Genomic DNA, 43098 nt, shown 5'->3' with positions numbered 1-43098 from the left:
GCCGTTTCAGGAGCTGAGGTGGACAATGGCAGGGCTGGGCTGGGCGGCCTACATCGGCTTGGCGGAGATGGGCTTGACTTTTGTGTTCTGGTTGCGGGCGCTGGAGCTAGCGAACGAGCGGGGATCCCTGGCCAATTGGGTCTATGTAACACCCTTCTTGTCGCTGGGGCTGATTGCGGTGCTGTTGCGGGAGCAGATCGCTCCCGGCTCCGTGCTGGGCCTAGTTCTCATCTTGGCCAGCAACCTCTGGGTCTCCTGGCGGGAAAGACCTCAGCCTGTTCTTTCCTGAGGCTATGGCGGTGAAGCCGGTTCCTCTGTATGTGGCGGCAACGGCCCATGGGTTTGGGCACGTCACCCGCCTGGCGGCGGTGGTAAACGCTTTGCGGCGGCGGGATCCCAATGTCCTGCCCATTTGGGTGACACCAGCCCCCCGCTGGCTCCTGGAGCGCTATGTGGAGGGGTCGTTTCTCCATCGACAGCGGGCCCTGGATGTAGGCGTGGTGCAGCCCGATGGTCTGCAGGCAGATCTGCCGGCTACACTAGCTGCCCTCAAGACGTTCAAAGCCGGGGCTGAGGCACTGATTCAGGAAGAAGCGGAGTTCATTCGCGCCCAGGGGATACCCTTGGTGTTGGCGGACGTGCCGCCGCTGGCTGCAGCAATTGCCCAGGCCGCCGGGATCCCCTGCTGGATGGCGAGCAACTTCGGCTGGGACTTTATCTATCAAGAGTATGGCCCCCAGTTCCAGCCTTTCGTGGTCTGGATCCGCGAGCTGTACGGGCGGTGCCAGCGGCTGTTTCGCCTGCCCTTTGCCGAGCCCATGGGCGCCTTTCCCCGCCAAGAGGCCGTGGGGCTGACGGGGTCGGATCCGCGCTACTTGGCAGAGGAGGTGGCCCAGCGCCTGGGGCTAGAGCGGGAGCAGCCCACGGTTTTGTTGACCTTTGGCGGGCTGGGGCTGCAGGGCTTGCCCTACGGGCGGCTGGAGGATTTTCCCGACTGGCAGTTTCTCACCTTTGACCAGCAGGCTCCTGCCTTGCCCAACCTGCGAGTCCTAGACGGTCAAGTGTGGCGGCCAGTGGATGTGATGCCCCTCTGCCGCTGGGTGGTGTCCAAGCCGGGCTATGGCACCTTGGCAGAGGCACTGCGCTGTGGCACGCCCATGGCCTGTGTCAACCGCTTTGGGTTTGCCGAGTCGCCCCTATTGGTGGAGGGATTGCGGCGCTACGGCTGGCATCGCATCCTCTCTGCCGAGGAGTTTTTCGAGGGATCCTGGGACTTCTTGCGGGATCCCCCTCACCCTCCCCAGGCGCCGGAGGAGCTGGATCGCGGGGGCAATGAGGCCATTGCCGGCGCTATTGCGGCCTTCCTGGGGCAGTAGCATAAGAAGCAGCTTCCTAGGAGCGGATCCCATGGCCGGCAGCACGACTGAGTCTTTGCGGCAACTCTACGAGGAACTGCCCTATCCCAACGTGCCCCTCGAGACGTCAGGCCGCAACGCCATCGACAGCCTGTACCGCCTGAGCTGGACGACGGCCCAATACGCCCGTACCCGCGCCATCCTGCCCAGCGAGGGGATCACCATCCTCAATGTCGGCTGTGGCTCTGGCTGGGAGACCTTGCTCTTGGCGGAGGCCAATCCAGGGGCGCGGCTGGTGGCCTGTGATCTGGCGCCAGAGTCAGTGCGAGCAGCCGAGCGGCGCCTGCGCTACCACGGGTTCGGGGAGGTGGAGCTCTACGCCCTAGACTTGTTGGAGGTCGAACGGCTCGGGTTGCAGTTTGACTTTATCAGCCTTAACGATGTGCTCTATTTGCTGGACGACCCGGTGGCTGGGCTAAAGGCCCTCAAGCGAGTGCTCAAGCCAAACGGGATCCTGCGGGCCAACCTACACCACGCCTACCAGCGGGAGGTGATCTTCCGCATGCAGGAGGCGTTCCGGCTGCTGGGCCTGTTTGAGCTGCCCACCCCCGAAGCCTGCCGGCGGGTGCGGGAGTTCATGACCAGCCTGGCCTCCGACGAGCTGCGGGCTGCCCTGCGCTGGGATCCCAAGTTCTACAGCGACGACGCCGCCATCCGGGCCAACTACCTCTTGCCTGGGGACAAGGGATTTCTGATCCCAGACCTGATGCGCATGCTCCAAGAGGCAGAGCTGGGCTTGGTTTGCCTTGTGGACTACGCTGACTGGGATCCAGCGCTGCTGTTCAAAGACAGAGCCATGCCGGCTTGGCTAGAGGCGGAGCTGGACAAGCTCTCTCCCGCCGAGCAAAACCACCTCTACGAGCTGATCTGCCCCAACCACCGCCTCATCGACTTTTGGGCGGAGCACCCTGGCTCTTCCCTGGTCTTGCCCTGGAGTGATGAAGACTGGCTGAGAGGCAGGGTACAGCTCAACCCCATCTTGGCGGACAACGCTGAATTTCGCCACAACTTCGCCCAGGCCCACGAAAAAAAGCAGGAGTTTGCTATGAATTGGCCAGGGGCTAGCCGTGGGCGCCTAACCATTCCCGGGGCCCAGATGGCCTGGCTGGGATCCCTGTTGCAGGGGCCAACGGCGGTGGCCAGCCTCATCGAGCAAGCAGCCCAAGCCAATCGAATAGACCAGGAAGCGGCTCAGGAGCAGGTGCTCACCTACCTGGCAGGGCTGGAGTCGTTTCTGTTTGTGATGTTGGATCCCACCCCTTCCCCAGATAGGTCAGAAGAGGGAACGCTGAACTCCGCTGCAAAACGGCAACTGCCGGCAGGCTAGGCCCAGGGATCGTCGTCGAAGGGGCTCTCCTGCCAATAGCCACCTGGCTGGGTTGGAGGAGACTGCTGAGGCGGGGGCGGTGGGTAGCCAATTGGAGGGGAAGGCGGCGGTGTGGGGATGGGAGTTGGCTTTTCCATATCCTCAAGCCGCGGCAGGTTAGCGGGTTTGGGCTCGACCCCGAGGCTTTTCAGCTTGGCCTGGGCCTCTTGGATCTGGGCGTTTAGCTCTTCCAAGTATGCGCGGTAGTGGTTGACGGCCTCTAGGTATTGCTGAGCTTTGCGCTCGTTGTCTTTGATCACCGCTTCCAGCTCTTTGTTGCGGACGGTGTAGTCGGCCTCCTGGTTGGTAAGGTTTTCAATGGCCTGGTTGAGCACAGCTCGACGGCGCTCCAGTTGGGCAACAATTTCCGAGAGCTGTCGTTCCCGTTCGCTGAGGCTGCGCTCGCGGTTTTGGGTTTGCTCCAGTTGAAAGGCAACTTGGCTGAGTTGTTCGCGCAGGTGCATCACCTGGGGCTCGATCTCGTTGCGCTCCTGCTGCAACTCAAAGACCCGCGCCTCCAAGTTCTCTTTTTCCTGCTGCAGCACTTCTCGCTCGTTCAAGAGGCGGGTATAGAGCTGGTTGAGGAAGTCCACTTCCATCACCACCTGGCTGAGCTGGGTGGCATATTCCCCCACCAAGGCCAACTCCCGGGCCAGGTTTTGGGTTTCGCTGGTGGCTTGGTCAGTGAAAAAGGGAGGAAGCTGGGTGGTTTCTCGGAGGCGTTGGGCAAATTGCCTGAAGCGGAAGGAAAAGTTGCTCGCCATGGCCGGTGCAGTAGCCTCGAAGTCGGGAGAATGCCGATGGTCTGGATCCCATCCACCAATCTAACATCGAGCTGCAGCCTCTTCGGGGCAGAAACCTGCCCTCAAAACTCGGCTAAAGAAAAGCTGGGCTTTAGGGTGTGGCTGTCTTAGCCGAGGAAGCTGGCCCTGGGGATTGGTTTCCGTTCCTGCTTTAGGGTTGGGTTGGGACCCTGGCCAAACGGCGCAGCAGCCGCCGTAGCAAAAGGTTATGGCGAGTGCCAAAGCTGGAAAAGCGGCTTTCAATCTCTTCAGCAGGGATGGGGTCGATCTGGGCCAGCTCCAGATCGCTCAAGAAAAGAACCCGCGCTACAGCAAGAGGGATCTGCAAAAACACATTGGCTCCCCAAAAGCCAAAGGCAGCAATGACTAGACCCGCTAGCCGACTGCCATCGCCGGGAGTAAGGGGGGCAAAGAGAGGTGCCAAGTCGTAAAGACGCTCGAGAACCTCTAGCAGTAGGAACGCCGCCAACACCGTCAAGATCTTGTGTTCCGGGCTCACAAAAGCAGCCAGGATGCGGCGCTGGTCAGGGGAGAGCTCCTCCGGAGGAAAGGCGACCACCCACAGGCTGAAGACATTGAAGGGCTTGCGCCACTGCATAGCTAAAACCGGCCCAATGCCTGCCACCGCCACTGCGGCCTGCTCCACGCCCACCGGCAGGAGGGGATCCCCCCTAGCCAACCCAACAATAGTTAGCCCCATCCACAGGGGGAAAAGGAGGATCCCAGCAGCGTGGATCCAGAGGAAAGGTTCCTGCCAGTGGCTGCGCATGGGAAGTCCCAGGGACACCCAAGGGAGCTAGCGGCGGGACTTGTCCACCACTTCCAATTCCGTGAGGCGGAAGGTTACCAACTTATCCCAGTTGCCGCCTTCAAAAAGGACAGCAGCGTGGTCGTCGGTAACCCGCTGCACCTGGCCTTCAAAGAGGTAGTAGGTATCGTTGGGGTTGATGACCCGCACGGCAACGCCAGGGTAAATCGGAGGAAGCTCCTGGAGAAGGGAGGAAGGTGCAGTCATGACCGGTGTTTACGATTCCTCGCGGGCAAAAAGCCCTACCCTATTATAGGGGTATATAGGGGTATAGGGAAGACCCTCTTTGGCCCCTCCGTTCCTGGCCAAGCTAACCCCAAGCCATGCCTGCCGACCCAGCTTCCCAAACTTGGCACGTTTTGGTGATCGACGACGAGCAGGGAAGGCGAGCCTTGGCCCTCAGTGCCGCCACCTGAGATCCCAGCAACGCCATTGTCATTCATTCGGCGGCTGTTTCTCGGCAACACGCCCTGCTCTTGCGGCTACCGCAAAAGGACGGGCAGTACACCTACCGCTTGCTGGATGGGAATATCGAGGGCAAGCGCAGCACGAACGGCCTCTCGGTCAACGGGCAGAGATGTTTGAGCTGGGATCTCAAAGACGGGGATCAAATTCTGTTGGGAGAGCAGGTGCGGCTGCAAGACTACGTTTGCCGCTCTTCTGAGGTCGACTTGCAGCAGTACCTCCAGGAGGTAAGCTTCCGCAGCCTCAAGACCCCAGTCCTGGATCGGCGGGCAACCACGCTGCAGCGGTTCGAGCCGTCCCCAGTCCAAGTAGCACCGCCGGCGCAGGCAGCGGCCAAGGTTGCAGAAGGGGAGCCGAGCTGGCGCAATCCTATCCGGCTGCTGGTGCAGGCCATCTGGCGGCGCCTATGGGCGGAGCGGCAACCGTTCCATTAACTCTCGGGAATACCCAGCCGTTCCGAGGCCGGAGGGACAGGCTCTAGGGTGCCCTCAGCCCCTTTGCGATCTTGCTCTGTAACCTCGGCTTGGAGTTCTAGGAGAGAGGAAGGGGCCTCTGGAGCTGCCGTGGTGGCTGCTGTTGCTTCTCCACCCCCCAGCACTCCCCGCAGCCAGAGGGGGGCAACGAAGGTGGTGGCAATCACCATGACAACGATGCTGACGTCAAGGGCGCCGGAAAGAACACCGCTGGCCGATCCCACCCCAGCAAACACCAGGCCCACCTCACCGCGGGGAATCATGCCCACGCCGACAGCGTAACGGCTGAGGCCCGGCTTGCCAAACGCCCCCAGGCCAGCGGCCAGCTTGCCGAAAATGGCAACACTAACCAAGAAGGCGGCAATGATCAACCCTTCCCGGTTGGCAGGGAGGGTGGGGTTAAGGACGGCGAGGTTGGTTTTGGCCCCAACACAGACGAAGAAGATGGGCACCAGCAGGTCGGAAACGGGCTTGATCTGTTCTCCTAGCTCTTGGCGCTTGTCCGTTTCCCCCAAAATCAAGCCAGCGGCAAAGGCGCCCAGAATCGCCTCCAGGTGGATGGCCTGCCCCACGTAGGCCAACAGGAAAGCCAACACCAGAGCCGGCAGAAGGGGGTTGCCGCGGGTCTTCAGGTGGCTGAGGAGAGCCACAAAGTAGGGGCTGAGGAGTCGCCCCAAGACAATAGAGCCGACCAGAAAGACGACAGCGCTGACAAGGATGAGGCCCACATCGGCGACATCAACCTCGCCGGTTTTGGCCAAGCTCGCCACCACGGCCAAGATGATAATGCCCAACACGTCGTCCAGCACGGCGGCGCCAAGGATCACCTGGCCTTCGGGGGAGGTGAGTTTTTGCAGCTCGGCCAAGACGCGGGCGGTGATGCCAATGCTGGTTGCCGTCAGAGCTGCCCCCGCAAAGATGGCGGGGATGACGGGCACATGAAAAAGGTAGAGCAGGCCCAGTGTTCCCGCCGCGAAGGGGACAGCAACCCCAATAACGGCTACAGCCGCCGCCTGCGGGCCAACCCGCAACAGTTCCCCCAGATCGGACTCGAGGCCAATTTCAAAGAGGAGGATAATGACCCCGATTTCCGAGAGGACCTCGATGATCTCAGCCTGGGAGGCAAACACCGGCACCAGGGATCCCTCGTCAAGGCCAGCGGTGGCCTGTAAAAGTTGCATAAGAGCCGAGGCATGGGCCAAAGCAGGCAACGTCTCAGCAGAAGGCGGCCCCTCGGGAAAAACCAGCAGCCCCAGGGCAGAACCGCCCACCAGGACACCCCCCACTAGCTCGCCCAGTACAGGAGGAAAGCCGAAGCGGACGGCTATTTCCCCGGCAATGCGGCTGACCAGGTAGATAACCACCAGTGCCAGCAGCACCGCCACCAAGATCACAGGAGCGAGGTTGTCTCCCCCTGGCGGCTCAACGGAAGCAGCGGCTTCGACAGCTAGCAACACCGGATCCAAGACCCTCCCATGGACAGCTTTCCATCTAGGCTGGCCTCCGCAGAGCAGCATCTCCAGAGTCGCTCTGCCAGGAGACTGTTCCAAAGGCTAACCTCCTGCGTAGCCTGCTGGCAATGCCTAGGGGGCACGAATAGCGCCGGCTACCTTACGATGGGCGGAGGCCATCATCCACCGCTCCCAAGCTGGATCCCAGCCCAGGGGAACAAGGCGGCGCCGTGCAAGTGGCACAATGAGGAAGTCCCCCCTTGCCGGGTTTTCCGACAGGCCCTCGCTTGAATATGCGGCAGCTCCGTCTTCTCCTGCTGGTTGCCTGTTTCCTGTTAACGGGTTGGCTGTCTCCGCCTGCCCATGCTCTTCTCAACGACGACCGCTACGACGGCAACATCTTTGCCCTCTACGGCTCCAATGGGGGCATGGTTCCGCCGCGCGTCTCCCTAAAGCAGGCGAAGGAACAAGGGATCCCGGCCCTTCTTGTCTACTACATCGACGACAGCAGCGATTGCAAACGGTACGCGGCAACTCTCTCCAGCTTGCAGGTTCGCTATGGCCGGGCAGTCTATTTCATTCCTTACTCAGTGGATTCTCTTTTGCCAGGCGATGAGCGCGGCCAGTACTATAGCGGCCGAGTTCCCCAAACCCTTCTTTTTGACTCCCAGGGCAAGCTTGTCTACCGCTCCATCGGCAACCGCCCCATCACGGAAGTGGAGAACGCCATTCGGGCTCTTTTCCAGCTGGATCCCGTTCCCCCGGGGGTGATCCAAGCCAAGCCCTTCAACGAAATTCAGACCGGATTTTTCACTCCAGCCAAGACCCAGCCGTGACAGCTCCTCCCGATTCCCCGGATCCGCTTGAGGCTTTGCAAGCAAGGCTTGAGATCTTACAGGCACGGCTAGCCGACCTGCGCCAGCTGGAGCGCCTGTCGCAGCTTTCCCCTGACCAATGGGCTGAGCTCCAGACGGAAGTCAGCCAGCTAGAAGAACGGCTGCAAGCCTATCTGCTGGAAGTGTTTCTCCCTGCAACCTTTTGGCAGGTGGTGCGCTTTGGCGGCCTGGGCCTGCTCCTTGGCATTGCCCTGCAGCGCTGGGTGCTGGGCTAGCTTGCTCTTCCCTCCGCAGCTACTGCAGATCCCGCTCTTGGGAGTGCCAGCAACGGCTAAGAGGCCAGTACAGAGCCGGTGCCCACAAACTACTTAAAATGGCCGAGGTAAGGACATTGCGTTGATGGTTCCACCAGATGCTCTCTAGGGAGCGGGGGCCGGCGCTGCCAAGGCTTCCTAGCGGGGAACTTGCCATGCCTGCCGGGGCAAAGGCCGTCAGCCACATCCATTGCAACGCCATCAGCGTTTCGGCAATCACCACCATGCCAAAGACAATCAAAGCTATGGAGATAAAGTCCTCGTGCACATAGCGCTGTTTCTGCAACCTGGCTGCGAGGATCCCGACCACGGCTAACCCCAGAGCATGGGTAGGATAGGGGTTGGTGAGGGCGTCCTGCAGAAACCCCAGGGTGATCCCGGCAACAGCCCCCTGCCAAGCTTTTCGCCGCACACTCCAGCACACCACCCAAATCAAAGGCCAATCGGGGGTCAAGCCCGCCAGCTCCAAGCCCGGCCCCCGCCACCACGGAGCCACCGCTGCCAACAGCCCTGACAGGACGGTAACCAGCCAGTTGAGGTGAGGTTTAAGAGGGGGAAGCCGCAGGTTGAGCATAGGGGTAGACCAAGGCCCATTCTAGAAACCCTAGCGGCGCCGACAGTTCAACAGTGGCCTGGGGAGCAGGGCTAGCATCTAAGTTAATTGCCCGAACTGTTCCCACGACAATCCCAGCGGGGTAGAGGCTGCTCAGCCCCGAGGTGACCACCACATCGCCCACCTCTACCTGAGGATTTTTATCAAAAAAGTCCAGAATAGCTTCCTGGCTGCCAGTGCCCCGCAAGATACCCATCTGCCGGCTGCGGCTCAGCGTCACCCCCACTCGACTGGTGGGATCGCTAATGAGCAGCACGCGACTGCTGTTGGGGGTTACTGCCTCAACCCGACCAATCAGTCCTCCCGGCGCCACCACCACATCCCCTACCTTGATCCCTTGCCGGCTGCCGCGGTCAAGGGTAAGCTGCTGCCACCAGTGATCGGCACTGCGGCCCACTACGGCTGCCGGGATCTTCACTTGGGGCCCTTGCTCGGCAAGCTGCAGCAGCCGCCTTAGCTCGCGGTTCTGGTGCTGCAACTCGGCTACTAGGGCCTGTAGCTCACGGGTAGCAGCCTGCCGGAGCACCTCCTCGGGATTCACGGCTGGACGGAGTGGGGCCGTGAGCCAGGTGTACACCTCTACCAGCAGGGATCCCTTCGTTTGGCGCAGACTTAGGGCGGCCCCTAGGGCCAAAGTAGCCAGGAGCAGTCCCCCAACCTTGCGCCTCCATTGGCGTAGCCGACTCAAGCAGTACTCCTCTTAACCACTCCACTCCCACCCAAAATTGAGAGCTGCAAACCCTGCTAGGCCTTGAAGCTGGCACTCAACACCCGACCCAGGGTTTTGAAATCCTCCAAAACTTTCCCCGTGCCGAGCACCACGCAACTGAGGGGATCGGGGGCAATGTGAACCATGATCCCAGTTTCATGGCTAATCAGAGCGTCCAGGCCCTTGAGCAGGGCTCCGCCTCCTGCCAACATGATGCCACGGTCAATGATGTCAGCAGCAAGCTCCGGCGGCGTGCGCTCCAGGGTACGCTTGATGGCCTCCACAATGACTGAGAGAGGCTCGGCCATGCTCTCGCGGATCTCCGTGCTTTTGACCGTCACGGTGCGAGGCAGGCCCGAGAGGAGGTGCAGCCCCCGCACTTCCATGCTCAGCTCTTCCTGAGTGGGGTAGGCAGAGCCAATTTGAATTTTGATCTCTTCGGCGGTGCGCTCTCCAATGGTAAGATTGTGGGCTTTTTTCATGTACTGGATGATGGCTTCGCTCAGCTCATCTCCTGCCACCCGCACCGATTCGCTTAGCACGATCCCTTGCAGGCTGAGGACAGCCACCTCAGTAGTGCCGCCGCCAATGTCGACAATCATGTTCCCTACGGGCTCCTGCACCGGTAGGCCAGCCCCAATTGCCGCTGCTACCGGCTCATCCACCAGGTACACTTCCCGCGACCCCGCCTGCAGGGCTGCCTCCATCACCGCCCGCCGCTCCACACCGGTCACCCCACTGGGGATGCCAATGACAATGCGCGGCGCAATCAAGTAATGACCTCCGTGTACCCGCTGGATGAAGTGCTTGAGCATCATCTCTGCCGTGTCAAAGTCGGCAATCACGCCATCCCGCAGAGGGCGCACGGCAACAATGTTGCTGGGGGTACGGCCCAGCATCTTTTTGGCCTCTTCCCCTACCGCCAGAAGTTGCTTGGTGTTTTGGTCGATGGCCACTACAGAAGGCTCTTGCAGGACAATGCCGCGCCCGGCCACGTAGACCAGCGTGTTGGCCGTGCCCAAGTCAATGCCCATGTCACGGGAAAAGCGGCTAAATAGCCCCAGCACGGTAGGTTGCTCCAGTTTTTTGTAAAGAGGCAGCAAGTCTTGCTACCTACTATAGTTCAACCTTGGGAGAGAGTGGAAAAGCAAAAGGGGGCTAGGGTTGCCATGGAGATTGCCGCGGCTTTGTTCAGCTTGGCCACCCCCAACTTACCTCGCTTGCTGCGCTTTTACCAAGCCCTTTTGGGGATCCCGCCCCAGGTTCGGGTTCCTCCCCAGGGCGAGCCAGTGTATGGGGAGTTTCGGCTGCCGGGACTGCGACTGGGCCTCTACCACAGCCGTGAGCCGGAGTTGGCAGTCCCAGGGGGGGCAGCCAGCCTCTGCCTGCAGGTGCGGGATCTAGCTGGATACTTGGGATCCCTAGCGGCGGTGTTAGCCGAGTACCAAATCTCCCCTTCCCCTCTGCGCCAGGCCTTTCACGGCCAAGAGGTGGAGCTGTGGGATCCCGATGGCAATCGCATCGTCCTGCACCAGCCTTCGGCCCCTTTCTGGGAGGCAATGGCCCTAGGCCCGATCCCTCAAGAGTCCTGGAGCTAACTGCACCTGGAGCTGCCGCACTGCCAGGGGCAGGGTTTGAGGTGCAAAAAATAGCCCCCTCCTTACAGAGGAGAGGGGAGCGATGAGAAGCTGGGCAAGCGATCCCTAGACCACAGCGGTCTTCTTCACCTGAGCCGACAGAGCGCCGGAGGCGTACTTAGCCGCCATCTCATCTAAGGTAACGACAGGAATTTTGGTGCCGTGACCGGCGCAGCCAAAGGCAATGTAGCGCTCGGCGCACACCTTTTGCATTTCCTTGATGGAAGGCTTGAGGAAAGAGCGGGGATCAAAGTCTTTCGGGTTCTCGGCCAGCGCGCGGCGCACGGCAGCCGTAATCGCTAGGCGGTTGTCCGTGTCGATGTTAATTTTGCGCACCCCATTTTTGATGGCCCGCTGGATTTCTTCAATGGGCACACCGTAGGTTTCGGGGATGGAGCCGCCGTACTGGTTGATGATGTCAATGAGCTCTTTGGGTACCGAGGAGGAGCCGTGCATCACCAAGTGAGTGTTGGGCAGACGGCGGTGGATCTCCGCAATGCGATCGATGTCTAGGATGTCCCCCGTAGGCCGGCGGGAGAACTTGTAAGCGCCGTGGCTGGTGCCGATGGCTACGGCCAGCGCATCCACCTGGGTTTGCTCGACAAAGTCCACTGCCTGATCCGGGTCGGTAAGCAGTTGGTCGCGGCTAAGAGCCCCTTCGGCGCCGTGGCCGTCTTCCGCCTCGCCGCGGCCCGTCTCTAGTGACCCTAGGCAGCCCAGTTCCCCTTCCACCGTCACGCCAACCGCGTGGGCCACCTTCACCACCTCAGCGGTAACGGCTACGTTGTACTCATAGCTGGCCGGGGTTTTGGCATCTTCTTTGAGGGAGCCATCCATCATGACGCTGGTGAAGCCATTGCGGATAGCAGAGTAGCAGGTGGCGGGGCTGTTGCCATGGTCTTGGTGCATGGCCACAGGGATGTGGGGATAGGTTTCCACCGCCGCCAGGATCAGGTGGCGCAAAAAGTGTTCGCCCGCATACTTGCGCGCCCCTCGAGAGGCTTGCAGGATGACTGGACTGTTGGTTTCATGGGCAGCCTGCATGATTGCTTGGATCTGCTCCATGTTGTTGACGTTGAAAGCTGGAATGCCGTAGTCATGTTCGGCGGCATGATCCAGCAGGATGCGCATGGGAACAAGAGCCATCGCTTACCTCCTGAGGTGCTGACCTGATGCGTTTGAGATTTGCTTACTGTTAATCCTAAGGTATCTTTTACGTTTTGCGGGACAAGATCCCAGGATTTGGGGATCTCGCTGAAAAATCCCTGCCACTGTTGGCTGCAATGCCCACGCTTAGGCGCACCAGGCGGCCTGAGAGCCCCAGATACACTGGAGGAGTATTGCTTGACATTTTGCTTGGGTTCGCTTGTGCGGAGGCGTGAGAAAGTGGACTTCAATCCATGGCCGGTCTTGGGTGCCAAGCAAGGCAGGAAACTCGCCGGTCGAGATCCAAATCGCAGAAAACGGCGTTTGGCTTTGGGGGTAGGCTGGGCCCTCACCTGCTGGTCAGTGGGCCTTTCAGCAGCCGCTTGGGGGATCCCAGGGCAAGCGCCAAGTCAGGTGGCTAGCTGGGTAAAAGACAACCCGGTGCTGCGGCCCCGTCCAGGCGAGACGTTAAACATCCATCGGGTGGAGCCGGATGGATCCCGGTTTACTTTCTTGGCCTCAGTCGCCCCGCCAGGCCGGATCATCAACCCCCTGGATCGGGAGACGATCCGCTCGGAACGGATGACCTTTTTTCGCCCGCAAGGGCTGACGGCAGAGGATCTCTTTCGAGCTATTCGCGAGGTCTATGGCCCGGAGATCGCCGCCGATTTGGACCAGGCAGTGGAGGTCATCCGCTACCCGGCCCCTGCGGCCCTGGCTGGCAATCCCGGCTATAGCCTTGCCTTGGCCACGCAAGGCGTGGTGCTGCGGGGAAAGCAATTGGTGTATTGGCTAGAGCTGACGCAAAACCCCGATGGCCGCGTGCAGCAAGGGCAAGTGTGGGTGTTCCAAGAAGAATGGCTGCCTAAGGTAGAAGAGGAGCTGAGGCAGCGCTTCCCCTTGCAAGTCAAGGCCCGCTGAAGGGAGCGGCGGTGGTCTGGCTGGTTGGCCTTACGTTGTTTGCCAGCGCTTTCTGCCTCTTTTGGGGGCAGTTGTTGGTGGGCAAGTTGCTGCTGCCGCTGTGGGGAGGATCCCCCCTGGTGTGGAATACCTGCCTGGCCTTTTTCCAGCTTGTCCTGCTATTGGGCTACCTGTGGGCGGATTGGCTGGGGCGGGGCCGCCATCCCGAGCGGGGCGTGCTGATCCACGGGATCCTCATGCTGGCGGGGCTTAAGTTTTTGCCTTTTGAGTTTAGGAGCCACCCGCAGCCGGAGGAGGCCTTTCCTCCCCTAGCCCTCTTGGCCAACTTGGCAGTCGGAGCAGGGGTGCCGCTATTGCTCCTCTCGGGAACGTCGCCACTGCTGCAACGGGGGCTGGGCAAGAGTTAAGAGGGATCCCTACGGACTCTATGGAGCCAGCAATGCCGGCAGCTTGGCGGGACTGCTGGGTTATCCGCTGCTCTTGGAGCCGCGGCTGTCTTTGGCTGAGCAAACCCAGCTCTGGAGAGGAGCCTATGCGTTGGTGGCCGGATTGGTGCTCCTAGGCGGGGTGGGGCTGCTGCTAAAAAGACAGGGGACAGATCCCTCTGTCCTAGGGGAGCCGGTTGCAATGGGCAGGGCGGAGCCTAGCTTTCCGGGGGAGGGCTGGCGCTGGGCTGGCTGGGCCTTCTTACCGGCGGGTTTGGTGGTGGCAGTCACCACCCTTCTGACCACCGATGTGGCGGCGGTGCCCTTGCTGTGGGCCATCCCCCTGAGCATTTACCTAGTGACCTTTATGCTGGCCTTCGGCGGCATCCATCCCAACGAGTTGGCTTTGGGGACGACAGCTTTGCTGGCCTGCGGGGCGATAGGGGCGCAGGTCATGGGCTGGTTGAAGCCTTGGTCTGCAGTGTTGCCTCTACATCTAGGGGCTTTTGGCTTGGTGAGCTGGGCCTGCCACAGCCAGTTGGTTCGCTGTCGGCCGCCAGCCCAGCAGTTGACCCGGTTTTACCTGTGGCTGGCTTTGGGAGGGAGCTTGGGGGGCCTGTTTGCCGCTTTGCTAGCACCCCAGGTGTTTGAGGCGGTGCTGGAGTATCCGCTCCTCCTAAGCCTAGCGCTGGCAGCCTTGGCGCCCCAGGGAGGACGGTTGGGCCTAGGGCTGGGGTTGGGGTTGCTCCTGCCCCTTTTGCTGGTGCACTTTCGTTTCCAGGCGCTCTTTCACCTTGGAGCAGCCGTAGGGCTGGGCTTGGGCTGGGCGGTGCTGGCCCTAGGGGGAGAAGGCAGGAGGGGATGGCTGTGCCGCCTGGGGGTGACCATGGGCTTGGTTTTGCTGCTGGGACAGCCTTGGCTGCCACCGGGGCTGCAGGTGGTAGCCAGCGAGCGCAGTGTCTTCGGCCTCCATCGCCTTGTGGAGTACCGCAACGAGGCGGGATCCTTCCGCAGCCTCCTGCACGGCACCACGCTGCACGGCAGCCAAAACCTGGATCCCCAGAAAGCCCTGGAGCCGCTCACCTATTTTTCCCGCCCAGGGCCGGTGGGCCAGGCGCTCCAGCGGTGGCGGGCGCAGCTAGGCTCTTCTCCGGCTCAGGTTGCGGTGTTGGGGCTGGGGATCGGCACCTTGGCCGCCTACGCCGAGCCGGGGGATGAGTGGACCTTTTTCGAGCTGGATCCCACCGTGGCCAACTGGGCAGGCCGCTACTTTGCTTACCTCGACTGGGCCAGCCAGCGGGCGCGGGTGCGGGTAATCCTGGGCGATGCCCGCCTCCGCCTGCAAGGGATCCCCGATGGCAGCTATGACCTACTGGTGATGGATGCCTTTAGCTCTGACGCTGTGCCCCTGCATCTGCTCACCCAGGAGGCCCTGACCCTCTACCTCAGCAAGCTCAAGCCCCAGGGCTGGCTACTTTTTAACATCACCAACCGCCACCTCAACTTGGCGCCAGTGTTGGCTGCCTTGGCCAGAGAATTGCAGCTTTCTGCCTGGCATCAAGCCCAGGAAGATCTCACCGCTGCCCAGCGCCAGGCGGGGCTGGCCCCTTCCCATTGGGTGCTGGTGACCAAGGGTTCCCTTGCTTTGCAGAGCTTCGACGGGGATCCCTGGCAGCCCCTTCTGCCCCAAGCCGGGGATCCCCTCTGGCGGGATGATTTTTCCAACCTGCTGCAGGTGCTCCGCTGGTCCTAGAGCTCTTGGTCTAGGAGGGGTGGAATTGGCAGAAATCGGGGAGGGACCACAGGACAGAGTTAGTATGAGTTACGATTGTTTGCAGCGTAACTGATATCTATCCGTGAGCACGGCTTATGTCTTCTTCAACTGGGCAAGCCCCCACCGCCGACTCTCAAACCGTCCTGGCCGCGGCCTCTGCACCTTGCTTCGTGGCCATTGGTGGCAGCCTGCGGCCCAACTCCCTGACCTATCGGGCCCTGGAGGTGGTGCGGCGCGAGTTCGAGAAGCTGGGGATACCGCTGCACCTTCTTGATTTGCGGCAGATGAAGTTGCCCTTTGCCGATGGTTCGGAATCCTACCCCGACTATCCCGATGTGGAGGTTTTGCGGGCAACGATGAAGCAGGCCGATGGGATCATTCTGGCCAGCCCGGAGTACCACGGCAGCATCAGCGGCAGCCTGAAGAATGCTTTGGATCTGCTGAGCTTTGAGCACTTGGAGGGCAAGGTCTTTGGGCTCATCAGTGTCTTGGGCGGCGAGAGCAACAGCGACACCCTTAACCAAATGCGCCTGATTGTGCGGTGGCTGCACGGTTGGGCGATCCCAGAGCAAATTGCCATCGGGCGGGCTTGGAGTGCCTTCGATGAGCAGGGCAACCTCAGGGACGAAAACCTGCGGCAGCGCTTCCAGCGCTTTGTGCAAAGTCTGGTAACCAATACGTCCAAATTGCGCGGGATCCCTCTCGTAACCAGGCAGTGAGGACTGCAAGTTAGCTCTATTGACGGCACAATACCCTGCAGGGGCATCTCCAACTGCCTTGGAAATGTTGGCTTCCAAGAAACAGCAGGGTTAAGGTGAGCCAAGAGGTGGCTGGGCCTGCTTTCCCTCAAACCTGCCCAGCCAATGCTTGAACTATGGTTCAGTCTGTTTCTCCTCACTCTAGTGGAGCGGGGGCAGTCTCTCCGCTAGTGGCCCTACAGGCAACCTTGCAGCAGATGCGGGAGCAGACCGACGCTAAGGCCCTGATTCAGCTCACGCTGGAGTATGTCAAGGCAGTGTTTGGGGCGCCGCTAATTTGGCTAGCCCTCTACGACCCTGCCAATCACCAGTTGGTGGGCCAAGGTGGCGTGACCCTGCGAGAGGAGGATCGACCTCTCTTGCAAGCTGCGTATCCCCTACAGCCGGGGGAGATCCTCGAGCAGGTGGTGTTCGAGCAGCGGCCCATCAGCGTGCCCGACCTTTCCCAGGAGCCGCGCATGGGTCTTTGGCAGCGAGAAGCCAAGCGGCTGGGCGGGATCCAAGGCTGCTTCATCTACCCCTTCTCTACGGTAGGGCGGCGGCGCTGCCTGGGGATCCTGATGCTGGGATCCCAACTGTGGGGCGCTACTACCCACGAGGAGGAAAAGGCGCTCCTGGGGATTTTGCTGGGGCAGTTGGCAGCCTCTTTGCAGAAGCTGGAAGATGCCTGGAAACGGCAGGCCGAAAAGCGCTTTGAAGAGTCGCTCCTGAGATTGGGGGCGGCGATGTGCCAGGCGGGATCCTTGCAAGAACGGGTTAGCCTGGTTACCCAGGAGCTGCAGTCCTGCTTGGGCGCCGTTCACATCCAGGTGTACTGGCACAAGCCCAGCGAGGGACGGTTTGTTCCCCATGAAAGCGCCGCTAGGCCTACTCCTGCCCCCACTGCCAGAGGAACCAAAGCCGGGGTAGTCCCGATGGAAGAGGGCAGCCTTGCGCTCCGGGAATTGGGAAACCTGTACTCCTCTCTTGCGGCAGGCCAGGTGGTGGTGGGCGACCTGAGGACAGCGCGCTCCGAGGTTCCCCTCAAGTTGATGCAGCAATGGCGAGCGCAGTCGGCTTTGGCCGCCCCGATCCGGCTGCAGCAGGAGCTGCTGGGGTTTATCTGGGTGCAGTCGGAGGTGCCCCGCACCTGGCAAGCTGCCGAGCGCCAGTTGGTGGCCGCTGCCGCCCATGGGCTGGCCTTGGCCACTCCTCTGGAAAATCTGGATCGTCGCCTCCGCCAGTTGGCCGACGACCAGGAGTTCGTGCACCAGGTAGGCCAGGCCCTCTCCAACCCGGCTCAGCTGCAGCAGGCTCTCCAGCAAGCGGTGGTTGGCCTGGGCCAGCGCCTGCAAGCCGCCGCGGTAGCGGTGTTGACGCTGGATCCCAACCAACCTATCCCCCGCCTCTTCTACGAGTACCGCAGCGAGGGCCAGCAGGCTTTGCCGCAGCAGTTTAGCTCCCTCAGCGAGCAAGATTGGCAGGATCTGTTGCGCAGCGAGGTGGTGGTGGCAGAAAACTACGACCAAGATCTGCGCCTGCTCTCCTGGCGGCAGGAACTGGCCCCTCTGGGGGTACGTTCCCTCATGCTCACCCACACGGAAGTCGGCGGCTCTGCCACTCCCGCTGCCCTTCCGCAAGGGCTGATCCTCGTGCTCCATCCCCAGCGGCGGGCCTGGAGCCGGGAAGAACGGCAACTGCTGCGCGGGATCGCCCAACCCGTGGGCCTGATCCTGAGGCAAATCCAACTGGAACAGCGGCGGCAACGGCAAGAGCAACTGTTCAACGGCCTGGTTGCTGCCTGTCTGACGCTGCAGAACCTGACTACCCTGCCGGAGCTCTACGCCGCCACCGTCCAACAGACGGCCCAAGCGTTGGGGATCCCCTTGGCGCTGGTGGTTAGTTGGCAGCTAGGGGAGAGCCGGGCCCGCTTGCAGCCGCCTTTTGCCGCCGCCCCCGCGTTTTACCCCACCGGCCCCACCGAGATCGATCGCCAGGATCCCTTGCTGACCCGCGCGCTGCAGGCAAGAGGACCCCTCCAGCTTTCCCAAGACCAGATCCCGGCTGCCAGCCGCACCTGGTTGAACTCGACGGGCCTGGGATCCTGGCTGCTGCTGCCGCTGGGCGAGGGCGGCCCCGAGACTGGCGACTCCCCTGGTCTGGAGCCACTGGGGGTTTTGATCCTGGGAGCAGAGGCAGACAAGGTTTGGGAGCCGGAGGAGCAGGCGGCAGCGACGGTGATTGCCCAAACCTGCGGCTGGACGCTGCGGCGCTTGCTTTGGGTACAAACGCTGCAGGAGCGGCAGGAGGTGCTCAGCGAGCTGAACTGGTACAAGCACCGCCGCCTGCTGGATCTGCAAAGCGCCTTGCTGGACAGCCTGCGCCGCCTAGGCCAGGTGCCAGCAACGCCAGGAGACGAGGCCACGCGCTGGCAAAAGGTGGTGGAAATTGCCAGAGGGCTGCGGGATCTGGCCGCCTCCGTGGAGCCCTTGTTGCAGGCAGAAACCTGGCAGGCGCAGCCGCAGTTGCAGTCGCTGTCTGTGGCTACTTTGGTGCGCAAGAGCCTGCGCCGGCTGGAGGGTCTGGCCCAGAAACGCAAGCTGTGGCCGCGCGCCCACGGCGACCTGAGCCTTACTGTTTGGGGGGATCCCGGACGCCTGGAGATGGTCCTCTGGGAGGTGCTGGTTGCCGCTGCTTTGCGCAGCCCGGAGGGGGGGCGGCTGGATCTGTGGAGCCGGGTCGCCGTTGGCGAGAGCGGTGCGGAGCACTCTGGCTATGCAGAACTGCTGGTGGTGGATCAGGGCCGCTTTGACCCCCACCTGCTGGCAGCCCTGCAAGGGGATCCCCAGCAGGTCGTCTCTGCCGATCCCTTGTTCCAGTCCCCGCTAGCGGCCAGCCCCGGCTTGGAGCTTAGCCTTTGCCAGCGGATTGTGCAGCGCCTGGGAGGGCAGCTGTCTTTCTACCTCTCCTCTGATGGGCGCTCGGTTTCCCAGCTGCTCCTGCCGCTATCTTTAGGGCGACAAAGCTCTCAGCAGCCAAAACAGGGGCAGGAGGGCCAGCGCTCCTCGATCTAGCCGCCGTAGCTGCAGACGGTGCCAGCGCAGAGGATGGTCGGGACCAGTTAGCCCTCGAGCTTGCATGGCCGCCGCTATCTCCTGCGCTCGCAGGAGCAGGTTTTCAAAAAAGCGCTCCACCAAAGCCAGAAGGGTTTGCATTCCACCCCGAAAGCTGAGGGATCCCCAACGCACATCGCGGGTGCGCACCGCCCGCACCAAGTTCTGGACTTCCTCCATCACCAGCGGCAGGAAGCGGAGGGCCAAGGTGAGGGTGAGAATCACCTCCGCAACCGGCCAGCCCCAGCGCTTGAGAGGCTGTAACAGCCGGGCAATCCCTGCCGTAATTTCCTCGGGGGCGGTGGTCAGCAAGAACAAATTGGTGGCATAGAGCAGGGTAAAGATGAGGGTACCCAGCCGCAGAGCTACAGAGAGGGAACGCCGCGAGACTTGAAACGTTCGCCCTAGCAGGGAAACCTGCAGCAAACGGTAGCGGTAGGGGGCTGGCCAGGCACGGGTTTGCTGCTGCCAGGCCTGTCTGGCCGCTGCCCTCTCCTTCACCTCCAGGTTGGCGTTGGAGATAAGTCCATAGCCCACCACCTGCGCATCCTGCCGCTGCGGCTGGGGGAAGACCCCTAAGCCATCGGGGGCGAAGCTGGTGATCCCAAAAGCAAGCAGGCTGAGGGCCAACACCAGCGAAAGCTGGCCCGACCAGACCCGGCGCGGCAGACGGGCTGCTACCGTCAAGAGCAGGAGAACCGCCACCACGGCCAGCCGCCAGCCACTGCTGGCCAAAATTGGGCTGAGGAGGAAGCTAAGCAACCAAGCCAACTTCACCCGCGGGTCAAGACAGTGCAGCCAGGTGCGCGGCTCTTCCAGATAGATCCCTAGCGGGGCATTGCGCAGAATATCCACCACCGGAAAGCGGGAAACAAGCTATTGCCTAGGCAAGGCAAATGGCAGAAAAGGCTTAGAGTCGCTCAACCAGGCGAGTTGATCCCGATTGAGCAGCAACCCACCCTCCTGGCGCCCCCTCTTGCTCAACGCGCAACCAGACAGGTACCTGTCCTTCACCTACTCGCACCTCTACCACCCGCAGTAAAGCTTGGCGGGGGGCCGTCCCGACAATGGCTCCGCTTAGGCTAGGCTGCTGGCGGATATTGATGCCATCGTTGGAGATCACCCGCACCCGTTGGACTCCTTGCCACTCAGCCAGGGGGCCAATCAACTCAGGCTCAGGCGAGGGCTTGGCCTGATCCGAATTCTCAAGAGCAACCGGTGGCTGCTCCAGTTGCACCTGGGGCTGTTCCAGCGGCGGTGGTGGGGTGAACAGGCTGCGCAGTATCTGCCAGCTAACCACGAGGGAGAGAATGCCCCCGCCGACCACGGCAGCCAAGCGGAGGTGGAAGGAAGGAGCAGGAGGCTCAGGCCGACTCCGTCTTGAACCCGAATGGCTGCGGTGGTGACGCTCCACCTCCTGCAATCCCCTCTTGTAGGCCTGAGGGCTCCCTTCTCCAAGGGGAGAGCTGGCTGGCTCCCCGTCCCATGGAGCAGGCCACTTGGGCAAGTGCGACGGCTCTTGGGAAGCCCCCTGCTGAAAGGGAGCAGGCGGGTGGTTGGCCCCCCCAGCAGCGGGCGGCTGGGATAGAGGCAGGGTAGGAGGTGGAGATGGCGTACCTGCTGGCGAGCTCTCGCGGCTAGGCATCTCGTCCAGGTAAGCCTGCACCTGAGGGTTGTCGAAGTAGGCTTTCAGGCTAGCCTGGGCAGGATCCAAGGCGTAAAACTCTGGGAATACCTCCTCCTGGAACCACTTTTCCGTAAAGCGACAGAGGCCTGGCAATTGATCCGGGGATCCGGCAGAGTGCTCCTCAATAAACTGCAAGGCTTCGGTTTCCTGACTGGCGCGTAGGTGACTAAGGGCTTCTTCAGTTTGCCCCAACAACAAGCTGCAGATAGCTTGCTCCAGATGCACATCTTGCCGCTGGGCGAGGCGAATCAGGTAGCCGCGCGCCCGCCGCACTAGAGCTGGCCGTTTCTCCACGTAGCCCGCTGTCAGCAGCACCTGCGCAGCCAAGTAGGCAGCGACCAAGGAAGGGCGCTCCGCCTCTTGCTCAGAAAGCTCCTGCTGTTCTTGCAGGGTGAGGTAGCGGCGCACGCGCTGGATGAAGCGTAAGAAATCTTCCGTACTCAAGCCAGAGCCATCTTGCCCACCGCCCTCAATGCCGCCCCGCTCGTCGAGCATGGCCTTGAGGAGAGCCAGCCCCTGCTGCCGCGCCAGGGCAGGAGCTGCAGCTACTCCTTTGCCCATGGCAGCTGGGGCATTGGGGTCAAGGAGCTGCAAAATGCGGTAGGGGCGCAGCTTGCCCAGGTCGATGCGGAGCTCTGCCTGGAGCTGGGGAAAAGCCTGACACTCCTCCAGTTCGGCCAAGCCTGTCTGCAAAGAGTGCGCGGCTTCTTCATAGGCTCCTTGTCGCCAGGCTTCCCGGCCTAGCTCTAAACGGGCCACGGCCCGCCCCAAAATGGCATCAGAACGGGCGGGGTGTCCTTGATCAAGCATTTGCTGAGCCAAGCTTAAAGCCGCTGGGTACTCTCCAACTTCACAGCACAGGCACAGCACTCCCGGCAGAAGGGCCTCGTCCACCGTCAGGGTGGGATGCGCTAGGGTTAGGTGTTCGTCGTAGCTGCGCCGTGCCTCAGGGTCGAGCAGCACAGAAGCGGCCTCCTGGACAAGCTGGGCACGAGCCTCCACGGCCTGCGGCGAGAACCCCACTAGCCAAGAACGTTCGCCTGGCCTGAGCTCGCGGCGCTCTTGGTAAGCCTGTTCGATCTGATGCTTGTCTGCCCGTGGCGACAGCATCAAGATTCGGTAGTAGTCGAGGGGCACCCGCACCGTCATCATCTCTTACGTTGTTCTCCTGCTTGGGTCGTCGGGGTGGCGTTTTTGAACACCTGACCCGCCTCGACCTTAACTGTAGTCCTTTTCCTTAACAAAAGGGAGCCCCCTAGAAGACCTGGGGCAAGAGGCTGATCAACTCCTCAGCGCTTTGGTTTGGAGCTGGGATCGTGCCCTAGGCCAACGCTTGCCACGACAGCAAGAACGAGCTGACCAAAAGCAGGGATCCCAACAGCCGCCGCCAGCCCCTCCAGGGAATCTCCGCCAAGACACCGCCAGCGCTCAGGCACAAGAAGGGCAGGGCCACTAGGCCCCAGCGGGCGCTTTGTTGCAGGAGGTACAGGGGCGGATCCCCCCGACCCTCCAGCCAAGTTGCTAGCAGGCCCATCCAGAGGGCATGGCCCAAGCCGGCCAGGCTGAGCAAAGTTTGTTGGCGTTCTTCCCAAGGCCAGCCCAGCCGCACCAAGGCTAGCCCTAGGGGCAACATCAAAGTAGCCAGCGTAGGCAGGCCAGTTGGGCCTCTGGGCGAATAGGATCCCATGGCTGGAGAGAGAGTCTCTGTTCCCCGGAAGCGATCCCCAAGCCCCTCCGCTCCCCCGAGCCAGGAGAGGCCCATCACCAACAGCAGCAAGGCTGATCCCTGCAACCCTTGCCGCGGCCGGTGTTGGCTAATCCACAGCAGCGCCCAGAGCAAGGCCAAGGGCCAAACTCGGTAGCTCAGCCCACAGGCCAGCGCCAACCCCTCCCAGCGCAGGCGGGATCCCGGCCTAATGCCGCTGCTAGTTAGTAAGACCAGGAGAGCGAGGATCTCGCTGCTCGGCTCCAGCCCCTGGGTGCTGACCCAGGGGCTAAGCCCCCACAGGCCGGCGCTCCAGAAATTGCCCCAGCTCCAACACAACAGTAGGATGGCCAGACAGGCTAGGGTCGACAAGGTTGCCAGCAGTCCTTGCGGCGGGATCCCGCTTTTTTGCCCTAGCCAAGGCAAAAGTTTCTCTGCCAGCCAGTGGTAGAGGGGGAGTTCCAGCGGAGCAAGGGATCCCTCAGCGCTACTGGCAGGCAAAACGCGCCACCACGCTTCCTGAGCCGGTTCTGCTAGAAGGCGAAGCCGTTGCCCAAAGAGCAGTCCCACTCCCCCACACAGCAGGCAGGGGCCTATCCAACTCAGCTTGGCCGGCTGCCGGCGCCGGAGTAGCCGTTTGCCCTGAGGAGGCATGGCGGGAGGAAACCTCACGGAGAAGAGGGCCTAGTCAACTCTAGATCGCCTGCTAAGGGACACCCCGACTGCTGCCAACGGCGGATAGCTTGGGCGGTGAGCCCGTTTGTAACATCGCGAACGGGGATCCCGGCTCCAGTTACTCGGAGGCGCACCAACTGCCAGGGGTCTCCTGGTTTATCCCGCAATACACAGGCCTCATAGGCCAGATGCAGGGTTTCGCTGCGCCGTCCCGCTAGCAGGTTGTCCGGCTGCGGCGGCTGCCGAGGGAGAACCAAGCGGCGCTCCAGCGTGGTGAAGTAGAGGCAAAAGCCCTGGGCAGTGGAAGCGGCTGGGCTATCCGCCAACTCCTTGGCAGCAAGAGGCTCGACCTGCGGCTGACCCACGAGTACCACCTGAAACTCTGAGCGGGAGCGGCTCAGGGCTAAATTGAGAAACAAAGGCAACTGGGCCGTCAGGGCCTGGGACCAAGTTTGGGGATCGCTGGCACAGACTTCTCCCCTGGCTAGTGTAGGAGCCAGGCCGGACAGTCCCAAAACCACTGCTAGAGCGGCTCCCCGCCTGCCTCCCAACGCCATTTCCCCAACCCTCAGCCCGCAGTCTCCACCAGCGCCTGGAAGCGTTGCCAGGCTGCCAGAGGATCGGTAGCTGCCGTGATGGGGCGACCCACCACCAGATAGTCTGCCCCCGCCCGCAGGGCTGTTGCAGGGCTACAGACCCGCCGCTGGTCGTCCCCTGCCTCTGGATCCCCCAGTCGGATCCCTGGGGTTACCAGCAGAACCTTCGGCCCCAGAGCTTGGCGCAGCCGCCCTACCTCCTGGGGAGAACAGACCAGCCCCGTCAAGCCCTGTTCCAAGGCCAGCTGGGCCAACTGCAACACATAGTCGCCGGGATCCCGCTCGATGCCCAGCTCCCGCCGCACCTGTTCAGGGCCAAGGCTGGTTAAAAGGGTAACTGCTAACAGCCGACAGGAACTGCCCTGGACGGCCGTTGCGGCTGAGTGCAACATGGCGCTCCCGCCGGCCGCATGGACGGTCAGCAAGTCCACCCCATGGCCAACGGCTACTTGGACTGCCCGCCCCACTGTGCGAGGAATGTCGTGCAGCTTGAGATCCAAGAAAATGCGCTTGCCCCGCTCCTTCAGGGCTTGCAGAATTGGAGGGCCAACTGCCGTAAACAGCTCCAGGCCCACCTTCCACCACTGCACCTGGGGCAAGCGCTCCACCCACTCCAGCGCCTCCTCAAGGGAGGAGGTATCCAGAGCAACAATAAGGCGGCTATCCTGCATAGCCCACGCCCTCAGGCCGGCTAGCGCGTAGAGCCCTCCTCCCGCGGCTCATAGTGAGGACAGCCCTTGCAAGGGCCATAGGGGTTGACGGCACAGCGCAATTGCGGGGAAAGGGCATTGTAGCGACAGGTGGGATCCCCAATCCAGCCAGGCGGCGAAGCGATATAGGTATAGACAACTACGCCCCCAAACCCCCAGGGGCTAACGAAAAAGCGGCTGGTGCTAAAGGACTGCCCCTCGGCAGGGTTAGACGCTTCCTCTGGGCGCTCGGGTTCCTCCTCCAGCCGCCAAAAGGTTTCCCGCTGCCTGAGGGTTTGCTCGATAGGGGTGGCCAGCTGTTCTCCCAGCTCCCTCAAGGCGGCTTCTAGAGCAGCAAGGCCTGCCTCTGCCGCCTGCCTAAAGGCTGCCACCCATTCTTCCAAGAGCTTCTCCCAATCCATGCTGCAGCGACCTGAGGGCTTCCTTTAATACCCTAACTGCTTGCTTAGGCGATACGGCTAACTTCCTCTGACAGTTGCCCCTGCAGACATTGGCGCGGGTATGCCACTTCGCCCGCCTCTGCGCCGAGGGAATGCTGGGCTCGCGACTTGAATTCTTCTCAAGGTTTAGTTGCCGTACGCTGTCGCGGTTGAAGCCTGTCACAGAGGTCTGGGCCGCGGCTTGGCCACCAACAAGCAAGAGGGACAAAGCTATCCACGATAATCCCCCAAGGGCAGCACGGCGCATCTTGGGACTGGGCAGCGGAGGGCTGTTCAATCATAGCAGCTCTCTTGGGCAGCTGGCGGCTTGTCCAAGGCCGCTTTGGGCAGCCCAATCCCCGACCACTGCACGCAACGGCGGCCCTCTTCATCCTCCAGGGATCCCTCGCGGCGATAGGAAAAGAAATCCTGGGGCTGGCCAAAGGTGCAGTGGGGACTGATGGCAATGTGCTCAGGCGGGATCCCTTGCGCTTGAGCCTGGGCAGAGTTGACCCAGCGCAGATCCAGGCGAACCTTGCCAGGGATGGGATCAGGCCAGAGGGCAAGCTGCGGATCCACGCCTGCCGGCAGCGTCTGCAGCACCTTGTCAGCCACTGCTTGGGAAACTTGGTAGGCTGGCCCGGAAATGGCTGGCCCCAGGGCAATGCGGATTTCCTCGGCAGGGATCCCCCCCCCAAGAAAGACCTGGAGCACCTTGGGCAAGATGCCGGCAGCCGTCCCCCTCCAGCCAGCGTGAACTGCTGCCACCCACCGGCGACTGGCAACCAGAATCGGCACACAGTCAGCAGTACCAACCCAGGCAGAGTCTTCTGGGCAGCGGGCAATTACGGCATCGACTGCGGGACGCTGAACCCTGCTTTCTGCTTTCCCTGCCGGGATCGTGGTGAGGGCATCGGCCCACATCCACTGACAGCCGTGGACCTGGTAGCCCCAAGCTGCCCGTTCGGGGGTCAGCCGCAGCTGCTCAGCCAGTTCAGCCGGTTGATAGAAGGAGCTGCGCCGGCACCCAAAAGCATGCGGCCAGTCTGCCAAGAGCTGACACTGCAGCCAACGCCACCCCCCTTGCTCTTGCCAAACCCAGCCCTCCGAACTGCTCATCGGCCCACGCCGCGAAAAGGGGATCTCTGGGCGTGCAGATGTCCCACGTGCTCCTCTAGGCAAAGTCGCAGCTCAACTGGGTTAAAGAGCATTGGCAGAAAGTGGATGCCTCGGTTTTCCCGGAAGAAAAAGAGAATGGGTACAGGCCGCCAGAAAATCTGCCAATCCTGCCACTCGCTGTAGGGGAACTCGCGGATGCGCCGGGAGCCGCTGTAGACTTGCAGGGCTGTGCGGGTAAAGGCCAGCCCGATAAGACAAGTCTGCACCAGCAAAAACAGGCCAAACAATCCCATGGCCAGCCCTGCCCAAAGCGAAAGCCAAAACAGCGGCACTGCCAAAACCAACACTGCCAGACTAAGGCGAAAGTCGGGGGTCAACAAGTGGGCAGAGTAGGGTTTGATCACGCCTTGCTTCTCCTCCGGATCCCAGGGCTATTCTAGCCCCTCCCAACAGCGCTCCCTGGGGTTTCCCCACCTAATCTCCAAAGAGCTTGATGGCCGGCGGCCTGGGATCGAAGACCTCGTTGGAATCCACCCGCGGCTGCCCCACCCCTTGCAGGGGATAGAGAGGACGACCCGTGTCGAATTGAAAGAGATAGATGGGCAACTGACTGCTCCCCAAAGACAAAAAGGCCACGGTATCGATCTGGGTGAGAGCATTGCGGCTGGCCGGTCGGGTGAGGTTAAAGGCGGCGATGCGGTCTTCCAAGGGGGTCTCGGCAGCAGTGCGTCTGCCCAGGCCAATTCTAAACTGCTGGTTCCCCTGCTCATCCACCCCCAAGACCTGCACATCCCCCAGCTCCAGTTGGGGCGAGCTTTCCGGCAGGCCGGCCACCACTGGCGGCGCATCCAGCGGCGGCTGCGAGGGCAAAAAGCGCAACTGCACTCCTTCCGGCAAGATGCGATAGTCCTGGTAGTCGTGCCGGATGGCAAGGGATCCCCTGAACACGCGGCGGGTCAGGCCCTCCAGCGTCCAAAACCCATAGCTCAGGTTGATGCGGGTGCTCTCCGGCAGCCAATAGCGGAGGCCTCCCTCGGGCGCGGGCACTGCCGTAAACCCCATGAGGACGTAGGCCTGTCCCCACACCCCTGACAAAAACAAGAGCACCTGCCGCGGCAGCCCCGACTCCGGATCTAGCCATAGCTCCCGCACCTGGCCTTTCTGAAGGGGTTCCAGGCGCAAGTGCTGGACAGGGGATCCCGCCAGATCCGCCCGTTCTGAGGAGAGGACGCGATAGCGGGTGGGATCAGCCTCTAAGTGAAAGTTCACCGAGGGCAGGAGCGCTTCGGGCCGGCTCACGTACACCGAATACAGCCTGAGTAAGTCCGATTGGTTGACTGCTTCCAGTTGCCGCGAATCCAACAGGCGAACGCGATCCCCTTCGGCTACCCAAGCCTGCCAACTGCCGTCGCGGCGGCGGAGCACATCCAGGGTGGCTGTAAAGGTTTGGGATCCCTCGACCCGCACCTGCTGACGGTACTGCAAGTTGGGCAAAGGGGGCAGTTGCTTCAAAGCAGCGTTGTAGCGCTCCAGCCAAAGCTGGGGATCCTGCTCAGAGCCTCTCGAGGAAATGAGCTCCGCTTGGGCCAAAGCCAAATCTGCTGAGGGTAAGCCAACTAGCCCCGCAAGCAAAAGCACAACCCCGCCCAGATAGCCATAGAGGGATCCCTGCCGTCGCCACCTTCTTACAGATTGTCCGGGGGACATCAGCTCACCTTGGCTTACTTTGCTGAATGGGGAGGCTCTCTCCTGTCTCCATGCCTACTCAATGGCAATAGACTGGGGGCCTTGCGTGGAGGCAGGCGGATCCTCCACCCTCAAGCCCTGCGACTCTAGCCAACTGCGCAGCGGATCCTGCCTTACATCCAAACGCAGCAGGCCGCTGAGAAAGCCCCCGCAGAAGACAACAGGGTTGCTCAGAAAGGTCTTCCAGACCTCGTTGTGAGTAAACATAGTTGGCATCTCAAACCCTTCCCCATCCTAGCAGGGCCCACAGGGAAGAACCCCCTACCCTGCTAGACGGCAATCAATTTCTGGCGATCTATGTTTTGCAGGACACTGAAGATGTTGCTGCCGAGGTTCTGGAACTCCTTGCCGCTCTTGTCAGCAAAATGAAGTACCCAGGGAAGCCTACAGGCTTGGAATCCACTGGCAGGATGAAGCTGGGAAAGGTGGTAAGTCTGCAGGGCCAAGATCTCCAAAGGCGTACTGCCATATTCGTGGACAACTCGCAGGGGTCTTGCGCTACCAATGGAGCCCGTGCCTTCCCTGCTAATGGGCTGGCTTGTGACCAGAGTAAACGACTTTCGCGAGTAGTCGAAAACAACAGTACCTATTTTGGCATCTTCGTACTTACCTTCTTTCTCTATCCCCATCCTTCCTGTACCGCTTTTGCGTATTCCGACAACATCCACAGCAATCTTTTCTTTTTCTAACTCCTCAATTGTCTTTCCAAATTCACCTTCCTGCACTAAACCATCCCTCATTAAGAGAACCTTGGTGGGATATCGACTGAGCTTTTTATGAAACTTATTGACAAGTTTGGACACAGTCTGATAAATTGCATCACCAGAGAAGGTTTCTCCTCTTTGCACAGCAGGGAGCTCCCAACCTAAGCTCTGCCCATCAGCAAGAACAGCGAAGGCAGAGGCTCCGTAGTACAGCTGTCGATCAGTTCCCACATCGAAGCCGATGATCAGCTCAGGGCGTTCAGGATGGTCGAGGGGTTTCAGGAGTACAGGCTGCCATGCTGCCTTGCACAGAAGGCCTAGGACGACGTTTAGGGCTTTGTAGGAATCAGCGCCAGAGATCATAAACTGAGTTGCTATCCCCGCTTCGAGAGCCTCCACACGGATCCTTTGCTTGTCCTCATTGGGTGGCCACGGCATAACGACCAAAACGGTTTTGATCCCTTGCTCAGCCCAGCTTTGCCAGAATCTTTTTCGGGCGAGCTCGTTCTTAGGCAAGTAGTCCTGCCGAGTAGCATAGAAGTCTACGTCGACTTTTACTCCGCTTTTTTGGGCTACCTCAAGCAAGCACTTGCGCACTTCGCTAGGATACTCTTGCTTGTCGTCGCAGAGGTTTAGACATCCAAACTTAGTCTCGCCTACCTTCGCACATCCCTGGTACCTAACCCGGGCGGGATTTTGGACTTGCCTGTGACCCGATCCCAATAGCTTTGGCTTGGGCAAGATGTAGCCCTTAGTCTTCAGTGGTTCAATTTCCCTTCTGGTAAGGTTGTAGACGCTCTCTATAATAGTCTTTGCTGTCTTTTTAGACTCTTGCAGTCGTTCTTGTAAACTTTTTCTAATACGCTCGGTAACAGCGGCGCTAACCTTTTTAGCAAGGCTACTGTTGCACTCTAGACTGGCTAGCATTTCCAAGGTTAGGACAGGCGATAGTCTTCGAGAAAGATGGGGAAAACGCCCTTCCCTTGAAGCTACCTCGACTACCCAAGAGCTTTTCACCTCTTCTAGAGGAGCATTGTGTTTTCGCAAATGAAACTCCGCCAGACTAATGTTCAGCCCTGCCAGCGAAACCTCCCACGGCGACCGGTTGGAAAGAATACCCAGATATTTCCAAGTCCGGTGTTTATCGTATGTGTTCCGAACCAACTTGATTGGAACATCTGGATAGTTTTCCAGCCATTCATGCAAAGTCCACGGTGTGTAGAGACGGTAATGAATATCGACTTCTAAATAAAGCTTTCCGTCTGTTTCAACAGCAACATCTATCATCCTTCCTCTGTGGATTTCCCAGCCATCCCCGAAAAGTTCTACCCCTTCCTGACTAGTAATCCACCAGAGCAAGCCTCCCCCTGTTGATTCAACTTCAGTTTTTTTGAACAGAGACTTAAGGCGGGACTCTATCCTCTTGTGCTCAAAGCTTTCGAGAGCGCTTCTTTCCTGGACATCGGTACAGGTTAAAACCCTAGGCCCTAGCTCTTCTAACTCCCAACCCTCTGTCCTGAGCTTACTGATTGGAACTTTTTCCTGAGTTATAATTCGATTTCCCAGACGAACAGCTAGCACTTCTAGCTGATTACAGATCCTGGAGATTTTGGAAAAAGTTTTCCGCACATCCTCTGGATCTGGGAGGGGGTTTGGCCTACAGTTGTACTCATAAAAGGTGAGGTCTTCCTGAGTTAGCTCCTTAACAAGAAAGCGATTGAGGATAACTGGGACTTCCTGCTGAAGCATTCTCATTGACAACCTCTGAGTTCAAGCTTCTCTCTAGAATAAGCCCTAATTTTCCCGATCGCGCCTTGGGGATCCCCCTAGGTTAGAGCTGAAACAACTCGGGCGGAGCCAGGTCGTGGCTAAGCGCCTCAGCCTCAAAGTGGCCGCTCATGCCTACCACCTGCCACTCAGCACTGCGATTCCCCTGACGGAAGCGCAGCCGCCGAGCCCGCAACGGCACCACTTCTACAGCTTCTACCAGAAATTGTTGGTATTCGCCCAAATAGTCTCGGTAATCCGGGGGCAAGTCAGCGCTGCTGTTGATTTGAATCCAAAACACCCGCCCTGCCTGGTTGCCGTAAGCGCGGATCTGCTCCTGACCCTGGTACTGCTCCACGCCGCGTAGCCGCTGCCGCCCCACTTGCATAGACTGAGCCCACTCCGGCAAGGGATCTCCCAAACCAATTGGCCAGGCCGGCCCGCCCAACCCCAGCCAACACACTAGGAGCAGAACCCAGATCCAGGGCCAGCGACGTGCCCTTCTGCGCGCAGGGATCCCGTCCTGGGCAAGCATTGGTTTCCTCCCCAGTTCAACTCAAAACTTGGTCTCAACGCAGGCGAAAGCCAATCCGACCACGTTCACTATCGAAAGCAACGTCGGCGTTGAAAAACAGGGGCATGCCCAACAGTTGCACGCTCTGGTTGCCGTTGACAAAGATCCGATCCCGGCTGGGCGTTACCGGAAAGCCAACGCGAATGCGATAGTCAAAGGCTCCTCCCAGCACAGCTCGCCACTCCGAGCCTGGGGGTAGGGTAGCGGTGGGAAAAGGAGCGGATCCCAACAGTCGAACGTTGAGGAAGATGTCGGAAGCGCCGCTGTCAAATACGGTGGGGCTAGGGACATTTTGAATAGAAGTGTTGCTGATGCTGTAGGCCACTTGCAGGGCTTCATCCCGCCAGATGGGCGTGCCATCGGGAAAACTTCCCACCTGGGGCAGTGGCCGAAAACTGAAGCCAGCGGTGTTGGCCTCGGTCAGGCCGACGGTGAAAAGGCCCTGAGCAGACTCAAAGCCGCCGGTTTGGATGATGTACCCCGAGCGAAAATTGCCCGGCAGGCGAGTGAGGGGGCTAAACAGGTCGCGATTAGGGCTGCGCTCGTCCAAAGAGGTGCCCAGGATCCCGGCAAAGGGCCGCCCTGGTCCAAACAGCCTGTCGGAACAGCTGGCCACCAGCGGCTCCACACAGGTAATTTGGTCAATCAACTGAATTGTGACCGGCTCTCGACTCTGGATCCCACCCAAGCTGAAGGGAGCGCGAGCCAGCACACCGATAAATTGCGTGCCATCGGCGAAGGTTACCGTGGAAGGGATCCCCGTCCGCTCTAAGCCAAAGCGCCCTGCCACCGACGACAGAATACGCAGCCCTGCTGAGCCGGTATCCAGAAGCACTTCAGCCTCGCTCCCAGCCACACCCACTGTCAAGCCCAGCAACTTAAAGCGGCTGGTGCCCAGAGTGCGCACCGCTAGAGGAATCGACCGGCTGCCCGGCTCAGGCGGAGGAGGGATCAATCCAGGAGGGGAGGTCCCAGAGCCCTTGAGGCTAGAACAGGCGATCCCCAGCAGCACCACCAGCGCCAGCACCAGCCCCCTCAGCCTGCGCCAGGTTTCCCTTGTCCAGGCTTTCCTCGGGAGCCGCTCTCCTGTCTGCATCAGATCCACTCCTCCAGCCACCAAGCGCTCGAGCAGGGAAAACCGGCCTATGCCAACCCCCCCTGCCCCTAGCTTGCCGAGGGGGCTGCCAAGGCGCGCAGTGCTCGGATATGCCGGCCAAGAACAGTGTAGCCAGAGCCCGAGGCGGGATCCCCCCCTCTGCTAGCGGGACGGGTTCTCGCTCTGCGAGCTAGCCTCCGGCATCAGACAGCCGAGGGCATCACACCCTGCTGGCCCCTCTGCTATTAGGGCGAGGTTGCGGTCATAGCGCGCCAGCGCCTCGTAAAAGTTGTCGGTCTTTCGTCTTTGCTTGACCTCGGCCATCAGCCGCTCGTAAGTGGCCTTGTCGATTTTCTCGAAGGGCAAGCGGGGGAAGGGAGCGTCGAAGCGGGCCAGCAGTGCTGCGCTGATGTAGCCCTCGTCGTCGCGGATGGCCTCGTAAATGCGGGATCCCAGCGCTTCGATCTCGTCCTCGCGCAGCTCGATGGTGGCGGAGGTGTTGTGGGTGGTGTAGTACTTTTGCACCTGCATGTAGAAGTCAAACTGAGCCAGGGCAGAGAAGCGCTCAACCTCAATCTCCTCGGCGCCGGGCAAATTGGCCCACTCCACCTCCACCGGCAGCTCTACCAACCACTCGGTGCAGCGGGGATCAAAGGGGTCGTTGAGCAGGTTGCCGTGCTCATCCTTGTCAGACTGGGCGGGCACCACCGAGTAGCCGTAGTCCAGGCAGGCCAGGGCCACGGGGTCGTTTTTGGCAAAGGTGATGCGGCGAATGTAGCGCTGGGCCTTGGGCGGGTGCCAGCCGGGAGAGGCGTTAGTCAGGAGCGACTTGGTGCCGGCAGGTTGAACGGTGGTGCAGCGGTTGGGGCGGCGCAACCCGTGACGGTCGCAGTAGTCCCAAACCACGCGGTGAACGACCTCCTTCCAGAAGCTGAGGTATTCCCGCTCCTGCTGCTTAAACTCCCGCCCCAGAGGCGTATCGGGCCTCCCTTCCTGCCACCAGCGCAGCCAGTCCACCCCAAAGGCTTTGACGCAAAAGTCAAATAGACCAGTAAACGAGACGCCGACAATGGGATCCCATTCCCTTGAGCGCTGGAAGCGGGGCTCAACAAAGCGGTGGTGCAATAGCGCCGCAGCCGACAGGGCCCCTGCCGTAAAGGCCTCCTCTTGCTCCTGGCGGTTGTGGGGATCTAGCCGGTTGAGGTGGATCTCGGCCAGATTGCAGTGGAAGTCGCATCCGATGATCTCACCGCAGTTGTGGACAACCAACCCATTGGCATCAAAGCAGCTTGGGCCGGGCACGGTGCAGTCATAGACCGGTTCCACGCCGTCAGGCTCCAGGGCTGCAACTGTAACCGTAAACCGCTCCCGGTTGAGCCGGCGCTGGTCGCTGCCGAGCAGTTCACCCAGCTTCTGAGCTTTGCGCGGTTCTCGAAAGCCCACCACTGCCTGAAACTGGTGCAGGTTGTCCCCGCTAATGACCAGCTCGTGCTGCACCTTGCAGGCGTAGGGGGCTGGCTGGCGCTTGCTATCAGGCAGCAGACGATACCCAGCGGGACGGCGATTCTCGTAGATGACCGAGACAATCCCTAGACGCGCCAGCATGCGCTGCACAGCTTTGAGGGTGTCCAGGTTGCTTTGGGAAAGCCGCACACTAACTCCCTTCTCTTGACCGCCCTGCACACTGCCATCCGCATCAAACAGGCCGCACAAGAAGCCGCGGTGGAAATCAAAGCTTGTGGCTTCCAGTGCCGCAGTCATTTTCTTCTGTCCTGGAGCCATGCCGAACTTAGCCGCCAGTCTCGCCAAGCCGGTGGAATGGATAACCCGGCACTTCAGCTTGGGGTGATAACAGGTCTCTGGCCGGCGAGGTTCGTACCCTACCGCAGCCTGCAGCAACCGAGCCGCGTGTAGGCTCATCTCCTGCTGCGTATCCTGCCAATAGCGCAGTACAGCCGTGTCATTCCACTGGGTTGTGGCAAGGCTGCCGTCGCCCAGCAAATGCCCCAAGAGCCAGCCTTCCTCCCAGGTCCCCTCACCATCCCAGGGGGTTAGGTCGCGATGGTTGTGCAGCAGAATGCGGTCGCCTGGGCGGAGCTCTTCTGCCGGCACCCATTCCGTGTATTGCGCCTTTGGAGTCTGGGCAATGACTTTGAGAACACGATGGTTGCCCGTCAGCCGAAGAGAAAATCCCTCCTGGGTCACCAGCTTGAGCACGGGCTTGGTGCCGGAGTAGAAAAACCCCTCTGGCGTCGTGCTGAATAGCTCGCCGTTGACGTAGGTGCTGTGCTGCTTGCCAATAAGGTCTTTCACCTGGCGCGGGCCGTCGCCCGTGTGGATCCAAGTGTCTGCGGTAACGCAGGGGTTCAGCCCATACCGTTGCACCCTATGCCACGTTGGCGGTTGGACAGACGGAGAGCTACTAGCTGCCTGCCGCTCCTCTATCCAGCGCCTAGCTCCCTCGGGTCCCTCCGAGGCATAGACGTTGAGGAACTCCCGCTTCAGCTCGGGGGTGTTGATTAGGTCGGCGTTGGCCCGCGCTACGGCTTCCCCAGCCCACTGGATAGCCCCCTCGCCGGAGTAAAACTGCTTGCGCACGGCAGCAATGCACTCTTCCCGCGTTGGCTTGCGGTGAAATACCCGGGTGTGGTTGGCCATGCGCAGGGCATCTCGCTCAGGGTCAATTCTCCAGTTGCCCTGCTCGTCCTGCTGCCAGAGATTGTCTTTGGCGCTAGATCCCAGCTCGTCGTCGGCGGCAAACTGGCGCATACCTGCACTACGGCGGATATTCCCCGCCACCACCGTTGCGGCCGCCTCATCAATGAGCAGGCAGCACTCCACCGAGTTCAGTTGCCTGCCCACGGCTTTGTTGAGGATGGCGGCGCAGCGCTGGTACAAGCCGGGCAGCTTGATGGGGTTGGCCACGCCCCCAAACCCTTTTAGCCGCTCCCCAGCGGGGCGCACATGGCTGAGATCCACCGTCACCTCCACGTGACCCCCAAAACTGGGATCCGCCGCCAGCTCCAAGAGAGCTTGGTAAGACTCCACCCAGCCGCGGCGGCTATCGCCCACCTGGATGTGCACGTGAGAGCCCTGGCGCTGGATGCGGGTGTGTTCCTGCCGCGCTTCGGGGGGGGTGGCACCAATGGATCCTACTACCTGCACCTCTAGGCGGTTGAGGATGGGGGGCAACTGGCTGATGAACTGAGGCTCCAGCACCGCTCCCGTGCCACAGCCCATCATGGCCAGATCCATCATCAGGCCAAAGGAGCGCCAGTCCACCACGGTGAGGCTAGTGCAGTTGTAGGCGCCGGAGTAGTTTTCCGGCTTCTGGATCCACTCGGTGCCCATCACCCACAGGGCCCGACCTGAGATCAACGCTTTCAACTGCCGCTGCAGACGTTCCAACAGCTCCCGCTCCTGGGGAGTAAGGCGCCCTAGGCGGGCAATATCGGCCAGGGTGCGATCGCAGACGTCACTCCAAGTCTCGCGGCTGCCATCGGGGCGGCGCCGACTATAGGTGCGGTAGAACACTGGGGCAGCCGTTGGGGCTGTCGCGGGGAACTCGTCTACAAAACCTGGCGCTTGTTCCTGGGGCGAGGGTACCGCTTTGCTCTGCTCGTAGGAGGAAGTCGATACCATAGCTGTTTCCGTCGTCCCCCAGAAAGAGGGACAAAAAAATAGGGTCACTGCGGCTAACCCGGCCGCTCTAGCAGGGTTGCCTGGTTTGCTGGACAGCTACCCAGGGTACCACAAGGATTCGCTGCGAAGTCCCGGAAAGGGCTAGAGTGGAAAGGAAGGGATCCCCAGGAGAAAGGTTGCCTGCTGTCCTAAAAGCCCTCCTGGGCAAGAGCTGTGTAGGAGTTAAGGCCATGACCAGTCGCCTGCGCATCGGGAATTTGTGGGGGATCCCCTTGTTCCTCGACTACACCTGGTTTCCAGCGGCTCTGCTGCTGGTGCTCTCCTACGGGGTGGTGCCAGCGGTGGGGCTTTTTCTTTCGCTATTGGCCCATGAGTTGGCCCACAGCCTAGTCGCCCGGGCCTATGGAGTACGGGTGAGCTCCATCACCCTGTTCATCTTTGGCGGCATGGCGGCCATTGAGCGGGAAGTGCCTCGCCCCCTGGGCGCCTTTTGGGTGGCTTTGGCAGGGCCCCTTCTCAGTTTGGGCTTGTTTGTCCTCTTCAGCGTGGCTGGAGCTTGGGCGGGGCCAGGGTCGCCGCTGACCTCAATGCTTGCCAGCTTGGCTGCCATCAACCTAGTGATTGCCCTGTTTAACCTGCTGCCAGGGCTGCCCCTGGATGGGGGGCAGATGCTTAAAGCGGCCATCTGGGGTTGGACAGGGGATCGGCAAAAGGGCATGTTGTGGGCAGCTCGAGCTGGCCAGGGAGTGGGCTGGGGCTTGGTGGGCCTGGGTCTAGTAGTGGTATTTTTGGGGAGCCTCAATGGCCTTTGGACGGGGCTAATTGGCTTGTTTATTTTAAATAGTGCCCGTCGCTACGAGCAGTATGCGCAGCTGCAGCGGGTGTTGGCTCGCCTGAAGGCCGCAGATGTCATGAGCCGCCGCTTTCGCGTGGTGGATGCGGGCATGAGCCTGCGGGAGTTTGTCGATCGCTACCTGATCCCTGCCTCCCTCCAGCCAGAGACCGCAGGAGGCGTTCAGGAAGTGTACTTTGCCGAGGAAGACGGTCGCTACCGGGGCCTGGTTAGGCCGGAACTGCTCAACGACATCGAGCGCAGCCAGTGGGATCACCTCACCCTCAAAGCCATTCTCAAGCCAATGGAGCAACTTCAAGGGGTGCGGGAGGAAACTCCCATTGCCCAGGTCATCCAGATGATGGGCCAGGCGGAGTCGCGCCGAGTCTTGGTCTTCACCCCCAGCGGCGCCATTGCCGGCCTGATCGATCGGGGAGACGTGGTGGCCGTAGCCGCGCGGGAGCTGGGAGTGACCCTGCCTAAGGAAGTGGTGCAGCGGGTGCGCGAAAGTGAGGAATGGCCGCCTGGCTTTCAGGTGGAAGAGAGCCTAGGCGGTGACGGATCCCCCAGCTTGCTGTGGCCAGGATCAACGGATACCCCTTCCCAAGACTAGTAAAGATAAACCCGATTGCTCCCTGAAGGCTCTCAGCGGCGGTTGTGCGGGTAAGATTAAGTTTGTTCTCTGCTGATTAAGAACTTTGACCTTGAGCCGCGCACCGCGTCTTCTTCCTGCTTACACCCATCGCCTAAACAACGGGCTAAGCGTCATTCTTCACCCCCTTCCCATTGCCGATTCGGCCACGGTGGACGTCTGGGTCCAAACAGGCGGGCGCAACGAGCCGTCGCAGTGGCTGGGCATATCCCACTTTCTGGAGCACATGGTCTTTAAGGGCAGCGAGCGGCTGGCCCCCGGGGAGCTGGATCGGGTTATTGAAGGGCGGGGAGGGAGCACCAACGCTGCCACTGGCCAGGATTACACCCACTACTACATCACCGTAGCTGCCACCGACCTGCCGGATACCTTGCCCTATCTGGCGGAGGCAGTGTTGCGGGCCAGGATCCCTCCGGAGGAGATGGAGCGGGAGCGCCAGGTGGTTTTGGAGGAGATTCGCCGCGCTGCCGACAACCTAGGGCACACGGCCTATCAGCTTCTCCTGGAAACTGCCTTTGGGATGGAGCACCCCTATGGGCGACCCGTGCTGGGCACGCCAGAAAGCCTGATGGGGTTGACCCCAGAGCTGCTACGCGCCTACCACCGCGGCTGGTACCGACCCGAATACATGACGGTGGTGATGACGGGAGGCATCGATCCGGACCAGGTGCTGGCGCTGGTGGAAAGAGAGTTTGGGGATCCTGCCAGCGGCTCTGCCTGGACAAGGCCCCCAATCCCGCCTCAGCCTCGTCCCCAAGGGATCCTGCGCCGCGAGAGCACCCATACCCGCCTGGAGCAGGCTCGTCTAAAATTGGCCTGGCCCACCGTCAGCCTCGAGGCCTGGGAGCAGGTTTGCGGCCTGGAGCTGTTGGCCGCGGTACTGGGGGGAGGCCGTACTTCGCGGCTGGTGCATCTGTTGCGAGAGCAGCGCGGCTGGGTGAGGAGGGTGGGCTGTTCTTCACTGGTGCTGAAAGAGGGGGGGCTTTTTTGCATTAGTGCTCGCCTGGAAGTGGAAAACCTGGAGCGGGTGGAGGCAACAATCTTGCGCGAGATTGAGAAGCTGCAGCAGGAGGGTATCGGTCAGGCTGAGCTAGATCGAGCGCGGCGCCTGCTGACCCACGAACTCCTCTTCTCTGCCGAGTCGCCTAGCCAACTGGCAAGCATCTACGGCTACTACGAGACCCTGGTTGGGGTGCAGCGCCTGCAGGAGTACCTGGAGCTGTTGCAAGCGTTTACCCCAGCCCAAGTCCGTGAGCTAGCTCAGCAGTACCTCTCTCCGGAGGCTTACGTGGTGGTCTTGCTCAAGCCAGCTGCTTCTGGCGCTGCTGCCGCTTCGGAGCTGCAACTGGCCTGCCGGTAGATCCCTTGCCCCTAGGAGCTTCCCTCTCTTTGCCATGCAACGTGGCCGTTTACAGCGCTTTCGCTTGAGCAACGGCATCACGCTGCTGTTGGGCCAGAATCCGGCAACGGAAATCCTGGCTGCTCACTGTTTTTTTCGCGGCGGCAGCCGGGTGGAGCGACCGCAGCAGGCAGGCTTGAGCCACTTGCTGGCGGCTGTCCTCACCAAGGGCACCCAGCAGCGCGACTCCCAGGCCATTGCTGCCTGGGTGGAATCCCTAGGGGCTGGGCTTGGGGTGGAAAGCTCTGCCGACTGTCTCGAGGTCGCGCTACAGTGTGTGGCGGCTGATTTCCCCGAGCTGCTGAGGTTGCTTGCGGAAATCCTCCGGGAGCCCAGCTTTCCGGAAGCGGAGGTAGAGCGCGAGCGGGAGCTGCTGTTGCAGACCATTCGCGCCCAACAGGAGCGACCCTTCAGCCTTGCCTTCAACCAGGTTCAGCAGACCCTCTATGGGGATCACCCCTATGCCCTTCCCGAGCTGGGATGGCTGGAGACGGTGGGATCCCTGACCCGGGAGGACTTGCTGGTCTACCACGCCACCTACTGCCGCCCGGAGGGAATGGTGATGGCGGTAATCGGTCCAGAGCTGCCAGAGACGATGGCGGCCCAAGTGGAAGCTGTCCTGGGAGATTGGGTAAGCACCAGCCCGCCTGCTCCTGAACTAGACCTGTCGCTGCCCCCTTTGGAGAAGCCGCAACTGCGAAAGCTATTCCAACCCACCCAGCAGACAACGATTGTGCTTGGCTTTCGCGGATCCCCCGCTGCTTCTGCGGATTATCCGGCCCTGAAGCTGCTGGCCACTTACCTAGGCAGCGGCCTGTCCAGCCGCCTGTTTGTGGAGCTGCGGGAGCGCAGTGGCCTGGCCTATGAGGTCTCGGCCTTCTTTGCCACCCGCCGGGATCCTGCCCCTTTTGTGGCCTACCTGGGCACGGCAGCGGAGAACACTCCAGTGGCCCTGGAGCGCCTCCAGGCGGAGATCCATCGCCTACACAAAACCCTCCTCAGCGATGAGGAAGTGGAGAGGGCCCAGCGCAAGCTCTTGGGCCAGTATGCCCTCAGCAAACAGACCAACGCCCAGGTGGCGCAGCTAGCCGGCTGGTACGAGATTTTGGGCCTGGGCATGGAGTTCGACCAGCAGTATTTGCAGAGGGTGAGGCAGCTCACACCTGCCCAGCTCCAGCAAGCCGCAAAAACCTACCTAGTTAACGCCGCCATTGCTCTGGTGGGGCCGGAAGAAGCTCTGGCAGCGGTTGAATGGTAGGCACGTGCCCCAGCAAGGGGTTGGCATTCTCCCCAACCCTGGAGGTGGGATTCTTTACTTACTCCTTGCAGGCTACACCGGTGCGCCGAGGTGGATGCCACCACCTACCCCTGAAGGGCGCTATTTTCCCGTTACCGAGGTCTGCCCACCTCTTGTGCAGCGCGGGGAGACTAAGCCAAGTTCGGCGGGAACAGGATTCAGTTTTGGCAGCGGCTGTCTCTTCCACGGCACGACTAGCGGAGGATTTCCGCGTCTGATGGTTCCTCCGCACCTCCCATCAAGGTCGTGTTTTTGAGGACAGCACGACGTTTACACCGGCTGGCGGGAAAGGCCGAGCAGCCTGCCCGCAACGGCATCACGCCCTATCCTCCACCGTAACCAAGCGATAGGGGTGATGGGGACGGCCAACGGAGCGGTAGAAATCGCTGCAGACATTGTGAGTCAAGCGATTGCTGAGGCTGCGGGTAACCTGCTGCACCACTTGGCTGCCCACTTTCTGAACCAACTTGCGCGGCAGAACGTGCAAAAACTTGGGCAAATGCAGGCGCACATCCAGATGGAGATCCCAGTGGACACGGGTGGTGGCAGGGGATCCCGGCAGCTCCTCCAGCCGGAAGCTGGCCTGACAATCCACCCGATAGGGCAGGGCAGCATCCCCCGGCAGCTCAATGGAGGTGAGCCGAAATAGGTAATCTTCCTCCGGCCAAATCTTGATCCCAAAGCTGGGCTCCAGCTCAAATCCTAGGCCGCCCATGCGGAAGAACTGCAGCCTGTAGGTTTCAGCAGAGAGGGGCTCCACTCGCAACGGCTGGAAGCAGCGCTGGATCCACTGGCCATGGCCCCGCAGGTAACAAGCCAACGTCTCCCGATCGGTTTCCAGATCCACCTGGCCCCGTCGCCCGGCCTGCAACTCCAAGGGAGTCTTGGCTGGGGGCTGATCCATCTCCTCCAAAAGCGGCTCCCCTCCCTTGGACAGAGCACCTTCACTGAGGGGAACGACGGGCTTGGAGCTGGCGATAGACATCCCGAATATCCACCTGATAGTGAGCAAGAGCCACAAGGCAGTGGTACCAGAGATCCGCCACCTCGCGGGCCAGGGCTGTCTTGTCCCCCTCCTTTGCCGCCATCACCACCTCAGCCGTCTCCTCGCCGAGTTTTTTCAGGATGGCGTTGTCTCCCTTGGCCAGCAGGCTGCTGGTGTAGGAATCGGGCCGGGGATCCGCCTGGCGGGCTTTGACGACGGCAAACACCTGCGACAGGGTATCGGCTGCCGGAATGGGATCCCCTTGCAGCGTGCGGAAGAAGCAGCTCCGTGCCCCCGTGTGGCATGCCGCATCCCCCACCTGCTCCACCAAGATGACCAGCGCGTCGCTGTCGCAGTCGTAGCGGATTTGCTTGACCCACTGGACGTGGCCAGAAGTTTCTCCTTTGGGCCACAGCGCCTGCCGCGAGCGGCTCCAGAACCAGGTGCGGCCTGTTTCCAAAGTTTTTTGCAGGGACTCCCGGTTCATCCAGGCCATCATCAGCACCGTCCCATCCAGGTAGTCCTGCACGATGGCCGGGATCAAACCCTGTTCGTTGTAGCGGAGGCTGTCTAGACGAGCAACCTCTGCTTGTAGAAGAGGGCGAGGCAGATCTGCTGAAGCAGAAGAAGCCATAGGAAGCAGCAGAAAAGTATTGAAAGCAAGATAGCAAAACCAGCTTCAGAAAGGATATCCCTCCAGGTCCCAACCCCCCTTGGCCACTTTCAACAGTCGCAATCAGCCCGGCTGCTGTCAGAACCCAGGGGGTGACAAACTTCACCCCGCAAACCAAGGGAACCTGGCCTAGCTTTGGCCTCAGCTTGAGGTTAAATGCTGCGCTCACCGACTCTTTGCAGCCATAGCTCAATCTAGAGCCACCCTGGGCAGCAGTTTCCGGGTTGGCTTGCGCTCCAGAGGCCAAGTTGGCCGCTCCAGGCGCGTATCCACCAGCACAGCGCTAGGAGAGAAGTCCACCCGCTCCAGCAGCCGCTTCAGCAGTTGGGCGTCGATGGCGTCCCCGCCTCCAGACAGAGGGGCAGTTCCCGCGCCTAGGGGTGTAGGGGTTGCTAGAGGGGATCCCTCCTCGCTGCGCCCAGGTTCGGCTAGCAGCAGTTCCGCCACTGCCTGGGCCAGTTCTTGGCCGTACACGCCATCGGGGCCAGAGGGGAGCAGATCCAGCCGTCCCTGCTGAGCAGCCAGGTGGCTCAACCCCAGTTGCACCGCCGCTACCGCCGGGCCCCGATCCCCCTGCCTCAAAGTGCGCTGGCCGGCCAGAATGCTCTTCAGTTGGGCCCTGGCTGACTCTTGGTCGCTAGCCGGCAAAAGTTGCACTAGCCCTTCCAGCCGATCTCCCTCAGAGCCAGCTTCGGCTTCTGGATGGGGATCCCTTGCCCATAGGCGGTTCAGGTCGTAGAGCAGAATGGCATGGGGCACAGGGCGGCTGGGCTGGTTGGGGCCGGCATGGCCAGTGGCCAAAATCTGTCCCCGGTAGACTAGCGATGTGCTAAAGCCGGAGTCCAGCAGCACCGCCTCGCGGATCCCACTTTTGGGCAAAAGACGGGCCAGGATGGCGGCGTTGACGTGGGTTTTGGTAACTCCGATCACTACCTGGTCTTGGTTGTCCACCCCAAAGAAAGCCCTGGGGCGAAACTCGGCGGCGCTAGAGAGGCGGAAGGAATCGATCTCCGCCTGGGAGAGGGCATGGCCGTCCTTAACCAGCCATAGGCCCGCCACAAACAGATCCGTAACCTCCGGCATCAACTGGCGGATGTTCTCAAGCCGGGTCATAGTGTCGGGATCAAAGGGCACAAAGCGCAGCCGATCCCCGCCCAGCAGCACCAGGGGGCGACCCCGCAGCACCTTGTCATCTTCGGGGCGACCGGGGATGAAGGTCTTGTGGTTGGCAGCCATCACCGGCCCCACCATGACGTTGCTAGCGGAGTTAATCCAGGGAATGGAGAAGAAGCTGCCGTTAATGCCCGCATCGGCCTGGTAGCGCCGGACTAGCGTCCTTACCTCGTAGCGCCGTTCTGCGTGCACTGTGGCTGCCCGTCCGCCGCGGATGGTGAGTACCCGCACCCCGTCGATCACTTCATCGGTCAAGGCCAACGGCTGAGTAACATCCAGCCAGTAGTCGGGGCTGCGGCCAAGGGTGAAGGTGCGAGCGCCAATAATGGCTTCGGTAAGGCGGAACTGGTTAAAGCGGCGCACCTCCAGCAGGTTGGGAGACTGGCCTGTAAAGCCAGGATCCATGGTGAAAGCCATCCGGTAGCCCGCCTCGGCAAGAAACCGCTTCACCCGCTCGTCCCGATTGCCTTCGGGATAGGCAAAGTAGTAGATGGGGTGGCCCAGCTCCTGCTCCAGCTTGACCTTGCAGTCAAACACCTCTCGCCGCAGACGGTCGTCGTCCAGCACACGCAGGTCGGGAGGATGGTTAACGGTGTGGGCGGCAAAGTCGATCAACCCACTGGCATCCATCTCCCGCATCT

The 43098-nt window shown here is 61.0% G+C and carries 40 protein-coding genes (1 of these 40 cut by a window edge); 15 read left to right on the top strand and 25 right to left on the bottom strand.

Annotated features, from left to right (window positions below; translation table 11 throughout):
• The 3 genes from NW806_RS01260 to NW806_RS01250 all read left to right on the top strand — a co-directional run.
• Positions 1 to 289 (top strand): EamA family transporter (locus NW806_RS01260; protein WP_414409711.1); only part of this gene is annotated, 289 nt, incomplete at its 5' end.
• Positions 290 to 293: 4 nt separating this feature from the next.
• Positions 294 to 1376, top strand: coding sequence for a glycosyl transferase (locus tag NW806_RS01255; RefSeq protein WP_414409710.1), 1083 nt, complete (start codon positions 294 to 296; stop codon positions 1374 to 1376).
• Between the two features lie 31 nt (positions 1377 to 1407).
• The gene (locus NW806_RS01250; RefSeq protein ID WP_414409709.1) at positions 1408 to 2742 is read left to right on the top strand and encodes a class I SAM-dependent methyltransferase; all 1335 of its coding nucleotides are present in this window, start codon (positions 1408 to 1410) and stop codon (positions 2740 to 2742) included.
• On the opposite strand, the gene NW806_RS01245 is transcribed toward NW806_RS01250, so the two are convergent.
• From NW806_RS01245 to NW806_RS01235, 3 genes are all read right to left on the bottom strand, one after another.
• Positions 2739 to 3545: a hypothetical protein gene (locus NW806_RS01245; protein WP_414393190.1), complete on the bottom strand. Its 807-nt coding sequence runs from the start codon at positions 3543 to 3545 to the stop codon at positions 2739 to 2741. The genes NW806_RS01250 and NW806_RS01245 overlap by 4 nt on opposite strands.
• A gap of 190 nt (positions 3546 to 3735) precedes the next feature.
• The gene (locus NW806_RS01240; protein WP_414409708.1) at positions 3736 to 4371 is read right to left on the bottom strand and encodes a low-complexity tail membrane protein; all 636 of its coding nucleotides are present in this window, start codon (positions 4369 to 4371) and stop codon (positions 3736 to 3738) included.
• A 9-nt stretch (positions 4372 to 4380) separates the two neighbouring features.
• Positions 4381 to 4599 (bottom strand): NAD(P)H dehydrogenase subunit NdhS, encoded by a 219-nt coding sequence (locus NW806_RS01235; protein ID WP_414393193.1) that lies wholly within the window; start codon positions 4597 to 4599, stop codon positions 4381 to 4383.
• A 224-nt stretch (positions 4600 to 4823) separates the two neighbouring features.
• Between NW806_RS01235 and NW806_RS01230 the strand changes: the two genes are divergently transcribed.
• Complete coding sequence (locus NW806_RS01230) at positions 4824 to 5291, top strand: FHA domain-containing protein (protein ID WP_414409724.1); 468 nt, start codon at positions 4824 to 4826, stop codon at positions 5289 to 5291.
• Here the strand turns inward: NW806_RS01230 and NW806_RS01225 are convergent.
• Complete coding sequence (locus NW806_RS01225) at positions 5288 to 6847, bottom strand: cation:proton antiporter (protein ID WP_414409723.1); 1560 nt, start codon at positions 6845 to 6847, stop codon at positions 5288 to 5290. The genes NW806_RS01230 and NW806_RS01225 overlap by 4 nt on opposite strands.
• A 194-nt stretch (positions 6848 to 7041) precedes the next feature.
• Here NW806_RS01225 and NW806_RS01220 point away from each other — a divergent pair, with 194 nt between their 5' ends.
• Together NW806_RS01220 and NW806_RS01215 are read left to right on the top strand one after the other, a co-directional pair.
• The gene (locus NW806_RS01220; RefSeq protein WP_414409707.1) at positions 7042 to 7617 is read left to right on the top strand and encodes a thylakoid membrane photosystem I accumulation factor; all 576 of its coding nucleotides are present in this window, start codon (positions 7042 to 7044) and stop codon (positions 7615 to 7617) included.
• On the top strand, positions 7614 to 7892 hold the full coding sequence (locus NW806_RS01215; protein ID WP_414405491.1) for a hypothetical protein: 279 nt from the start codon (positions 7614 to 7616) through the stop codon (positions 7890 to 7892). Before NW806_RS01220 ends, NW806_RS01215 begins: the two co-directional genes overlap by 4 nt.
• Before the next feature lie 19 nt (positions 7893 to 7911).
• Here the strand turns inward: NW806_RS01215 and mreD are convergent, their stop codons facing one another.
• The 3 genes from mreD to NW806_RS01200 are packed head-to-tail and all read right to left on the bottom strand — an operon-like array spanning position 7912 to position 10317.
• Positions 7912 to 8505, bottom strand: a complete 594-nt coding sequence (gene mreD, locus NW806_RS01210) for a rod shape-determining protein MreD (RefSeq protein WP_414393199.1) — start codon at positions 8503 to 8505, stop codon at positions 7912 to 7914.
• A complete protein-coding gene (gene mreC, locus NW806_RS01205; protein WP_414409706.1) occupies positions 8477 to 9232 on the bottom strand; it encodes a rod shape-determining protein MreC in 756 nt (251 codons plus the stop codon). Before mreC ends, mreD begins: the two co-directional genes overlap by 29 nt.
• Before the next feature lie 56 nt (positions 9233 to 9288).
• Positions 9289 to 10317 (bottom strand): rod shape-determining protein, encoded by a 1029-nt coding sequence (locus tag NW806_RS01200; protein WP_414393785.1) that lies wholly within the window; start codon positions 10315 to 10317, stop codon positions 9289 to 9291.
• A gap of 105 nt (positions 10318 to 10422) precedes the next feature.
• On the opposite strand from NW806_RS01200, the gene NW806_RS01195 reads away from it, so the two are divergent.
• Positions 10423 to 10851, top strand: a complete 429-nt coding sequence (locus NW806_RS01195; RefSeq protein WP_414409705.1) for a VOC family protein — start codon at positions 10423 to 10425, stop codon at positions 10849 to 10851.
• Positions 10852 to 10956: 105 nt separating this feature from the next.
• On the opposite strand, the gene fba is transcribed toward NW806_RS01195, so the two are convergent.
• Positions 10957 to 12036, bottom strand: a complete 1080-nt coding sequence (gene fba, locus NW806_RS01190) for a class II fructose-bisphosphate aldolase (RefSeq protein WP_414393205.1) — start codon at positions 12034 to 12036, stop codon at positions 10957 to 10959.
• 324 nt (positions 12037 to 12360) lie between these two features.
• Here fba and NW806_RS01185 point away from each other — a divergent pair, with 324 nt between their 5' ends.
• From NW806_RS01185 to NW806_RS01165, 5 genes are all read left to right on the top strand, one after another.
• Positions 12361 to 12957 carry a hypothetical protein gene (locus NW806_RS01185; RefSeq protein WP_414409704.1) on the top strand — a complete coding sequence of 199 codons (597 nt, stop codon included), beginning with the start codon at positions 12361 to 12363 and terminating at the stop codon, positions 12955 to 12957.
• An 11-nt stretch (positions 12958 to 12968) separates the two neighbouring features.
• A complete protein-coding gene (locus NW806_RS01180; RefSeq protein WP_414409703.1) occupies positions 12969 to 13364 on the top strand; it encodes a hypothetical protein in 396 nt (131 codons plus the stop codon).
• Between the two features lie 43 nt (positions 13365 to 13407).
• A complete protein-coding gene (locus NW806_RS01175) occupies positions 13408 to 15135 on the top strand; it encodes a spermidine synthase (protein WP_414409702.1) in 1728 nt (575 codons plus the stop codon).
• A gap of 116 nt (positions 15136 to 15251) precedes the next feature.
• Positions 15252 to 15875 (top strand): NADPH-dependent FMN reductase, encoded by a 624-nt coding sequence (locus NW806_RS01170; protein ID WP_414393211.1) that lies wholly within the window; start codon positions 15252 to 15254, stop codon positions 15873 to 15875.
• Between the two features lie 155 nt (positions 15876 to 16030).
• Positions 16031 to 18967, top strand: coding sequence for a GAF domain-containing protein (locus NW806_RS01165; protein ID WP_414409701.1), 2937 nt, complete (start codon positions 16031 to 16033; stop codon positions 18965 to 18967).
• Here NW806_RS01165 and NW806_RS01160 read toward each other — a convergent pair.
• The 14 genes from NW806_RS01160 to nrdJ all read right to left on the bottom strand — a co-directional run bounded on the left by NW806_RS01160 (position 18905) and on the right by nrdJ (position 35446).
• Positions 18905 to 19861 carry an energy-coupling factor transporter transmembrane component T family protein gene (locus NW806_RS01160; RefSeq protein WP_414409722.1) on the bottom strand — a complete coding sequence of 319 codons (957 nt, stop codon included), beginning with the start codon at positions 19859 to 19861 and terminating at the stop codon, positions 18905 to 18907. The genes NW806_RS01165 and NW806_RS01160 overlap by 63 nt on opposite strands.
• 55 nt (positions 19862 to 19916) lie before the next feature.
• Positions 19917 to 21845 (bottom strand): SH3 domain-containing protein, encoded by a 1929-nt coding sequence (locus NW806_RS01155; RefSeq protein ID WP_414409700.1) that lies wholly within the window; start codon positions 21843 to 21845, stop codon positions 19917 to 19919.
• Positions 21846 to 22014: 169 nt separating this feature from the next.
• The gene (locus NW806_RS01150; RefSeq protein WP_414409699.1) at positions 22015 to 23070 is read right to left on the bottom strand and encodes a hypothetical protein; all 1056 of its coding nucleotides are present in this window, start codon (positions 23068 to 23070) and stop codon (positions 22015 to 22017) included.
• A complete protein-coding gene (locus NW806_RS01145) occupies positions 23067 to 23630 on the bottom strand; it encodes a hypothetical protein (protein WP_414409698.1) in 564 nt (187 codons plus the stop codon). Before NW806_RS01145 ends, NW806_RS01150 begins: the two co-directional genes overlap by 4 nt.
• A gap of 11 nt (positions 23631 to 23641) precedes the next feature.
• Positions 23642 to 24340: an orotidine-5'-phosphate decarboxylase gene (gene pyrF, locus NW806_RS01140; protein WP_414409697.1), complete on the bottom strand. Its 699-nt coding sequence runs from the start codon at positions 24338 to 24340 to the stop codon at positions 23642 to 23644.
• A gap of 20 nt (positions 24341 to 24360) precedes the next feature.
• On the bottom strand, positions 24361 to 24780 hold the full coding sequence (locus NW806_RS01135; protein ID WP_414409696.1) for a DUF6464 family protein: 420 nt from the start codon (positions 24778 to 24780) through the stop codon (positions 24361 to 24363).
• Positions 24781 to 25092: 312 nt separating this feature from the next.
• Positions 25093 to 25917: a polyphenol oxidase family protein gene (locus NW806_RS01130; protein ID WP_414409695.1), complete on the bottom strand. Its 825-nt coding sequence runs from the start codon at positions 25915 to 25917 to the stop codon at positions 25093 to 25095.
• Entirely contained in the window at positions 25914 to 26321 is a 408-nt protein-coding gene (locus tag NW806_RS01125; RefSeq protein ID WP_414409694.1) for a DUF3119 family protein, read from the bottom strand. The genes NW806_RS01130 and NW806_RS01125 overlap by 4 nt, the downstream gene beginning before the upstream one ends.
• A 70-nt stretch (positions 26322 to 26391) precedes the next feature.
• Positions 26392 to 27624: a hypothetical protein gene (locus NW806_RS01120; protein ID WP_414409693.1), complete on the bottom strand. Its 1233-nt coding sequence runs from the start codon at positions 27622 to 27624 to the stop codon at positions 26392 to 26394.
• A 54-nt stretch (positions 27625 to 27678) separates the two neighbouring features.
• Entirely contained in the window at positions 27679 to 27879 is a 201-nt protein-coding gene (locus tag NW806_RS01115) for a hypothetical protein (protein WP_414405478.1), read from the bottom strand.
• 53 nt (positions 27880 to 27932) lie between these two features.
• Positions 27933 to 30116, bottom strand: a complete 2184-nt coding sequence (locus NW806_RS01110; RefSeq protein WP_414409692.1) for an argonaute PAZ domain-containing protein — start codon at positions 30114 to 30116, stop codon at positions 27933 to 27935.
• An 82-nt stretch (positions 30117 to 30198) separates the two neighbouring features.
• Positions 30199 to 30669, bottom strand: a complete 471-nt coding sequence (locus tag NW806_RS01105) for a hypothetical protein (RefSeq protein WP_414409691.1) — start codon at positions 30667 to 30669, stop codon at positions 30199 to 30201.
• Between the two features lie 34 nt (positions 30670 to 30703).
• Positions 30704 to 31804 carry a hypothetical protein gene (locus tag NW806_RS01100; protein ID WP_414409690.1) on the bottom strand — a complete coding sequence of 367 codons (1101 nt, stop codon included), beginning with the start codon at positions 31802 to 31804 and terminating at the stop codon, positions 30704 to 30706.
• Between the two features lie 162 nt (positions 31805 to 31966).
• Positions 31967 to 35446 carry a ribonucleoside-triphosphate reductase, adenosylcobalamin-dependent gene (gene nrdJ, locus NW806_RS01095; RefSeq protein ID WP_414409689.1) on the bottom strand — a complete coding sequence of 1160 codons (3480 nt, stop codon included), beginning with the start codon at positions 35444 to 35446 and terminating at the stop codon, positions 31967 to 31969.
• A gap of 230 nt (positions 35447 to 35676) precedes the next feature.
• Here nrdJ and NW806_RS01090 point away from each other — a divergent pair, with 230 nt between their 5' ends.
• The 3 genes from NW806_RS01090 to NW806_RS01080 all read left to right on the top strand — a co-directional run bounded on the left by NW806_RS01090 (position 35677) and on the right by NW806_RS01080 (position 39587).
• Positions 35677 to 36891: a site-2 protease family protein gene (locus tag NW806_RS01090; protein ID WP_414409688.1), complete on the top strand. Its 1215-nt coding sequence runs from the start codon at positions 35677 to 35679 to the stop codon at positions 36889 to 36891.
• Between the two features lie 91 nt (positions 36892 to 36982).
• Positions 36983 to 38290 (top strand): M16 family metallopeptidase, encoded by a 1308-nt coding sequence (locus NW806_RS01085; RefSeq protein WP_414409687.1) that lies wholly within the window; start codon positions 36983 to 36985, stop codon positions 38288 to 38290.
• A 34-nt stretch (positions 38291 to 38324) separates the two neighbouring features.
• Complete coding sequence (locus NW806_RS01080; RefSeq protein WP_414409686.1) at positions 38325 to 39587, top strand: M16 family metallopeptidase; 1263 nt, start codon at positions 38325 to 38327, stop codon at positions 39585 to 39587.
• 355 nt (positions 39588 to 39942) lie between these two features.
• Here the strand turns inward: NW806_RS01080 and NW806_RS01075 are convergent, their stop codons facing one another.
• The 3 genes from NW806_RS01075 to NW806_RS01065 form a co-directional block, all read right to left on the bottom strand.
• Positions 39943 to 40611 (bottom strand): DUF1997 domain-containing protein, encoded by a 669-nt coding sequence (locus NW806_RS01075; protein WP_414409685.1) that lies wholly within the window; start codon positions 40609 to 40611, stop codon positions 39943 to 39945.
• The gene (hisIE, locus tag NW806_RS01070) at positions 40571 to 41245 is read right to left on the bottom strand and encodes a bifunctional phosphoribosyl-AMP cyclohydrolase/phosphoribosyl-ATP diphosphatase HisIE (protein WP_414393245.1); all 675 of its coding nucleotides are present in this window, start codon (positions 41243 to 41245) and stop codon (positions 40571 to 40573) included. Before hisIE ends, NW806_RS01075 begins: the two co-directional genes overlap by 41 nt.
• 228 nt (positions 41246 to 41473) lie before the next feature.
• Positions 41474 to 43098: the 3' portion of a polysaccharide deacetylase family protein gene (locus NW806_RS01065; protein WP_414409684.1), read on the bottom strand. The gene runs 538 nt beyond the window's last position; 1625 of the gene's 2163 nt are visible here — the last part of the coding sequence; the start codon falls outside the window, past its right edge; it ends in the stop codon at positions 41474 to 41476.

The sequence above is a fragment of the Synechococcus sp. W65.1 genome (genome assembly GCF_047461615.1).
GTDB lineage: Bacteria > Cyanobacteriota > Cyanobacteriia > Thermostichales > Thermostichaceae > Thermostichus.
This window is presented reverse-complemented; position numbering and strand designations above follow the sequence as displayed.

What these genes read in the sequence shown, in the direction of transcription:
- NW806_RS01255 (WP_414409710.1), top strand. Translation starts at nt 294, where the DNA reads ATGGCGGTGAAGCCGGTTCCTCTGTATGTGGCGGCAACGGCCCATGGG.
- NW806_RS01250 (WP_414409709.1), top strand. Translation starts at nt 1,408, where the DNA reads ATGGCCGGCAGCACGACTGAGTCTTTGCGGCAACTCTACGAGGAACTG.
- NW806_RS01245 (WP_414393190.1), bottom strand. Translation starts at nt 3,545, where the DNA reads ATGGCGAGCAACTTTTCCTTCCGCTTCAGGCAATTTGCCCAACGCCTC.
- NW806_RS01235 (WP_414393193.1), bottom strand. Translation starts at nt 4,599, where the DNA reads ATGACTGCACCTTCCTCCCTTCTCCAGGAGCTTCCTCCGATTTACCCT.
- NW806_RS01225 (WP_414409723.1), bottom strand. Translation starts at nt 6,847, where the DNA reads ATGCTGCTCTGCGGAGGCCAGCCTAGATGGAAAGCTGTCCATGGGAGG.
- mreD (WP_414393199.1), bottom strand. Translation starts at nt 8,505, where the DNA reads ATGCTCAACCTGCGGCTTCCCCCTCTTAAACCTCACCTCAACTGGCTG.
- NW806_RS01195 (WP_414409705.1), top strand. Translation starts at nt 10,423, where the DNA reads ATGGAGATTGCCGCGGCTTTGTTCAGCTTGGCCACCCCCAACTTACCT.
- fba (WP_414393205.1), bottom strand. Translation starts at nt 12,036, where the DNA reads ATGGCTCTTGTTCCCATGCGCATCCTGCTGGATCATGCCGCCGAACAT.
- NW806_RS01170 (WP_414393211.1), top strand. Translation starts at nt 15,252, where the DNA reads ATGTCTTCTTCAACTGGGCAAGCCCCCACCGCCGACTCTCAAACCGTC.
- NW806_RS01165 (WP_414409701.1), top strand. Translation starts at nt 16,031, where the DNA reads ATGGTTCAGTCTGTTTCTCCTCACTCTAGTGGAGCGGGGGCAGTCTCT.
- NW806_RS01155 (WP_414409700.1), bottom strand. Translation starts at nt 21,845, where the DNA reads ATGATGACGGTGCGGGTGCCCCTCGACTACTACCGAATCTTGATGCTG.
- NW806_RS01145 (WP_414409698.1), bottom strand. Translation starts at nt 23,630, where the DNA reads ATGGCGTTGGGAGGCAGGCGGGGAGCCGCTCTAGCAGTGGTTTTGGGA.
- pyrF (WP_414409697.1), bottom strand. Translation starts at nt 24,340, where the DNA reads ATGCAGGATAGCCGCCTTATTGTTGCTCTGGATACCTCCTCCCTTGAG.
- NW806_RS01135 (WP_414409696.1), bottom strand. Translation starts at nt 24,780, where the DNA reads ATGGATTGGGAGAAGCTCTTGGAAGAATGGGTGGCAGCCTTTAGGCAG.
- NW806_RS01130 (WP_414409695.1), bottom strand. Translation starts at nt 25,917, where the DNA reads ATGAGCAGTTCGGAGGGCTGGGTTTGGCAAGAGCAAGGGGGGTGGCGT.
- NW806_RS01120 (WP_414409693.1), bottom strand. Translation starts at nt 27,624, where the DNA reads ATGTCCCCCGGACAATCTGTAAGAAGGTGGCGACGGCAGGGATCCCTC.
- NW806_RS01115 (WP_414405478.1), bottom strand. Translation starts at nt 27,879, where the DNA reads ATGCCAACTATGTTTACTCACAACGAGGTCTGGAAGACCTTTCTGAGC.
- NW806_RS01110 (WP_414409692.1), bottom strand. Translation starts at nt 30,116, where the DNA reads ATGCTTCAGCAGGAAGTCCCAGTTATCCTCAATCGCTTTCTTGTTAAG.
- NW806_RS01105 (WP_414409691.1), bottom strand. Translation starts at nt 30,669, where the DNA reads ATGCTTGCCCAGGACGGGATCCCTGCGCGCAGAAGGGCACGTCGCTGG.
- NW806_RS01100 (WP_414409690.1), bottom strand. Translation starts at nt 31,804, where the DNA reads ATGCAGACAGGAGAGCGGCTCCCGAGGAAAGCCTGGACAAGGGAAACC.
- nrdJ (WP_414409689.1), bottom strand. Translation starts at nt 35,446, where the DNA reads ATGGTATCGACTTCCTCCTACGAGCAGAGCAAAGCGGTACCCTCGCCC.
- NW806_RS01090 (WP_414409688.1), top strand. Translation starts at nt 35,677, where the DNA reads ATGACCAGTCGCCTGCGCATCGGGAATTTGTGGGGGATCCCCTTGTTC.
- NW806_RS01080 (WP_414409686.1), top strand. Translation starts at nt 38,325, where the DNA reads ATGCAACGTGGCCGTTTACAGCGCTTTCGCTTGAGCAACGGCATCACG.
- NW806_RS01075 (WP_414409685.1), bottom strand. Translation starts at nt 40,611, where the DNA reads ATGTCTATCGCCAGCTCCAAGCCCGTCGTTCCCCTCAGTGAAGGTGCT.
- hisIE (WP_414393245.1), bottom strand. Translation starts at nt 41,245, where the DNA reads ATGGCTTCTTCTGCTTCAGCAGATCTGCCTCGCCCTCTTCTACAAGCA.